Annotated in this window: 56 protein-coding genes and 1 pseudogene (2 of these 57 running past the window's edge); 25 read left to right on the top strand and 32 right to left on the bottom strand. The window is 70.7% G+C overall.

Annotated features, from left to right (window positions below; genetic code table 11):
• From ACFVT5_RS08430 to ACFVT5_RS08450, 5 genes are all read left to right on the top strand, one after another.
• Positions 1–315, top strand: partial view of a cytochrome P450 gene (locus tag ACFVT5_RS08430; RefSeq protein WP_389882854.1) — the 3' portion only. The gene continues 1,056 nt to the left of window position 1, outside the view; only the last 315 of its 1,371 coding nucleotides appear in the window; the start codon falls outside the window, past its left edge; it ends in the stop codon at positions 313–315.
• Between the two features lie 103 nt (positions 316–418).
• Entirely contained in the window at positions 419–2,089 is a 1,671-nt protein-coding gene (locus tag ACFVT5_RS08435) for an OB-fold domain-containing protein (protein ID WP_389882857.1), read from the top strand.
• Positions 2,086–3,039, top strand: a complete 954-nt coding sequence (locus ACFVT5_RS08440) for an alpha/beta hydrolase (protein WP_389882859.1) — start codon at positions 2,086–2,088, stop codon at positions 3,037–3,039. Before ACFVT5_RS08435 ends, ACFVT5_RS08440 begins: the two co-directional genes overlap by 4 nt.
• A complete protein-coding gene (locus ACFVT5_RS08445; protein ID WP_389882862.1) occupies positions 3,036–3,545 on the top strand; it encodes a DoxX family protein in 510 nt (169 codons plus the stop codon). The genes ACFVT5_RS08440 and ACFVT5_RS08445 overlap by 4 nt, the downstream gene beginning before the upstream one ends.
• 136 nt (positions 3,546–3,681) lie before the next feature.
• The gene (locus tag ACFVT5_RS08450) at positions 3,682–4,455 is read left to right on the top strand and encodes an IclR family transcriptional regulator (protein WP_389882865.1); all 774 of its coding nucleotides are present in this window, start codon (positions 3,682–3,684) and stop codon (positions 4,453–4,455) included.
• Positions 4,456–4,467: 12 nt separating this feature from the next.
• Here the strand turns inward: ACFVT5_RS08450 and mmsB are convergent, their stop codons facing one another.
• From mmsB to ACFVT5_RS08480, 6 genes are all read right to left on the bottom strand, one after another.
• Positions 4,468–5,712, bottom strand: a complete 1,245-nt coding sequence (gene mmsB, locus ACFVT5_RS08455) for a multiple monosaccharide ABC transporter permease (protein ID WP_389882868.1) — start codon at positions 5,710–5,712, stop codon at positions 4,468–4,470.
• Positions 5,709–7,295 (bottom strand): multiple monosaccharide ABC transporter ATP-binding protein, encoded by a 1,587-nt coding sequence (gene mmsA / locus ACFVT5_RS08460; protein ID WP_389882871.1) that lies wholly within the window; start codon positions 7,293–7,295, stop codon positions 5,709–5,711. Before mmsA ends, mmsB begins: the two co-directional genes overlap by 4 nt.
• Positions 7,296–7,376: 81 nt before the next feature.
• Positions 7,377–8,489: a multiple monosaccharide ABC transporter substrate-binding protein gene (chvE, locus tag ACFVT5_RS08465; RefSeq protein ID WP_389882873.1), complete on the bottom strand. Its 1,113-nt coding sequence runs from the start codon at positions 8,487–8,489 to the stop codon at positions 7,377–7,379.
• A 5-nt stretch (positions 8,490–8,494) separates the two neighbouring features.
• A complete protein-coding gene (locus ACFVT5_RS08470) occupies positions 8,495–9,508 on the bottom strand; it encodes a hypothetical protein (RefSeq protein WP_389882876.1) in 1,014 nt (337 codons plus the stop codon).
• 128 nt (positions 9,509–9,636) lie between these two features.
• Positions 9,637–10,641 carry a zinc-binding dehydrogenase gene (locus ACFVT5_RS08475; RefSeq protein ID WP_389882878.1) on the bottom strand — a complete coding sequence of 335 codons (1,005 nt, stop codon included), beginning with the start codon at positions 10,639–10,641 and terminating at the stop codon, positions 9,637–9,639.
• Complete coding sequence (locus tag ACFVT5_RS08480) at positions 10,638–11,795, bottom strand: mandelate racemase/muconate lactonizing enzyme family protein (protein WP_389882881.1); 1,158 nt, start codon at positions 11,793–11,795, stop codon at positions 10,638–10,640. The genes ACFVT5_RS08475 and ACFVT5_RS08480 overlap by 4 nt, the downstream gene beginning before the upstream one ends.
• Before the next feature lie 317 nt (positions 11,796–12,112).
• Here ACFVT5_RS08480 and ACFVT5_RS08485 point away from each other — a divergent pair, with 317 nt between their 5' ends.
• Together ACFVT5_RS08485 and ACFVT5_RS08490 are read left to right on the top strand one after the other, a co-directional pair.
• Positions 12,113–13,336, top strand: coding sequence for a serine hydrolase domain-containing protein (locus ACFVT5_RS08485; protein WP_389883602.1), 1,224 nt, complete (start codon positions 12,113–12,115; stop codon positions 13,334–13,336).
• Positions 13,337–13,629: 293 nt separating this feature from the next.
• A complete protein-coding gene (locus ACFVT5_RS08490) occupies positions 13,630–13,794 on the top strand; it encodes a helix-turn-helix domain-containing protein (protein ID WP_389882884.1) in 165 nt (54 codons plus the stop codon).
• A gap of 2 nt (positions 13,795–13,796) precedes the next feature.
• Here ACFVT5_RS08490 and ACFVT5_RS08495 read toward each other — a convergent pair whose 3' ends face one another.
• Complete coding sequence (locus ACFVT5_RS08495) at positions 13,797–14,612, bottom strand: SAM-dependent methyltransferase (RefSeq protein ID WP_389882887.1); 816 nt, start codon at positions 14,610–14,612, stop codon at positions 13,797–13,799.
• A gap of 157 nt (positions 14,613–14,769) precedes the next feature.
• Positions 14,770–15,699, bottom strand: a complete 930-nt coding sequence (locus tag ACFVT5_RS08500; protein ID WP_389882890.1) for an NADP-dependent oxidoreductase — start codon at positions 15,697–15,699, stop codon at positions 14,770–14,772.
• 49 nt (positions 15,700–15,748) lie between these two features.
• Between ACFVT5_RS08500 and ACFVT5_RS08505 the strand changes: the two genes are divergently transcribed.
• The gene (locus ACFVT5_RS08505; protein WP_389882893.1) at positions 15,749–16,375 is read left to right on the top strand and encodes a TetR/AcrR family transcriptional regulator; all 627 of its coding nucleotides are present in this window, start codon (positions 15,749–15,751) and stop codon (positions 16,373–16,375) included.
• A gap of 78 nt (positions 16,376–16,453) precedes the next feature.
• On the opposite strand, the gene ACFVT5_RS08510 is transcribed toward ACFVT5_RS08505, so the two are convergent.
• The gene (locus ACFVT5_RS08510; RefSeq protein ID WP_389882896.1) at positions 16,454–16,846 is read right to left on the bottom strand and encodes a hypothetical protein; all 393 of its coding nucleotides are present in this window, start codon (positions 16,844–16,846) and stop codon (positions 16,454–16,456) included.
• 92 nt (positions 16,847–16,938) lie between these two features.
• Between ACFVT5_RS08510 and ACFVT5_RS08515 the strand changes: the two are divergent.
• Positions 16,939–17,258, top strand: a pseudogene (locus ACFVT5_RS08515) (IS630 family transposase); the annotation flags it as partial.
• 5 nt (positions 17,259–17,263) lie between these two features.
• On the opposite strand, the gene ACFVT5_RS08520 reads toward ACFVT5_RS08515, so the two are convergent.
• The gene (locus tag ACFVT5_RS08520; RefSeq protein WP_389882899.1) at positions 17,264–17,986 is read right to left on the bottom strand and encodes a TetR/AcrR family transcriptional regulator; all 723 of its coding nucleotides are present in this window, start codon (positions 17,984–17,986) and stop codon (positions 17,264–17,266) included.
• A 96-nt stretch (positions 17,987–18,082) separates the two neighbouring features.
• Between ACFVT5_RS08520 and ACFVT5_RS08525 the strand changes: the two genes are divergently transcribed.
• Positions 18,083–18,397, top strand: coding sequence for a DUF1330 domain-containing protein (locus ACFVT5_RS08525; RefSeq protein ID WP_389882902.1), 315 nt, complete (start codon positions 18,083–18,085; stop codon positions 18,395–18,397).
• A gap of 71 nt (positions 18,398–18,468) precedes the next feature.
• Here the strand turns inward: ACFVT5_RS08525 and ACFVT5_RS08530 are convergent, their stop codons facing one another.
• From ACFVT5_RS08530 to ACFVT5_RS08540, 3 genes are read right to left on the bottom strand one after another with little or no spacing between them, the layout of a single operon-like run.
• Entirely contained in the window at positions 18,469–20,790 is a 2,322-nt protein-coding gene (locus tag ACFVT5_RS08530; protein ID WP_389882905.1) for an FtsX-like permease family protein, read from the bottom strand.
• 3 nt (positions 20,791–20,793) lie between these two features.
• Complete coding sequence (locus tag ACFVT5_RS08535) at positions 20,794–21,675, bottom strand: ABC transporter ATP-binding protein (RefSeq protein ID WP_389882908.1); 882 nt, start codon at positions 21,673–21,675, stop codon at positions 20,794–20,796.
• The gene (locus tag ACFVT5_RS08540) at positions 21,672–22,181 is read right to left on the bottom strand and encodes a PadR family transcriptional regulator (protein WP_389883605.1); all 510 of its coding nucleotides are present in this window, start codon (positions 22,179–22,181) and stop codon (positions 21,672–21,674) included. The genes ACFVT5_RS08535 and ACFVT5_RS08540 overlap by 4 nt, the downstream gene beginning before the upstream one ends.
• Before the next feature lie 211 nt (positions 22,182–22,392).
• Here ACFVT5_RS08540 and ACFVT5_RS08545 point away from each other — a divergent pair, with 211 nt between their 5' ends.
• The 3 genes from ACFVT5_RS08545 (at position 22,393) to ACFVT5_RS08555 (ending at position 26,484) form a co-directional block, all read left to right on the top strand.
• Positions 22,393–23,673: an ABC transporter substrate-binding protein gene (locus ACFVT5_RS08545; RefSeq protein ID WP_389883608.1), complete on the top strand. Its 1,281-nt coding sequence runs from the start codon at positions 22,393–22,395 to the stop codon at positions 23,671–23,673.
• 266 nt (positions 23,674–23,939) lie between these two features.
• The gene (locus ACFVT5_RS08550; RefSeq protein WP_389882911.1) at positions 23,940–25,634 is read left to right on the top strand and encodes an alpha-amylase family glycosyl hydrolase; all 1,695 of its coding nucleotides are present in this window, start codon (positions 23,940–23,942) and stop codon (positions 25,632–25,634) included.
• Between the two features lie 70 nt (positions 25,635–25,704).
• Positions 25,705–26,484, top strand: coding sequence for a hypothetical protein (locus ACFVT5_RS08555; RefSeq protein ID WP_389882914.1), 780 nt, complete (start codon positions 25,705–25,707; stop codon positions 26,482–26,484).
• A 31-nt stretch (positions 26,485–26,515) separates the two neighbouring features.
• On the opposite strand, the gene ACFVT5_RS08560 is transcribed toward ACFVT5_RS08555, so the two are convergent.
• Both ACFVT5_RS08560 and ACFVT5_RS08565 read right to left on the bottom strand, forming a co-directional pair.
• Positions 26,516–27,025, bottom strand: a complete 510-nt coding sequence (locus tag ACFVT5_RS08560; RefSeq protein ID WP_389882918.1) for an FBP domain-containing protein — start codon at positions 27,023–27,025, stop codon at positions 26,516–26,518.
• Between the two features lie 130 nt (positions 27,026–27,155).
• Positions 27,156–27,443, bottom strand: coding sequence for a DUF3040 domain-containing protein (locus ACFVT5_RS08565; RefSeq protein WP_389882921.1), 288 nt, complete (start codon positions 27,441–27,443; stop codon positions 27,156–27,158).
• Positions 27,444–27,771: 328 nt separating this feature from the next.
• On the opposite strand from ACFVT5_RS08565, the gene ACFVT5_RS08570 reads away from it, so the two are divergent.
• Positions 27,772–29,013 (top strand): acyltransferase family protein, encoded by a 1,242-nt coding sequence (locus ACFVT5_RS08570; protein WP_389882924.1) that lies wholly within the window; start codon positions 27,772–27,774, stop codon positions 29,011–29,013.
• 32 nt (positions 29,014–29,045) lie between these two features.
• Here ACFVT5_RS08570 and ACFVT5_RS08575 read toward each other — a convergent pair whose 3' ends face one another.
• From ACFVT5_RS08575 to ACFVT5_RS08595, 5 genes are all read right to left on the bottom strand, one after another.
• The gene (locus ACFVT5_RS08575; protein ID WP_389882926.1) at positions 29,046–29,840 is read right to left on the bottom strand and encodes an ABC transporter permease; all 795 of its coding nucleotides are present in this window, start codon (positions 29,838–29,840) and stop codon (positions 29,046–29,048) included.
• Positions 29,837–30,790, bottom strand: coding sequence for an ABC transporter ATP-binding protein (locus ACFVT5_RS08580; RefSeq protein ID WP_389882929.1), 954 nt, complete (start codon positions 30,788–30,790; stop codon positions 29,837–29,839). Before ACFVT5_RS08580 ends, ACFVT5_RS08575 begins: the two co-directional genes overlap by 4 nt.
• Before the next feature lie 94 nt (positions 30,791–30,884).
• Positions 30,885–31,550 carry a response regulator gene (locus ACFVT5_RS08585; RefSeq protein ID WP_389882932.1) on the bottom strand — a complete coding sequence of 222 codons (666 nt, stop codon included), beginning with the start codon at positions 31,548–31,550 and terminating at the stop codon, positions 30,885–30,887.
• Positions 31,547–32,713: a sensor histidine kinase gene (locus tag ACFVT5_RS08590; protein ID WP_389882935.1), complete on the bottom strand. Its 1,167-nt coding sequence runs from the start codon at positions 32,711–32,713 to the stop codon at positions 31,547–31,549. The genes ACFVT5_RS08585 and ACFVT5_RS08590 overlap by 4 nt, the downstream gene beginning before the upstream one ends.
• Before the next feature lie 135 nt (positions 32,714–32,848).
• Entirely contained in the window at positions 32,849–33,589 is a 741-nt protein-coding gene (locus ACFVT5_RS08595) for an SDR family NAD(P)-dependent oxidoreductase (protein WP_389882938.1), read from the bottom strand.
• 203 nt (positions 33,590–33,792) lie between these two features.
• Here ACFVT5_RS08595 and ACFVT5_RS08600 point away from each other — a divergent pair, with 203 nt between their 5' ends.
• The gene (locus tag ACFVT5_RS08600; RefSeq protein ID WP_389882941.1) at positions 33,793–34,692 is read left to right on the top strand and encodes a DUF3626 domain-containing protein; all 900 of its coding nucleotides are present in this window, start codon (positions 33,793–33,795) and stop codon (positions 34,690–34,692) included.
• Here ACFVT5_RS08600 and ACFVT5_RS08605 read toward each other — a convergent pair.
• The gene (locus tag ACFVT5_RS08605) at positions 34,673–35,482 is read right to left on the bottom strand and encodes a DUF6891 domain-containing protein (RefSeq protein ID WP_389882944.1); all 810 of its coding nucleotides are present in this window, start codon (positions 35,480–35,482) and stop codon (positions 34,673–34,675) included. The genes ACFVT5_RS08600 and ACFVT5_RS08605 overlap by 20 nt on opposite strands.
• 133 nt (positions 35,483–35,615) lie before the next feature.
• Positions 35,616–36,497 carry an SDR family oxidoreductase gene (locus tag ACFVT5_RS08610; protein WP_389882947.1) on the bottom strand — a complete coding sequence of 294 codons (882 nt, stop codon included), beginning with the start codon at positions 36,495–36,497 and terminating at the stop codon, positions 35,616–35,618.
• Positions 36,498–36,581: 84 nt separating this feature from the next.
• On the opposite strand from ACFVT5_RS08610, the gene ACFVT5_RS08615 reads away from it, so the two are divergent.
• Positions 36,582–37,160: a TetR/AcrR family transcriptional regulator gene (locus ACFVT5_RS08615; protein ID WP_389882950.1), complete on the top strand. Its 579-nt coding sequence runs from the start codon at positions 36,582–36,584 to the stop codon at positions 37,158–37,160.
• A gap of 196 nt (positions 37,161–37,356) precedes the next feature.
• Complete coding sequence (locus ACFVT5_RS08620; RefSeq protein ID WP_389882953.1) at positions 37,357–38,544, top strand: alpha/beta hydrolase family protein; 1,188 nt, start codon at positions 37,357–37,359, stop codon at positions 38,542–38,544.
• A 34-nt stretch (positions 38,545–38,578) separates the two neighbouring features.
• Here ACFVT5_RS08620 and ACFVT5_RS08625 read toward each other — a convergent pair whose 3' ends face one another.
• The 8 genes from ACFVT5_RS08625 to ACFVT5_RS08660 form a co-directional block, all read right to left on the bottom strand.
• Complete coding sequence (locus tag ACFVT5_RS08625; RefSeq protein ID WP_389882955.1) at positions 38,579–39,757, bottom strand: serine hydrolase domain-containing protein; 1,179 nt, start codon at positions 39,755–39,757, stop codon at positions 38,579–38,581.
• A 217-nt stretch (positions 39,758–39,974) separates the two neighbouring features.
• Positions 39,975–40,547, bottom strand: coding sequence for a dihydrofolate reductase family protein (locus tag ACFVT5_RS08630; protein WP_389882958.1), 573 nt, complete (start codon positions 40,545–40,547; stop codon positions 39,975–39,977).
• A gap of 232 nt (positions 40,548–40,779) precedes the next feature.
• Positions 40,780–41,427, bottom strand: a complete 648-nt coding sequence (locus ACFVT5_RS08635) for an ArsR/SmtB family transcription factor (protein WP_389883611.1) — start codon at positions 41,425–41,427, stop codon at positions 40,780–40,782.
• Between the two features lie 167 nt (positions 41,428–41,594).
• Complete coding sequence (locus ACFVT5_RS08640) at positions 41,595–42,017, bottom strand: DUF6069 family protein (RefSeq protein WP_389882961.1); 423 nt, start codon at positions 42,015–42,017, stop codon at positions 41,595–41,597.
• Positions 42,018–42,195: 178 nt separating this feature from the next.
• Complete coding sequence (locus tag ACFVT5_RS08645; RefSeq protein ID WP_389882964.1) at positions 42,196–42,411, bottom strand: hypothetical protein; 216 nt, start codon at positions 42,409–42,411, stop codon at positions 42,196–42,198.
• 71 nt (positions 42,412–42,482) lie between these two features.
• The gene (locus tag ACFVT5_RS08650) at positions 42,483–43,259 is read right to left on the bottom strand and encodes an ABC transporter ATP-binding protein (protein WP_389882967.1); all 777 of its coding nucleotides are present in this window, start codon (positions 43,257–43,259) and stop codon (positions 42,483–42,485) included.
• A complete protein-coding gene (locus tag ACFVT5_RS08655; protein ID WP_389882970.1) occupies positions 43,256–46,102 on the bottom strand; it encodes an ATP-binding cassette domain-containing protein in 2,847 nt (948 codons plus the stop codon). The genes ACFVT5_RS08650 and ACFVT5_RS08655 overlap by 4 nt, the downstream gene beginning before the upstream one ends.
• A gap of 9 nt (positions 46,103–46,111) precedes the next feature.
• Entirely contained in the window at positions 46,112–47,383 is a 1,272-nt protein-coding gene (locus ACFVT5_RS08660) for an ABC transporter substrate-binding protein (RefSeq protein WP_389882973.1), read from the bottom strand.
• A 221-nt stretch (positions 47,384–47,604) separates the two neighbouring features.
• Between ACFVT5_RS08660 and ACFVT5_RS08665 the strand changes: the two genes are divergently transcribed.
• Positions 47,605–47,991, top strand: a complete 387-nt coding sequence (locus ACFVT5_RS08665; protein ID WP_389882976.1) for a DUF4259 domain-containing protein — start codon at positions 47,605–47,607, stop codon at positions 47,989–47,991.
• 121 nt (positions 47,992–48,112) lie between these two features.
• Here the strand turns inward: ACFVT5_RS08665 and ACFVT5_RS08670 are convergent, their stop codons facing one another.
• Together ACFVT5_RS08670 and ACFVT5_RS08675 are read right to left on the bottom strand one after the other, a co-directional pair.
• Positions 48,113–48,793, bottom strand: coding sequence for a hypothetical protein (locus ACFVT5_RS08670; RefSeq protein ID WP_389882979.1), 681 nt, complete (start codon positions 48,791–48,793; stop codon positions 48,113–48,115).
• Positions 48,794–48,866: 73 nt separating this feature from the next.
• Positions 48,867–49,652 carry an IclR family transcriptional regulator gene (locus ACFVT5_RS08675; protein ID WP_389882982.1) on the bottom strand — a complete coding sequence of 262 codons (786 nt, stop codon included), beginning with the start codon at positions 49,650–49,652 and terminating at the stop codon, positions 48,867–48,869.
• Positions 49,653–49,851: 199 nt separating this feature from the next.
• Here ACFVT5_RS08675 and ACFVT5_RS08680 point away from each other — a divergent pair, with 199 nt between their 5' ends.
• From ACFVT5_RS08680 to ACFVT5_RS08710, 7 genes are all read left to right on the top strand, one after another.
• Positions 49,852–49,983, top strand: coding sequence for a hypothetical protein (locus ACFVT5_RS08680; protein WP_389882985.1), 132 nt, complete (start codon positions 49,852–49,854; stop codon positions 49,981–49,983).
• 164 nt (positions 49,984–50,147) lie between these two features.
• The gene (locus ACFVT5_RS08685) at positions 50,148–51,263 is read left to right on the top strand and encodes an ABC transporter substrate-binding protein (RefSeq protein ID WP_389882988.1); all 1,116 of its coding nucleotides are present in this window, start codon (positions 50,148–50,150) and stop codon (positions 51,261–51,263) included.
• A gap of 9 nt (positions 51,264–51,272) precedes the next feature.
• Positions 51,273–52,280 (top strand): NrtA/SsuA/CpmA family ABC transporter substrate-binding protein, encoded by a 1,008-nt coding sequence (locus tag ACFVT5_RS08690; RefSeq protein WP_389882991.1) that lies wholly within the window; start codon positions 51,273–51,275, stop codon positions 52,278–52,280.
• 140 nt (positions 52,281–52,420) lie between these two features.
• Positions 52,421–53,227 (top strand): ABC transporter permease, encoded by an 807-nt coding sequence (locus ACFVT5_RS08695; RefSeq protein WP_389883614.1) that lies wholly within the window; start codon positions 52,421–52,423, stop codon positions 53,225–53,227.
• Positions 53,224–54,051 carry an ABC transporter ATP-binding protein gene (locus tag ACFVT5_RS08700; RefSeq protein WP_389882994.1) on the top strand — a complete coding sequence of 276 codons (828 nt, stop codon included), beginning with the start codon at positions 53,224–53,226 and terminating at the stop codon, positions 54,049–54,051. Before ACFVT5_RS08695 ends, ACFVT5_RS08700 begins: the two co-directional genes overlap by 4 nt.
• Entirely contained in the window at positions 54,052–54,918 is an 867-nt protein-coding gene (locus ACFVT5_RS08705; protein ID WP_389882997.1) for an ABC transporter substrate-binding protein, read from the top strand.
• A gap of 11 nt (positions 54,919–54,929) precedes the next feature.
• Positions 54,930–55,774, top strand: partial view of an LLM class flavin-dependent oxidoreductase gene (locus ACFVT5_RS08710; protein ID WP_389883000.1) — the 5' portion only. 232 nt of this gene lie beyond the right edge of the window; only the first 845 of its 1,077 coding nucleotides appear in the window; the start codon lies at positions 54,930–54,932; its stop codon lies off the right edge, out of view.

The following is a 55,774-nucleotide window of genomic DNA, read 5'->3' on the forward strand; positions in this document are numbered from 1 at the left end:
AACCGGCACACCAGCTTCGGCCTCGGCATCCACCGCTGCATCGGCTCCAACGTCGCGCGCACGGTGTTCAAACGCATGGTCCTTCAGGTACTCGACCGGATGCCGGACTATCGGTGCGACCCCGAAGGCACCGTGCACTACGAGACGATCGGCGTCATCCAGGGCATGCGCCACCTCCCGGCGACCTTCACCCCGGGCAAACGCCTCGGACCCGGATTCGGCGAGACCCTCGACATGCTCCAGCGGATCTGCGACGACCAGCGGCTCGCCGAACCGGTCACGGTACGGACCGCGCGGGCCCGGATCGGCCACTGACCCCGGGCCACGGTCATCGCACGCACCCGATCCAGCGAACCCCCCCAGCCGCTGGACAGGACGTAGAACGTAGGAACTCGTCAGGACATAGGAAGGAGAAGAGGTGGCCGCAGCCTCAGGACGCCCACTGCCACTGATCACGGAGGAGAACGCCTTCTTCTGGACCTCCGGGGCGGACGGACGGCTGCGCGTACAGGAGTGCGCGTCCTGTACGGCCCTGATCCACCCGCCGCAGCCCGTCTGCCGGTACTGCCGCGGTCACCGCATGGGGACCCGGGCCGTCTCCGGGCACGCGACCCTCATCGGATTCACCGTCAACCACCGGTTCAGCCTGCCGGGGCTCCCCGCGCCGTATGTCGTCGCCCAGGTCGCCATCGAGGAGGACCCCCGCGTCCGGCTCACGACCAACGCCGTCGACTGCGAACCCGGACAGCTCACCCTGGGCATGCGGATGGAGGTCGTCTTCGAACAGGTCGAGGACGTGTGGCTGCCGCTGTTCCGCCCCGCGGCGGAGCAGGGGGCGCCGGCCGCACTGCCGGTGGACGACATCGAGCCGGAGCGGATGCGGCACCGGATCCGCCCGATGGTCACGCCGGAGAAGTTCGAGGACAAGGTCGCGCTCACCGGGATCGGCAGCTCGGAGATCGGGCGCCGCCTCATGGTTCCGCCGCTCGCCCTCACCGTCCAGGCATGTGAGCGCGCCGTCGCGGACGCCGGACTCACCCTGGACGACATCGACGGCCTGGCCACCTACCCCGGAGCCGGCGCCTTCGGCGGCTTCGCCGAGGGCGGGGTGACCGCACTGGAGACCGCCCTCGGTATCCGGCCGACCTGGCACAGCGGAGGCGGCGAGACCTTCGGACCCGGCGGCTCGCTGATCGCGGCGATGCTGGCGGTCGCGGGCGGGCTCGCGCGCCATGTGCTCTGCTTCCGCACCCTGTGGGAAGCCACACACAGCGAACTCGCGCGCCGAGGCGCCTTCGGTACGGGAGCCGCCGGCCGGGTGGACGGCGCCGGGAGCTGGCTCAGGCCCTTCGGCGCCACGTCCGCAGCCCACACCCTGGCGCAGAACGCGCAACGCCACTTCCACCGCTACGGCACCACACGCGAGACGCTGGGCTGGATCGCGCTGAACCAGCGTGCGAACGCCGCACTCCACCCGACCGCCGTCTACCGCGACCCCATGACGATGGACGACTACCTCGCGGCCAGGACCATCACCACCCCGTTCGGGCTGTACGACTGCGATGTGCCGTGCGACGGAGCCGTGGCCGTCATCGTGTCGGCCGTGGACGCCGCGCGGGATCTCGCGAGGCCGCCCGTGCTCGTCGAGGCCGTCGGCACCCAGATCACCGAGCGCCTCGCATGGGACCAGAGCACGCTGACCCATGAACCGCAGGTACTCGGACAGTCCGCCCACCTGTGGACCCGTACCTCGCTGCGCCCCTCCGACGTGGACGTGGCCCAGTTGTACGACGGCTTCACCTTCAACTGCCTCTCCTGGATAGAGGCGTTGGGATTCTGCGGCATCGGCGAGGCCAAGGACTTCCTCGACGGCGGCAAGAACATCGCCCGCGACGGTGTGCTGCCGCTGAACACCCACGGCGGCCAGCTGTCCCACGGCCGCACCCACGGCATGGGCCTGATCCACGAGGCGGTCGTCCAGCTGCGGGGCGACGGCGGGGCGCGTCAAGTGCCCGGCGCCCGGGTCGCCGTGGCCAGTTCCGGTGGGCTGACGCCCAGCGGCGTACTCCTTCTGAGGACGGACACGTGAACCACAGTGAGACCGGACCCGGGGCGACCGAGGGGACGTGGCCGTCGCACGACGGCGAAGAGCCCGTCGTGTCGCATGTCGTCGACGCCGACGGGATTCCCCTGTCGGCCCGGGTGAGCCGGGCGGCACGACCACGGGCCGTCGTCCTGGCCCTGCACGGCGGCGGGACCACCTCGACGTACTTCGACTGCCCGGGGCGGCCACCGCTCTCCCTGCTGCGGACCGGCGCCGCACTCGGGTTCACCGTCATCGCCCTCGACCGGCCGGGATACGGAGCGTCGGCAGGGCACGCCGAGAAGGTGACCGAACCCGCGCACCGCGTCGACCTCGCCTACACGGCCGTCGACCGTCTGCTCGGCTCCGGCCACCGAGGCGCGGGCGTGTTCCTGTTGGCCCACTCCGCCGGGAGCGAACTCGCCGTCCGTATGGCCGCCGACGAGCGGGGACGGGACCTGCTCGGCCTGGAGATCGCCGGCACCGGACGGCAGCACCACCCCCGCACCGCGGAGGTCCTGGAATCCGGTGAGACCGACGCCCCGCGCCCGGTCCGGGACCGCAACGGACTGCGTGACCTGCTGTGGGGACCGAGCCACCTGTACCCGCCCGATGTGTTCGGCGGTACCGCGATCTCCGGGCCGACGCCCGCCTACGAGTCCGAAGCCCAGCACTGGACACGCGAGTTCCCCGAACTGGCCGCACGGGTGCGGATCCCCGTACGGTTCAGCCTCGGCGACCAGGAGTCGGTGTGGCGGTCCGGTCCCGCTGCCCTGGCCGACATCGCGTCGCTGTTCACCGCGTCGCCCCGGGTCCTCGTCAATGAACAGCCGGACAGCGGGCACAACTTGAGCCTCGGGAACTCCGCGCTCGCCTACCACCTCTCGGTGCTGTCGTTCGCCGAGGCGTGCGGAGTGTCCCGTACCGCGCGCCCGGACCACGGGAGGACCGGATGACGGACGCCGACGCGGTCGCCCTTCTGCTGGTCCGCCTGGTCCTGGGCGGGACCATGATCGCCCATGGGATCAACCACTGGCGGGGCGGCGGCCGGATCGAGGGCACGGCCCGCTGGTTCACCGGTCTGGGGCTGCGGCACGGGAAGCTCCAGGCGTGGGCGAGCGTGGTGACCGAGGTCGGTGCGGGCGTGCTGCTCGCGGCCGGCCTGTTCACGCCGCTGGCCTGCGCGGCCGTCATCGCGGTGATGCTGGTCGCGGGTGTCCTCGCCCACCGCCCGAACGGGTTCTTCGTCTTCAAGGACGGCTACGAGTACGTCCTCGCGCTGTCGGTGGTCTCGCTGGCGTTGGCCACGCTGGGCCCCGGACGGCTGTCGGTGGACGCGGCGAGCGACATCGGGGTGACCGGCTGGGCCGGTGGCGGGATCGCGCTCGGCGTGGGCGTCGCGTCGACGGCGGGCCTGCTCGGGGTGTTCTGGCGACCGGAGTCGTCACGACAGTCCCCCTGAGCGACACCCCACCCGGTCAAGAAGCGCCCCACTGTCCGGTCAAGAACCTTCCCATTGCCCGGCAAGTCCCCTATGGATACCCTGTGTTCGCGATTTCGGTCAGCTGTTGAAATTTCGAACACAAGGAGGGTCGGTCGTGGGCCGCCTCGTACCTGCCGTGACCCGGGCTCTCGACATCCTTGAGCTGTTCCTCGACGGGGACGGGACCCTCTCCGCCCCCGACATCGTGCGCAAGCTGAACCTGCCCCGCACGACGGTGCACGAGCTGGTCGTCACGCTCACCGCCCGCGCGTACCTCGTCCCGGTGCCGGGTCAGCCGGGACGGTACCGACTCGGGGTGCGGTCGTACCAGCTCGGCAGCCGGTACGCCGAGCAGTTGGACCTCGCGGCCGAGGGACAACAGGTCGCCCGCTCCGTCGCCCAGACCTGCGACGAGACCGTCCATGTGGCGATCCTGGAGGGCACGGACGTCATCTACATAGCGAAGGTCGACTCCACGCACGCGGTCCGCATGGTGTCCGCCGCCGGGCGGCGGCTGCCCGCGCACTGCACCTCCGTCGGCAAGATGCTGCTCGCCTCACTCCCCGAACCGGAGTTGGCGGTGCGCGTCCCCGATGGCGTGGAGCTGGTCGCGATGACGCCCAACAGCATCACCGACCCGGCCGCCCTGCGCATCGCGCTCGGTGAGATCCGGGCCCGGGGTGTCGCCGTGGAGAGCCGTGAGTCCAATCCGGACGTCAGCTGTGTCGCGGCCCCGGTGCGCGACCGTACGGGACAGGTCGTCGCCGCGCTCTCCGTCTCCGTACCGATGATCCGCTGGAGCGACGAGCGCCGCGCGGAACTGGAACAGCTCGCCGTGCGGGGGGCCGGCGAGCTGTCCGAGCGGCTGGGTCTACGGAGCGGGAACTGACGGTCCGCCTCGCTACGAACCGACCCTGCGCTTGTTCCATACGTCGAATCCGACCGCCGCGAGCAGCACCAGGCCCTTGATGACCTGCTGCCAGTCGGTGCCGATGCCGACGAGGTTCATCCCGTTGTTCAGCACACCGAGGACCACACCCCCGATGATCGCGCCGAGCACGGTCCCGACACCGCCGCTCATCGACGCGCCGCCGATGAACGACGCGGCGATCGCCTCCAGTTCGAAGTTCACACCCGCCTTGGGCGAGGCCGCGTTGAACCGGGCCGCGAAGACCAGGCCCGCGAGCGCCGCGAGCATGCCCATGTTGAGGAAGACAAGGAAGGTGACCTTCCTGTCCTTCACACCCGACAGCTTGGCCGCGGGCAGATTGCCGCCGATCGCGTACACATGACGGCCGATGACGGCATTGCGCATCACATAGCCGAAGCCGACGACCAGGGCACCGAGGATGAGCAGCACCACCGGCGCGCCCTTGTAGCTGGCGAGCAGCAGGGTGACGACGAGGACCGCGGCGACCAGCGCGACCAGCTTGAGCGCGAACAGCCGCGCGGGCAGCACATCGAGGGCGAACTCACGCTGGCGTCCCCGGTCACGGATCTCCTGGTACACGACGAACGCGATCACGGCGAGGCCGAGGAGCAGCGTGAGGTTGTGGTAGTTGGTGGTGGGTCCCACCTCGGGCAGAAAGCCGTTGGCGACCTTCTGGAGACCGTCCGGGAACGGGCCGAGTGTCTGGCCCTTGAGGAAGATCTCCGTCAGACCGCGGAAAAGAAGCATTCCGGCGAGCGTGACGATGAACGACGGTATGCCGAGATACGCGATGAAGAAGCCCTGCATCGCCCCGGCCACCGCCCCCAGGGCCAGGCACAGCAGTACGGCCAGCGGCCATGCCAGCTTGTGTTCGACCATCAGCACAGCCGCCACCGCACCGACGAACGCCGTGAGCGAGCCGACCGACAGATCGATGTGCCCGGCGATGATGACCAGCATCATGCCGATCGCGAGGATCAGGATGTAGCTGTTCTGGAGCACCAGGTTGGACACATTGCGCGGCAGGAGCAGATCGCCGCCGGTCCAGGCCGCGAAGAGACACACGATCAGGCCGAGCGCGATCAGCATGCCGTACTGCCGCATGTTGCGGCGCATCCCGTCCAGCATCAGCTTCCACAGGCCGTCGCCACCGGCCGGTCCGCTCCTGCCCGGCGGCGCGGGCGCCGGGGTCGTGGCGGTCACATCCGTACTCATCCCTGCTCCCTCTTGTCCCCGGCCACCGGGCTGTCCCCGGTCGCCCGGTTGTCCCTGGTCATCCGGCGCATCAGTACTTCCTGTGTGGCCTCGGCGCGCGGGACCTCACCGGTCAGCCGTCCGGCGGCCATCGTGTAGATGCGGTCGCACATGCCGAGCAGTTCGGGGAGTTCGGAGGAGATGAAGACCACCGCCTTGCCCCGCGCGGCCAGTTCGTCGATGACGGTGTAGATCTCGTACTTGGCGCCCACGTCGATGCCACGGGTCGGCTCGTCCAGGAGCAGCACATCGGGACCCGCGAAGATCCACTTGCTGAGAACGACCTTCTGCTGGTTGCCGCCGGACAGTTTGCCGACCGGTTCGAATACCGTCGGTGCCTTGATGTTCATGGAGGTACGGAAGCCCTCGGCGACCCGACGCTCCTCGTGCTCGTCGACGATGCCCCGCCGGGCGACCTTTGCGAGGGCGCTCAGCGAGATGTTCCGGCCGATGGTGTCGATGAGATTGAGCCCGTAGTGCTTACGGTCCTCGGTGACATACGCGATCCCGTGCCCGACCGCCTCCGGCACCGTCCTGGTACGGATCTCCCGGCCGTCCTTGAGCACCGTGCCACCCGCGTACCGGCCATAGGTCCGGCCGAAGACGCTCATCGCGAGTTCGGTGCGGCCCGCGCCCATCAGACCGGCGATACCGACGATCTCACCGCGCCGCACGGTCAGTGACACATCGTCAACCACCTTGCGCTGCTGGTCGATCGGATGGTGCACGGTCCAGTGACGGATCTCAAGGGCCGGTGCGACGCCCGCCTCCGGCCGGTGCGGTGTGCGTTCCGGGAAGCGGTGGTCGAGGTCACGGCCGACCATGCCGTGGATGATGCGTTCCTCGGTGGTCTCCTCGGCCCGCACGTCCAGGGTCTCGATGGAACGGCCGTCGCGCAGGATCGTCACGGAGTCGGCGACCCGGGCGATCTCGTTGAGCTTGTGCGAGATGATGATCGAGGTGATGCCCTGGGTCTTCAACTCCAGGATGAGATCGAGGAGTTTGCCGCTGTCCTCGTCGTTGAGGGCCGCCGTCGGCTCGTCCAGGATCAGTAGCTTCACCGACTTCGACAGCGCCTTCGCGATCTCGACCAGCTGCTGCTTGCCCACGCCGATGTCGGCGACCCGGGTCTGCGGATGCTCGTCCAGACCGACCCGGCGCAGCAGTTCGGCGGCATGCCTGAGCGTGTCGTTCCAGTTGATGAGCCCGCGCGTCGCGTGCTCGTTGCCGAGGAAGATGTTCTCGGCGACGGAGAGATACGGCACCAGAGCCAGCTCCTGGTGGATGATCACGATGCCCTGCCGTTCGCTCGCCCGGATGTCCCGGAAGCGGCAGGTCTCCGACTCGAAGAGGACATCACCCTCGTAGGTGCCGTACGGGTGGACGCCGGAGAGGACCTTCATCAGGGTGGACTTTCCGGCGCCGTTCTCCCCGCAGATGGCGTGGACCTCGCCCGGACGGACGCTCAGGGAGACGTCCGAGAGCGCCTTGACGCCGGGGAAGGTCTTGACGATCGAGCGCATTTCCAGGACGGGACCCGCCATGGTCGTGCCTTCCAATCTCTGAGGTCTCGGGAAACTCGGGGATCTCATGGGTCTTCGGGGACGCTGAGAACCCGGCGGCGGCTACTGGAGGTCGCTCGCCTTGAGATAGCCCGAATCGACCAGCTCCTTCTGGTAGTTGCCCTTGTCGACGCTCACCGGCTGGAGCAGATACGCCGGCACGACCTTGTCGCCGTTGTCGTACGTCGTGGTGTCGTTGATCTCCGGCTTCTTACCGGTGAGCGCGGAGTCGACCATGTTGGTGGCGACCTCGGCGAGCTTGCGGATGTCCTTGTAGACCGTCTGCGTCTGCTCACCCGCGATGATCGACTTCACCGACGCGACCTCGGCGTCCTGCCCCGTCACGATCGGCAGCGGCTTGCTCTGCGAGCCGTAGTCGTCGGACTTGAGCGCCGAGAGGATGCCGATGGAGATGCCGTCGTACGGCGAAAGCACCGCGTCGACACGGGACTTGGAGTACGCCGACGTCAGCAGGTCGTCCATGCGCTTCTGCGCGGTGCCGCCGTCCCAACGCAGGGTGGTGACCTGATTCAGCTTGGTCTGCCCGGACTTGACGATCAGTTGCTTCTTGTCGATGAACGGCTGGAGGACCTTCATCGCGCCGCCGAAGAAGTACTTCGTGTTGTTGTCGTCGTTCGAGCCCGCGAACAGCTCGATGTTGAACGGACCCTTCTCGCTGCCGTCCTTCAGGCCGAGCTTCTCCAGGATGTAGGTGCCCTGGAGTTCACCGACCTTCTCGTTGTCGAACGACGCGTAGTAGTCGACGTTCTTGGTGCCGAGGATGAGCCGGTCGTAGGAGATCACCGGGATCTCGGCGTCGGCGGCCTGCTGAAGCACATTGTCCAGGGACTTGTTGTCGATGGCCGCGATCACCAGGGCACCGACCCCCTGCGTGATCATGTTCTCGATCTGCGACACCTGGGTGTCGGGGTCGTCCTCGCCGTACACCAGCTTCGTCTTGTACCCGGCCGCCTTGAGGTCCTTGACGACATTGGCGCCGTCGGCGATCCAGCGCTCCGACGACTTGGTGGGCATGGCGATCCCCACCGTGGTGTCCTTGGCGCTCTTCTTCTCCTCCTTGCTGCCGCCCGACCCGCTCTGTCCGCAGGCGGAGAGGGCGAGGGCGAGGGACGCGGCCCCGGCGGTCGCGGCGAGGACGGCTCTGCGGTTACGCATGGTGATCAGTCCCTGTTCTTCTCGTCGTGGAGAGGGGTGGGCCCAGCGGGGGACGGCTGGGCGGGGAAGCGGTGCAGCGGGCCGGGCAGCCGGGAGCCGAGCGGCGCCATGTCGCCGTCCGCGCCGTGCCGGGCGAGCAGGTCGAGAGCGAGCCGGCCGCGCCGCACCCGCTCCCGGGCGGTGTCCAGGGTCAGGTCCCGCAGATGGACGCCGTACGGATAGATCCCGGGGGCCCTGGACAGGCCGAACTTGAGATAGAGCGGTGCGCCGCGCCGGATCAGCTCGGCGACCTCGTACATCCGCACATATCCGCCGAGGTCGTCGGGGGCCTCGATGTACATGTCCATCGGTGCCGCGCTGACCCGCCGGATCTCGGTGAGGTGATCCAGCGTCAGATCGCTGGGTACGTTCACGGAGTCGGCGCCCAGGTGCTCGTACACGGCGTACGAGGCCGGGTTGACCGGGCCGATCAGTGCCGAGACCTTGAGGGTCGTGCCGGCCGGGAGAATCCCGGCGGCCCGCGCCCGGTGCAGCGTCCACAGCACCCCCTCGTCGGCGACGAGCAGACAGGTCACGCCCAACTCGACGGCCCGCACGGCGTCTTCGACACACCCGGCGACCGCGTCATGGCCCCGGGCCCGGAGCCCGGCGCCCCGCGATTCGGTGCGGACGGACGCACCGGTGTCCCAGGTGCCGCGCGGGCCGGTGAACAGGCACAGCTCGATTCCGCGCTCACCGGCGGCCTCGACCATCTCGGTGATCTCGGCGTCGGTGAGCATCCACACACCGCTGCCCTGGCTGATCCGGTGGATCGGCACATCGAGCCGGGACGACTCCTTGAGGACCACGGCCAGCGCCTCCGGTCCCTCGACGGAGGGCACCTCGGTGCGCCAGCGGCCACCTCCCGGGAAGGTGTGCGGCGAGACATCGTCGGGGGAGAGGGGCGGCGCGCCCAGGCCGAGCGCGGCGAGCGCCCGCTCACCGGGTCTGCGGGCCGCCGTAGGGGAGGCTTCGGTCACCAGCTGTCCTCGCGTTCATGGTCCGTCGTTCGGTATTTCGGACGTTGTTCGAGTCGATGGGTTTGAGGGAGCGCGGCTTGTCGGATGGACGGGAGTACGGTGCCGAAAACCCGGTAGTGGTATGGGAGTCAGGGCCGCAGAAGCACCTTGCCGACCTTGGGGGACCCCGATCCCACCAGCTCGATGGCCGCAGGGAACTCGTCCAGCGGCAGCTCGTGCGTGATCAGCGGCAGCGGGCTGAGCAGTCCGGCGCCGAACACCCGTACCGCGTGCGCCCAGGCAGCGGGCCCCGCCCCGAACACGGTGTGCGTCTCAAGCTGCCGTACGACGAGATCGGTGGGGTCGAGTCCTTCTGCGCCCGGTGCCGGGATTCCGGTGAGGACGAGACGTCCGCCGCGCCGGAGCAGGGAGGCCGCGGAACGCGCGGCGGACGCCGACCCGGCGGCCTCGATGACGACATCGAAGTCACCGGGCGGTTCCTGGTCCCAGGTGCGGAAGCCGGTGGCGCCGAAGTCCACGGCGAGCGCCGCGCGCTCCGGACGGGTGCCGACCACGAGCAGTTCGGCCGGCGAGCCCGCCTTGAGGAACTGCACCGCCAGCAGGCCGAGGGTGCCGGTGCCGACCACGGCGACCCGCTCGCCCGGCCGCGCCCCCGCCTTGAGCGCGGCGGCGGCGACACAGGCGGCGGGCTCAAACAGGGCCGCCGCGGTCAAGTCGGCGTCGTCGGGCAGCACATGGAGCAGCCGAGCGGGCAGTGTCAGGGTCGGTGCCATCGCGCCGGGCCGGGTGAACCCGGTCTCCTCGTACCCGGCCGTGCACAGGGTGGTCTCACCCGCGTGACAGCGGTCGCAGACCTGGCAGTTACGGAATCCCTCACCGACGACCTTGCGGCCGACGAGCGCCCCGGGCACTCCGGCACCGACCGCCTCGACCGTCCCGGACCACTCATGTCCAGGGACGACGGGGTAACGCACATACCCCTTGGGCCGGTTGCCCTGATAGACCTCGCGGTCGCTGCCGCAGACGCCGACCGCGTGCACCCGCACCAGGGCCTCGCCCGCGCCGGGAGTTCGCGGCTCATGGGAGGCGAGCCGGTGTCTTCCCGGCGCCTCGACGACGACCTCGGAACTCATCGGCCCTCCTTCGGCCTACGCTGCTCCCAGCCGTCCGCCCACAGGTCGAACCGGGCCTGCTGCTGCGGGAATTCGGCCGCCGCGTCGACATCCAGCTCGACTCCGAGGCCCGGGGCGTCGGACAGCTCGAAGTAGCCGTCGACCACCTGCGGCGCGCCCTTCACGATCTTCTTGATCTCCGCGTCCGCGAAGTCGTTGAAATGCTCCAGGACCTTGAAGTTCGGTGTGGTGAAGCCGACTTGGAGGGAGGCCGCCGTGAGGACAGGGCCGCCCACGTTGTGAGGCGCCACCAGCATGTAGTGGGTCTCGGCGGTGGCGGCGAGCTTCCTGGTCTCCCAGATCCCGCCGATATGACCGACGTCGGGCTGGATGATGTCCACGGCCTGGTTCTCGAACAGTTCGCGGAACTCGATACGGTCGTGGATACGTTCACCGGTCGCGAGCGGCATGTCGACCTTGGCGGCCACCTTCTCCAGGGCCTTCAGATTCTCCGGCGGGACCGGCTCCTCCAGCCAGGCGGGTCGGAACGGGGCGAGTTCGTGGGCGAGCCGGATGGCGGTGGCGGGGGAGAAGCGGCCGTGCATCTCCAGCATCAGCTCGGCGTCCGGACCGATGGCGTCCCGTACGGCCTCGATGAGCGAGACGGCGTACAGGGTCTCGTCGTGGGCGAGTTCGAAGTGCCCGGTGCCGAAGGGGTCGATCTTGAGCGCCCGGTAGCCGCGCGCGACGACCTCCCGCGCGGCCTTGTGGTACGCCTCCGGGGTGCGCTCGGTGGTGTACCAGCCGTTGGCGTACGCCTTGACCCGGTCGGTGACCTTGCCGCCGAGCAACTGCCACACCGGCACGCCCAGCGCCTTGCCCTTGATGTCCCAGCAGGCCATCTCGACCACCGCGACACCGGACATCACGATCTCACCGGCCCGCCCGTAGTCGCCGTACTTCATACGGCGTACGAGATCCTCGACGGCGAACGGGTCGGAGCCCACGACGTGGTTGGCCCCGGCCTCGCGCAGATATCCGATCAGGGCGTCGGTGCGGCCCAGCATGCGGGTCTCGCCGACTCCGGTCAGGCCCTCGTCGGTGTGCACCTGGACGTAGGTCAGGTTGCGCCAGGGCGTACCGACCACATGGGTGCTGATTCCGGTGATGCGCACGGCAGTTGACCCCGCACTCGTCTCGTCTTGTTCGAAATTTCGTCACACGTTCGAAATGCTGGCGTGACAGTAAGGAGGCGGGACCAGGGGTGTCAAGGGTCCAACGCGGTTGTGGGCAAGGGGTGTTGGCCAACAAGGCTTAGTTCGGCGCCCTGTCCGGCGCCTTGTTGTGTGCCCTGGCGGGACGCCGTTCGCCCGGAGAAGGGGGATATCCCCATGTCCGGGGTTCGGGTCAGTCGGATGGTCCAGGTGGTCCGGGCTCCGTAGCGTCCGACGGCATGGGAGCGACAGTACGTAAGAGGTTCGGCCGGTCGGCGATGGCGAGGATGGCACTGAGCGTGGTCTCCGTCAGCACGATCGGGGTGGTCACGGTGTTGGGCGCGGGGTCGGGCGCCGACGCGCGAGGAGCCGACGAACGAGGCGCCGACCACGCGTCACGCGGCCTTCTCCAGCGGGACGCGGACGCGGTGCGTGACACCGGGGCCACCGGTCTGACGGCGCGGGCGCGGGACACCGCCGGACGGGACACGGTGGTCGGGTCCGGTGTCGCCGATCTGGACGGCGGGGGAAGGGTCCCGAAGGACTCCTACTACCGGATCGGCAGTGACACCAAGATCTTTGTGGCCGCCGTCGCCCTCCAACTGGTCGGCGAGGGCAAGATGAGCCTGGGCGACACCGTGGAACGGCGGCTGCCCGGTGTGGTGTCCGGCAACGGCAACGACGGACGTCGCGTCACACTCCGCAACCTGCTCCAGCACACCAGCGGGCTCGCCGACTACACGGACGTCATCTTCGCCGACCCCGAGAATCTGACACCCGAGCACTTCCGCGCGGCACGGTTCACCGTACGCACACCCGAGGAACAGGTCGCGCCGGCCATGGAGCGGGCTCCCGGCTGGCTGCCGGACGCCGACGACCCGGGCGCCGAGACCCGCTGGTCCTACTCCAACACCAACTACGTACTCATCGGCATGATCATCGAGAAGGTCACCGGGCACCGCTGGGAACAGGAGGTCCACGAGCGGATCATCGAGCCCCTCGGCCTGCGCCACACCATGAGCCTGGGCACCTCGCCCTACGTGCCCCGACCCACCGCCACCGCCTACGTCCAGTTCCCCGGCCACGACGACCTCACCGACACCACGCTCTCCGTGGACAGCGGAGCGGACGGCGGCATCGTCAGCACCACCGGCGATATGAACACCTTCCTGCGCGCCCTGATGGGAGGCCGCCTGCTGCCGCCGGAGCAACTCGCCCAGATGCGTACGACAGTGGCGGCACCCGGCAAGGCCGGCAGTGGCAAGGCCCGTTACGGACTCGGCATCGCCTGGCGCCCGGTCCGGGGCTGCCCGGACGGCGTCTGGTACCACGGAGGCACCTCCTTCGGCACCGTATCCGAGAGTGCCGTCACCGCCGACGGCAAGGTGTCGGCCGCCGCTGCCGTGTTCACCACCCGCTACGGCGACGAGAAACGCTTCGACGAACAGTCCGACGCGACGATCGCCCTCATCGACCGGGCGGTGTGCGGAGGGCGTGGCTAGCCGGCCGGATCGACCCCCTCGGCAGCGGCCCTGGTCGTGGTGCCGTTCACATGGCCCGCTGTGCGCGCGGCCCGCCGTTCGGCGGGGGATCCCCGCCGAACGGCGCGTACCCTCGCCACTCCCGGCGCGGGCACGATGCGCCCACGGGCCACGCGGGCGTGGCCGTGATCAGGAGGAGCAGCCATGACGACCGAGCCGACGACCCCGGCAGGACACGCGGACGTCGAGCCGAACTCGGGCGACGGCGACGCTGCACGCGGTGGCGTCATCGCTGAGTCTGCGTAGCGGCGGCAGTGGAGTTGACGGTTCATCACTCGACGTTGCAGGAGCGCCTGTCCCAGGCGGAGCACCTGCTCGGCTGGGACGTGCACACCCCACAGGGCCGCCTACGCCTGCAACTCGCCCTCGCCGTACGCAGGTTGCGACGGACCGCACCTCAAGGCGGGCCCCCCGCCTAGCGTTACGGCTTGCGGCCGACCCCGCACCACATGGGCAGCGCCTGCGCCGGGCGTACGTCGTCGGGGGCGGGGCGCCAGTCGGGGAGCTGGACGACACCCGGGTCGAGCAGTTCCGTACCCGCGAAGAACCGCTCCACGTCGCTGTGAGAGCGGGGGGTCGCCGCCGCGTGCTCGGCGGCCCGCTCGTTGTACACGCGCATCGACTCGGCGACCTCGTCGGCCCCGATGTCCGAAGCGGGGTGCGAGAGGACGAGGAAGCTGCCGGGCGCGAGCGCGTCCAGGAGGCGGCGGGTGAGAGCGTACGGATCCTCGGCGTTCGGGACGTACTGGAGAATCGCCACCAGCATCAGGCCCACGGGCTGCGACAGGTCCAACGTGTCCTGCGCCGCCGTAAGGATCTGATCGACGTCACGCAGGTCCGCCTCCAGATAGTCCGTCGCCCCGTCCGGGGCGCTGACCAGGAGGGCCCTGGCGTGGGCCAGCACGATCGGGTCGTTGTCGACGTACACCACCCGGGCACCGGGGTCGACGCGTTGGGCGACCTCGTGGGTGTTGTCGGCGGCGGGTATGCCCGTACCGATGTCGAGGAACTGCCGGACGCCCGCCGTCCCGGCCAGCTCGCGGACCGCCCTGCCGAGGAACGCCCGGTTGGCCCGCACCGCCGGGATGATCTCCGGATTGGCGGCGGCGGCCAACTCGGCGGCCTCCTGGTCGGCCGGGTAGTTGTCCTTGCCGCCCAACCAGGCGTTGTAGACGCGCGCGGGATGCGCCGCGGACGTGTTGATCGGTACGAACCCGTCCGGCGCCCGGTCGTTCATGGCCCTCGGTTCCCCATTCGCTGATGTCCGTTGTGTCGTCGGGCGATTCTCCGATCCCCCGTGATCCGTCCGACGCGGCCACAGCGTAATCCACTCCACCCGCGCAACGCGCCCGTGAGCGGCGCCAATTGAGGGGTGAGGACCAACTGACGCGGTGCTAGAGGGTAAGGACGATCTTTCCCCGGGCGTGGCCGGTCTCGCTCAACTCGTGCGCCGCGGTCGCGTTCTCGATGGTGAAGGTGGCCGCGACCGGCACGGTGAAGCGGCCCTGCTGTGCGAGGGCGGCGGCCTCGGCGAGTCCGTGCACCGCCGCTGGGTCCGCTCCCGGACCCGCCGAGCGTGACAGGTGGACCCCGTACTTCGCTGCCTCCGGGTCGGCGATGCTCACCACCCGGTCGGGGCTTCCGGCGAGGCCCACCAGATCGGGCAGCGAGCCGGATCCGGCGCAGTCCAGGACGACGTCGACCCCGTCCGGTGCCAGCGCGGTGACCCGCTCGCCCAACCCGGGGCCGTAGGTGGTCGGTGTCGCCCCCAGCCCCGCGACGAACTCATGGTTGTGGGGGCCGGCCGTACCGATGACGGTCGCGCCGCGTGCCGCCGCGAGTTGGATGGCGACCGTGCCGACCCCGCCGGCCGCGCCCTCGATCAGCAGGGTCGTACCGGTGCCGACCTTCAGTCGGTCGAGTACCCGCGTGGCGGTCTCGACGTTCCCGGCCGCGCCGCCTGCCTGCTCCCAGCTCAGCGCGTCCGGCTTCAGCGCCCAGGTTGCCAGGACGGCGTACTCGGCGTTCGCACCGCCGTGCTTCGCGAGATCGACGATGCCGAAGACCGCGTCGCCCGGCCGCACACCGGAAACCCCTGTGCCGACCTCGTCCACCACGCCCGCGGCATCCACACCGAGCACGTGGGGGAGGTGCACCGGCATCATGTCGCGGAGTCGGCCCGAGCGCAGATACCAGTCGGCGGGAGTGATGCCCGTGGCCCGTACGGCCACCCGGATGTGGCCCGGTCCTGCATGCGGTTCGGGCACATCGGCGACCTCAAGAACGCTTACGGGACCGTACTCGGAGAATTGCAGTGCTTTCATGGCTCGGACGTTAGCGGAACACTCCGTCCGTTTAGCTAAAGTGAGAGCGGTGACGAATCAATTGCCTCGCTCCCCGCGCTCCGATGCCCGGGACAACCGGGAGCGCATCCTTGCCGTGGCCCGCACGACGTTCGCCGAGCAGGGGCTGGACGTGGCGATGCGGGAGATCGCCCGGCGTGCCGAGGTCGGCCCCGCGACCGTCTACCGGCACTTTCCGACCAAGGAGGCGCTGGTCACCGAGGTCTTCACCGAGCAGATGGCGGCCTGCACCGCTGTCGTCGACGAGGGGCTGGCCGATCCGGACCCCTGGCACGGCTTCTGCCAGGTGATCGAGAGAGCCTGTGAAATGCACGCCCGGGACCGGGGGTTCGCCGCGGCGTTCGTCTCGGCCTTCCCGCACGTGATCGACTTCGCCGTGGACCGGGATCGGGTACTGGGCAATATCGCCGAACTCGCCCGCCGGGCCAAGGCGGGAGGCAAGCTGCGCCATGACTTCGTCCTGGAAGACCTGGTCATGGTGCTCATGGCCAACCGTGGAATCCGGACCACATCGCCGACCGCGGCGGCAGCCGCCTCCCGACGTTTCGCCGCGCTGCTGATCCAGGGCCTGCGAGCCGAGCCGGCCGGGCCGCCGCTGCCCCCGGCGGTCCGGCTGCCGCTGACGGTGGTGATCTAGCGGCGGATCAGGCACCCGGCACCCCCAGGACGAGCGCCTACGCCGATTCGTCAGGGGCGAAGGTTTGCTGATGCGGCACTACTCGGCACGCCGGAAGCGGAAGGGCTTCCCGCCCTGTGGGCCCGTGGGTGTGGCCTCCAGGGTGTCCCCGTCGACCACGACCTCCAGGCTCACCGGAACGTTGACCGTGATGCATGCCGAACTGAACGCGATGCGGTACTCGGCGGCGTCGCCGTCGCCCTCGTCCTTGGCCGTCACCTTCGCGTCCCCGCACAGCCTTGTCGGCGAGGTACCGAGTACGGCCCCGCCGTCCTTGTCGACGCGGATCATCGACCCGTCCGCGAAGTCGGAGAACCCCGGCGGCTGCGGCCCGTCCGCGACCCACTCCCCGGTGATCGGCTCCGATTCCTCCGAACAGCCGACGAGCAGCAGTCCGACAGCGAGGGCGGTCACGGCGAGCGTTCGACGCATACGGGTCTCCCGGTGAACGGACGGCAGGCTGGGCCGCATTCAAGCAGATACGGCCCGAGGGCGCGTCGGCCCGCCGGCGGATCGTCCACCCGCGCGGCCTCTACCCGCCCGAGATCCGCATCGCGATCATCTGCGACGAGTTCCCCCCGCACCTGACCACGAAGATGTGCCAGCGAGTGGGCACCTGGGCCGCTGCGAACGACGTCGAGATCGCCTACACCCCGACCAACTTCTTCTGGCTCAACCGCATCGAGGCCCAGCCCACCGCTCTGCGCCACTTCACCCTCGACGTCACCGATCACGCCGATCACAAGGAGCAGGGCCGCATGATCCGCCGTTACATCATCTGGCAAACCACCACGCCGACGACTGGCGCCTACGCGCCGTCGTCGACAGGGCGAACGTTGCCTGATGCGGCTAGGTCAGGCCCAGTGACCTGACCAGGTCGAGCATTTCGGCGCGGTGCAGGGCGGCCGGGTTGCCCGCGACGGGATGGATGTGTCCGTCGATCTCCAGGGCCACCAGGCCGTGCATGCGGCCCCAGACGCGCAGTGCGAGCGCCGCCGCGGCGGGCGGCACGTCGGGGAGGTCTGCCTGGATCTTGGCGACGTAGTCCGGGTGCAGATCGGACCAGGAGGTGTCCTCGGGCTGGTGGTGCCGGGCCTGGGGCCAGGCGGCGGCCACCAGGCGGGTCAAGTCGCGGCAGATCCGGCGTGCCGTCCGGTCCACCGGCCCGTCCTCGGGGGGCTGGTAGCCCGGAACGGGATGGCCGTAGAAGAGCCGGAAACTCTCCGGGTGGGCCAGCGCCCATTCCCTCAGGGCCTGGCCCCAGGCCATCAGGCGGCCACCGGGATCGGTCGCGGGCACGGCGTTGCTGGCGGTCTCCACCGCCGCCGCGAGCGAGCCGGCGATCTCACTGATCAGTGCGGTGATCAGGTCGTCCCGGGTGGGGAAGTAGCTGTAGATCGCGCGGGGGGTCATTCCCATGTCGCGGGCGATACCGCGTAGCGAGATCGCCCCGGGCCCTCCGTCGGCCATCTGCCGCAGAGCGATGGCTTTGATCTCGCGGGTCGTCTCCGCCCGCAGCCGCTCCCGGCGGCTCATCACGGCCCCGGCGGGGCCACTCTCGTCCTTGCTCACATTGAGGAGGTTACAGCAGTGCGTTAATCTTCGGCGTGCCAAAAATATTTGGCGAGTCAAAAGTATACGCCGTGTCCAAACAGAGTAGGGGAACCCATGCCCGCTTACGTCATCGTCGGAGTCGACGTGCTCGATCAGGAGGCCGGTCTGGCCTACGCTGCCGTCGCCCAGCCGTCCATCCTCAGCCACGGCGGTCGTTACCTGGTGGCGGGCCCCACGCCCGAACCCGTCGAGGGCTCCTGGGACTTCGCGCGGTTCCTGGTCATCGAGTTCCCCGACATGGACCGCGTCCGGGAGTGGTACGACTCCCCGGAGTACCGGCGGGCCCGGGAAATAAGGGAGGGTGCGGCGCGGGTGCGGATGATGTTTGCCGAGGGGTCGCCGCCGGAGGGCTTCTCCCTTCCGGCGTAGTCGGCGCGGTGACCGGTCGAGGGGACAAGTTCCGTGCGGCGGTGGGTGTTTCGGACCGTTTCCCGGTGCCGTCAGCCGAGACCGGCGCCCGGGTCGGGCACCCGTCGCCGCTCGGCCCGGAGTGCCGGGACCACGGCCAGCGCGACGGCCGCGACCACCAGGCCCACGGCGGTCAGCAGGAGGGACGACACGGGCGGGAAGACGGCGATTCCGGCACCCACGCCACTCGCGTGCCCTTCCAAGTCGATGAGCGGCCGGGCCACGACAAGACCCGCGACGATGCCGACGGCCGCCGCGACGGTCGCGGTGACCGCGCAGTTGGTCACCACGACCCCTGCGAGCTGACGTGGTGTCAGACCGATGGCGCGCAACGCGGGCAACTCCCGGGTGTGCAGCCGCAGCGCGGAACTCACCGATGCCGCGAGTTCCGCGACCGTGATCAGCGCGAGGACACCGATCAGCCCGGCGAGCACCCCGCTGACCAGACCCGGCGACGCCACCGGCGGCGGTGAGCGCCGGATGTCCACGCCGGGCAGGTCCGCCGAGAGCGCGCGGGCGACCGTCGCGGGGTCGGCGCCGGGCCGCAGCATCAGCGCGTACGACTGCGGGGCGTGGGCCGTGCCGCCGTCGCGCAGGGTGTCCAGCGTCGTCGAGATGACCAGACCGCTGTGTTCGGGCTCGATGGAGCGGCCGACGATGTGCAGGATGTGCGGGGTGCCGCCGACCGTGAGGCGTACCCACTGCCCGACCCGTACCCGCGTCGTGTCCAGCAGTCCCTGTCCGGCCACCGCCTCGTCCGGCGCGGACGGCGCCCGGCCCTCCACGGCCACGAACGGGTAGGCGTGTCCCTCGGTGCCGAGTCCGCGCAGCGTCACCGAGCGGGTCTGGCCGGGGATCAGCGCGGTGACCTCGGCCGCCGGATACACCGCCCGTACCTCCGGGTGCTCCTTGATGCGGGCCAACGCGCCCGCGTCGAGGCCGTGTTCCTGGCGGACGGTGAGGGGCGCGGGCGGGTTCACATGGCCGGTGTCGCCGTTGCGCAGCCCGTCGAGGGTGGCGACGGCCGCCAGCGCCACCGTCATCATCAGCACGGGCAGGGCGAGCCGGGCGACGGACGCGGTGAACCGGTCCCTGCGATGGGTGGCCCCCCGCCAGCCGAGTACGAGCTGCGGCGGCGTCCCCCAGCGCAGCGCGAGCCGCGCGGACCGGGCCATGCGCCGGGCCGCCGGACGCGCGATACGGGCGACCGGACTCGGCGGCACCCGGGCCGCCCGCCACGCGGCGAACGCCGTCGCGGCGGCGATGACCAGCACCGCTCCCACACCGATCGCGACGGTCACCGCGGCGGCGCCGGGCAGCGTACGGCCGTAGGCCACCGCCTCACCGATCGGGCCCGGCACATGGGCGCCGAGGGTGCGCACCGCGAGCGATCCGACGGTCACGCCCGCCAGGGCCAGCGCGGAGTGCTGGACGAAGAACATGACGGCGACCTGGCGCGGGGTCATCCCGATGACCTTCAGGACGGAGATGTCACGGACCTGCCCGAGTACCCGGCCGCCGACCCCGCCGGTCACGGCCACCGCGGCGGCGAGCAGCGATCCCAGCCCGAACACACGCAGCAACTGCCCGAGCAGCCGGTTGTCCTCGGCGACGGCCGCGCGGGCCTCCTGCCAGGTGGACAGGCGCACCACATGTTCCGGGCCGACGGCCGCGACCGCCTGCTGGACCACGAAGTCGGTGTCCGCCGCGTCGTCCAGACGCAGCCCGACGGTCCGGCCCGACGCGGGCGCGCCGCCGGTGCCGGGTCCCGCGGTGAACTCGTTCAGGGTCGCCGGTGACGCCCAGGCCGTACCGGGCCGTTCCCCCTCCTCGTAGCCCGCCTCGGACGTCGACATGACACCGACGACGCGCAGGGTCGCGTACCGCGCGGGAGAGGTCTGTACGGGCAGGGTGTCGCCGGGCCGTACCCACAGGGCCTGGGCGGTGGACCGGTCGAGGACCACCTCGTCCGGCGCGCTGCCGAGCCAGCGGCCGGTCAGGAACTGGCGTTCCTGGGCGCTCGGTTCGTCGGGGCGCGCGCCGCGCAGATCGAGGGCGGCGGTCGTGGTGGCGCTCGTCGCGGTCACCGGGACGGTGCGGTAGGGGCCCGAAACGGACTGGACGCCCGGCAGTTCGGGCAGCCGCGACGTGTCCGAGCCGCCTGTCAGGCGCAGCCATATGTGGTTGCCCCGGGTCTCCGTGAACACCTGCTGCCAGGGGCTCGCCGCGAACTGGAACAGGGCGGCCGACAGCAGCAGCGCGGCGGTCACGCCGACCGTGGCGAGGGCGAGCGAGGCGGCCTGGCCGCGATGTGTGCGCAGGTCCGCGAGCGCCCAGCGCAGGATGGCCCGCACCGGTCACTCCGCCAGTTCGACGAGTCCGACGGCCGCGTCGTGCGCGTCGTCGCTCAGCCGTATGTCGTCGATGATCCGTCCGTCGCTGAGGCTGATCACACGTTCGGCCGCGCTCGCCACCCGGGCGTCGTGTGTGACCAGCACGATCGTCTGGCCCTCCTGGTGGAACCGGGACAGCAGCCGGACGACCTCGCGGGTGCCCCGGCTGTCGAGACTGCCCGTGGGTTCGTCGGCGAGCAGCAGATCGGGCCGGTTCACCAGGGCGCGCGCGAGGGCGACGCGCTGCTGCTCGCCGCCGGACAGATCACCGGGGAGGTTGTCCTTCTTGCCGTCCAGGCGGAGCAGGGTGAGCAGTTCCCGTACCGCCGCGCGGCTTTCACGGGCCCCGCGCCCGGCGAGCAGCGCGGGCATCTCGATGTTGTCGGCCACCGTGAGGCTCGACACCAGGTTGAAGAACTGGAACACGATGCCGAGATGGCGGCGGCGCAGGACCGCCCAGCGGGCCTCGCTCAGCCCGTCGACGCGGCGGCCCGCGAGGCTGATCGTGCCGCTGTCGGGGCGTTCAAGGCCCGCCAGCAGATGCAGCAGGGTGGACTTGCCCGCGCCCGATGTCCCGGTGATGGCCACGAACTCGCCCCGCGCCACGTCGAGATCGACGCCCCGTACGGCGTGCACGAGACCCCCGTCACCGGTGTGGCTCTTGGCGAGCCCGGCGACGCTGAGCAGGGGAGGGTCGGCGGGGACGGGTGCCGGGGGACCGGTGGGGGAGGGGTCCTCGGCGGACACCGGGGTGCCGGGGACGGGTACATCCGGGCCGGATATGTCTCGGCCGGGTGTGTCCGGGTCGGGTGGGCCGGCCTTCGAGGAGGAGTCGGCATCGCTCATTCGAGTTCCTCCTGACAGCGCTCCAGCCAGTCCAGGTCGGCCTGGAGGTGCAGCGTGGCGCCCTCGATGAGCAGCCGGGCGATGCGGTTGTCCTGCTCCTCGTCGGCGCCCTCCATCCGTGCCAGGGCCCGCATGAGCGTGAGGTAGTGCCTGCGCTGCTTGTTGATGAGGTTGATCTGATCCGCGTGGCCCGTCCGGTGCGCAAGGGCGAGCTTCATGAAGAAGTCGTCGCGGACCCGGGGCGTGTCCGACGGCGTCTCGTACCAGGCGTCCACCGCTTCCCGGCCGGCCGCCGTGATCTCGTAGATCTTCTTGTCGGGGCGGTCCGACTGGCTCACGTGCTTCCCCTCGATGAGCCCCGCCTGTTCGAGCCTGCCGAGCGTGACATAGACCTGACCGATGTTCGGCTGAGGGTACGCCGCGCCCAGGAGTTTCTCCAGGGCCTGCTTCAGCTCGTAACCGTGGGCGGGACCACCGGCGAGCAGCGCCAGCAGGTGAAGACGCACTGTCCGGGTCCCCTCCTTGGCCGGGTGGTCTGTCGATTCGCTCACGACTGTGCACGTTCAGGCAACGATCTGCGCTACCGGCTGTCGCGTCGTCCCGCAGATATACATGATGCCTGTTACGGCACTACAGAGGGCGTGCCGGTGACAGGGACGGCGGTTCCGGACCCGCAAGGGCCGGAGACACGGAGAAAATCGGGGAGGGTGGCACGTGATACGCCGGGTGTGGACGGTCGGCCGGACCCTGGTCGTGGGGGTCCTGCTGGTGGCCGCCTGCGCGGGGTCCGCCGTCCGCCATGATGTGTCGCCGGTGGCGTCGGACGGCCGGGGGCCGCTGACCATGGCGACCGGACGTGACCTCACCGGCTACCTCAGCGACGTCCTCGCGGACTGGAACCGTACGCACCCTGCCGAGCGGGTCGACCTCGTCGAACTCCCGGAAGCCGCCGACGAGGTGCACGCGCAGATGCAGGACAGCCTGCGCGCGGGCAGTCGGCGCTTCGACGTCCTCAACATCGATGTGGCGTGGACCGCCGAGTTCGCGGGCAACGGCTGGATCGCCCCCGTGGACCGCTCCCGCCTCCCCCTCGACCGGCTGCTCCCCTCGGTCCTGGACACCGCCACCTATCAGGGCCGCCTCTACGCCGTCCCGTATGTGACCAACGCGGGCCTGCTCTTCTACCGCAAGGACATCCTCGACCGGGAGCACCTGAGCCCACCGCGCACTTGGCGAGAACTCGCCGACCAGGCATCGGCCTTGTCCGACAAGTACGACATGCAGGGGTACGCGGGTCAGTTCCTGCCCTACGAAGGGCTGACGGTCAATGTGACCGAGGCGATCCAGTCGGCGGGCGGCTCCCTGGTCGACCGCGAGGGCCGCGCCACCGTCACGTCCGCCGCCGCCCGCGAAGCGCTCGACTTCCTCACCTCGGGCCTGCGCGAGGGCTGGATACCCGAGGAGGCCCTGACCTACAAGGAGGAGAACTCCCGGCTCGCCTTCGAGGAGGGGAAGTTGCTCTTCCTGCGCAACTGGCCCTATGTGCACGCCCTCGCCTCCGCACCCGCCTCCGCGGTCGCCGGAAAGTTCGCGGCGGTCCCGCTGCCCGGCCGCGACGGCCCCGGCACCGGCGTCCTCGGCGGCTCCAACCTTGCCGTCAACGCCCGCTCCGCCCACCCGGATTCCGCCGCCGACCTCATGACGTACCTGCTCAGCGAGGGTGTGCAGCGCCGCGTCCTCACCGAGGGCGGACTCCCGCCGGTGTGGGCGCCGCTGTACGAGGACCCCGAGCTGGTGCGGCGGTACCCCTATCTGCCCGCGCTCGCCGAGAGTGTCCGCACCGCGCGGGTGCGGCTCAAGAGCGTCGACTACGAGCAGGTCAGCCTCGCGGTCGCCGCCGTCACCTACGGCGCGCTCGCCCAGCGCGTCACGCCTGCCGCCGCGCTGAAGCGGCTTGACCGGGAGCTGCGGGACATCCTGGCGCGCAGCCAACCGTAGGGCGCGCGCCGCCCACCGTAGGGCGCGTCGTCGGCCGTAGCTGCCTGTTAGTTACATGTTAGGTATCGAAACTGAAGGCGACGTAGAGCACTCCTGGAGTCGCCGCGCCACGGGCCACGCTGTTTCGTGCGAAATGTCCCTACTCGTCGGCAGGTTGGCTTTGGATTTCACCGTCATGCCTTGACGTCGCTGCTCACGCGCTATTTAACATGTATGTATGTCGTCGGCGATGGGGCCGACGGATTACACAGCGCGGATGGTGACGCATGTTCACAGCTCCCCTGGAGGACTCCATCGACCGCTCGGGCGGCTTCCAGCCGGCCCGTGTCGGTTCGGACGGGAGCACGTCACCGTGGTGGCGGGACGCGGTGATTTACCAGATCTACGTGCGCAGCTTCCTCGACAGCACCGGGGACGGCATCGGCGACCTCGCCGGAGTCCGCGCGGGACTGCCCTATGTGAGCAAGCTCGGCGTCGACGGGATCTGGCTGAGCCCCTTCTATCCGTCACCGCAGCGCGACCACGGTTACGACGTCGCCGACTACCGAGCCGTCGACCCCGTCTACGGCGATCTCGACGAGTTCGGACTGCTCGTCGCCGACGCCCACGGGCTCGGCCTCAAGGTCGTCCTCGACATCGTCCCCAACCACTGCTCCAGCGAACACCCCTGGTTCCGCGAGGCACTGGCCGCCGGACCGGGCAGCGACGCACGCGCCCTCTTCCACTTCGCCGACGGCAAGGGCGAGCACGGCGAACTGCCGCCCAACAACTGGCGCGCCATGTTCGGCGGACCCGCCTGGTCCCGCGTCCAGGAAGCCGACGGCACCCCCGGCCAGTGGTACATGCACCTGTTCACGCCCGAGCAGCCCGACCTCAACTGGCGTGACGCGCGCGTCGCCCCCTACTTCGACGAGGTCCTGCGTTTCTGGCTCGACCGCGGTGTCGACGGCTTCCGGATCGACGTGGCCGCCGGGCTCTTCCACCACCCCGACCTGCCCGACTCGGACGACCCGGCCGCCGACGAACGCTCCCGCGACTCCGTCAACCCGCTCGCCTGGAACCAGCCCGAGGTGCACGACGTGTGGCGCCGCTGGCGCGCCGTGTGCGAGAGCTACACCGCCATCGACGGCCAGGACCGGCTGCTCGTCGGCGAGGTGTCCGTACCGACCCCCGCCGAACAGGCCGCCTACGTACGGCCCGACGAACTCCACCAGGCGTTCTTCTTCCACCTGCTCAGCGCCCCGTGGAACCCCGACGCCTTCCGCAAGGTCATAGGCGAGGCCCTGCGCGACATCGCCGGCACCGGCTCCACCGTGACCTGGGTCCTCAACAACCACGACCAGGTCCGTACGGTCACCCGCTACGGCTCCGACAACTGCGCCGCCGGAGCCGCCCGCGCCCGCGCCGCCGCCCTTCTGATGCTGGCCCTGCCCGGCGCGGCCTACATCTACCAGGGCGAGGAACTCGGCCTGCCCGAGGTCGACCTGCCCGACGAGGCACTCACCGACCCGATCTTCCTGCGCACCGGCAGCCGCCAGTACGTACGCGACGGTTGTCGGGTGCCGCTGCCCTGGTCGGGGCACGCGTCACCGTTCGGCTTCACCGGCGCCGACAGCACCGCCCGGCCCTGGCTGCCGCAGCCCGGCTGGTTCGCCGAACACACCACGGACCGCGCCCTGAACGACACCGACTCCTTCTGGCACCTCTACCGCAACGGCCTCGCCCTGCGCGGAAGCTTCCACCTGCGCGGCGACGGATCGCTGCGCTGGCTCGAAACACCGCCGGACGTCCTCGCGTTCGTCCGCGGCGACGGACTGGTCTGCGCCGTCAACTTCGGCGGCCAGGACGTCCCGGCACCCGTCCCCGGCACCCCACTGCTCGCCAGCGCCCCCTGCCCGGCGGGAGTCCTGCCCGGCAACTCGGCGGCCTGGTGGGCGGCCGACCCGCCCGGCGCCGTCTGACGCCGGGCCACCCCACCGAGCAGCCGCGACACGCGGCGCGTCAGCCGACCCCACGACCCGAGGAGACGCCATGCAGAGCAACGTCAGGAGCGCCATCGTCCCCAGACGCGCCACACGTTCGCGCGACACGGCTCCCCGAGTGGTCGTCATCTCGCCGGACGTCGCCGCCAGCGTCGAATGGGCCACACGCCTGCACAAAGCGTGTGCGCCCCGCTTCGTCGTCCGCGCCTGGGGCGACCAACTCGCCTACGAGTATCTGCGCCGCGCGTCCGGCGTTCTGGCCCTCCTGGACAGCCCAGGCCCCGAACCCACCGACGCCCTGGTGCAGCGCATCCGTTCCCTGCGGCTCCTGGCCCCGGTCACCGTGTCCGTGGCCACCCGCGTGGACTCTGCCGCCCTGCTCGCCGCCGGCGCCGTCAACGTGCTGCGCAGGAACACCTCCGAGAACGTCATCGCCGCCCGTATCGAGGCCGACCTGCGCTGGCTCCGGCGCGGCCCGGCACCCGGCGACGACGGGTCGGGGCCCCACCTCGGACCGGACGAACGGCCGGGCCCACTACGGCCCTACCGCAGCCAGTCCCTGCTCCTGGAAATCCTGCTCGGCGCACAGGGCTCGCTCTGCTGTCACGACGTCCGCTGGCTGCTCGGCGAGGCGTCACGCCCGATGAGCCTGCGCGCACTGCGGGCCCGTATCGAACGGCTCGCGCCACACCTCGCGCGGCACGGGCTTGAATGCCGCCGCAGTGTGCGGTGGGGCGCGGACACGTTCACGCTGCACGCGCTGAACGGGAACACTACGGTCCCGACCGGCGCCGAGGTGAACGAGACCGCGGAACTGCTGCCCGCCTGAGCGCGCCCCGGCGACCGCTCGTGGGGTCCTCCTACGCGGCGACCCCGGTGACCTTGGCCGTGAAGGCTTCCAGGTTGCCCAGCGCGCGGGCCACCTTCTCGTCCAGGGTGAGCGTCTCCTCGTACCGGATCGTCCGCAGCTTGGGCGTGCGCTTGCCGCGGAGGTAGAGCGAGCAGGCCAGGTCGGCGCAGAGGTACGTCCCCACGGTGTTGCCCTCGCGGCCCTTGGCGCCGGCGAGTGGCGCCACCAGCAGGGCCACTCCGGAGGAGGCATGACCGGTGAGGCAGATGGCACAGAGACTCGACTTGATGGCGCCGGCGGCGCCGGACGAGGGCACGCGCAGCGCGATGCCCAGCGGGCCGGACTCCCGTGGCAGCACGAGGTACGCCCGCAGCGGCGCGCCCGGGTCGATCCAGCCGAAGTAGTCCAGGTCCGGCCAGGGCACATCGGCGAAGTCGAGGGGGAGCCGGAGTCGGCTCGCCTCGCCCTTCGAGCAGTTCACGAGGGACGAGCGGATCTGTTTCTCGTTGAGCGGTTCCACCCGCCGGACCCTACCGAGAACTGTTGGTAGGGGCATCCAGTTTTCCGCGGGCGTCAGCGACCGGGATCGTGACTCAGGGCATCTCGCCACGGGTGCGAGTTCACGGGGGGAGTGTTCATGGAGGGAGAGTTCACGGGATACGCGGACCAGGGCGCCGTCGACGCCGGGATCCCGGTCCGCGCAGGGTCGCCGCGACGCCGCTGAGGATCAGCCCCGCCGCGAGCAGCAACGGCTCCGCCAGGACGAAGCTCAGCGCCAGACACGTAATGGCCGCGGTCAGCGCCAACTGGGCCGGACGGCGCCGGTATTCACGCGGTGAGCAGGGGCGACCGGCCCCCATGGCACGGGCGAACCGGGGGTCGTCCCGGCGGAAGTGGTCCTCCAGACCCGCGAGGCGCTCGTCGTCGGGAGCCGACATGGTCCGTCCTCCCCGGAGGTCTCGGCGTCGGCGTCCGCGCCGGGCGGGGGAGCGGGGTGACGGGACCGGGAGGGCATGGGCGACTCCTTGGCGACGGCTCCTGGACAACGGTCCTTACGGCGACATCCCGTCCACCCTCGCGTACCGGCCGTGGTCCGCGCCATCGGGTACAGCACCCAATTCACGTTGCCGGAGTCACAGCTTCCGCGGGTTTACGCGGGCCGGTCAGGGTGACTACGGTTCGTGAGATGTTCCGCAGTCAGGCAACCCCCACATTTTCTGTCAGACGGATTCCGAGGCACTTCGGTTGCCTGTCGGGAGTGGGCGAGTGAGCGAGACCGCCCGGCCACACGACCGGTGGCACATACCGCTCCCCGAGGCGGCGACCACGCGGCAGCCCCCCACCACCGCACCGTCCCGGTCCACCGAACCCACCGCAAGAGCCCTCGCCTCGTCGGGCGCACCTTCCCGAGGAGCCACCTCACCCTCCGGAGGAGCCACCGCACCCTCCCGGTCCGCCCCGCCGAAGCCGGACCAGCAGCGCGACGCCTTCTTCGACAACGCCAAATACCTGGCGATCCTGCTGGTGGCGATGGGGCACGCATGGGAGCCCCTGCGCGACGACAGCCGAGCCGCCTCCGCGCTCTACATCACCGTCTACACCTTCCACATGCCGGCGTTCATCATCATCTCCGGCTACTTCTCCCGTAGTTTCGACGCCAGTCCGCGCAGGATCCAGCGGCTCGTCACCGGGATCGCCGTCCCCTATGTGCTCTTCGAAGTCGCCTACACCTTCTTCAAGCGCTGGGCCGACGACGACCCCACCTATCCGATCAGCCTGATGGACCCCTGGTATCTGACCTGGTTCCTCGCGGCCCTCTTCATCTGGCGGCTGACCACGCCCCTGTGGAAGACCGTGCGCTGGCCGCTTCCGCTGGCCCTCGCCATCGCGGTCCTCGCCGCCGTGTCACCCGACATCGGCGACGACCTCGACCTTCAGCGGGTCCTTCAGTTCATGCCGTTCTTCGTACTCGGGCTCTGCCTGAAGCCGGAACACTTCCGGTTGGTACGGCGCCGCCGGGCGCGGATCCTGGCGCTGCCGGTTTTCGCCGCCGCGCTGCTGTTCGCGTACTGGGCGGCGCCACGGATGAACGCGGCCTGGTTCTACCGCCGCGACAGCGCCCAGGAACTCGCCGCCCCCGGCTGGAGCGGCGCCGTCATGACCCTCGCCCTCTTCGGCTGCTCGGTGATCCTGGTCGCCTGCTTCTTCGCCTGGGTACCCGGTCGCCGCACCTGGTTCACGGTCCTGGGCACGGGCACCCTCTACGGCTATCTGCTGCACGGCTTCCTCGCCAAGGGCTCCCGCTTCTGGGGCTGGTACGACCCCGCCTGGGTGCACGAACCGCTGGGCGAGATCGCGGTGACGGTGATCGGCGGTGTGGTCATCACGGCTCTGTGCACGCCCCCTGTGCAGCGGGCGTTCCGCTTCGCGATGGAACCCAGGATGAAGTGGGCGTTCAAACAGGACCCGGCCCAACTCGCCCGCGAACGCGACCCGTCCCGGACCTGAACGGGCCCGTCCCCGGACCTGGGGGACGTGGGTCAGGCATCACGGCGCCCGAGGCGCCACGCCGCCGCCAGGAGCAAGAGCGCCGTGTATCCGGCGACCAGCCACAGCGACGGCCACGCGCCGAGGGTGCCGACGGCTTCGGGGCTCGCGTCCGAGGTCTGCGTGAGTTTCTCCAGGGCGGCCGTCGGCGTCGCTCCCACCACCCAGCGCCGGGCATCGCCGAAGAGCGGCCCGAGCAGCGACGGCAGGAGCAGCAAGGCGATGACGGCCGCCACCGACCCCGCCGAGTGTCGCAGCAGGACACCGACCGCCATCCCCAGGACGCCGACGACGGAGAACAGCCCCGCGATGCCGAACAGCGCGGGGAACGGCTCCCCTTGGGCGTACACACCGTCCGCCAGGATCGCGTTGCCGAGCACATACGCCAGGGCGCACGACGCCAGGGAAACCGCGTAGAGCAGCGCGGAAAGCAGGGCGGCCTTGGCGGCGATGACGCGGCTCCGGCGCGGGACGGCCACGAGGGTGGAGGCGATGGTCCCGCCGGTGTACTCGCCGCAGATCACCAGCGCGCCCACCACGCCCGCGATCATCAGGGAGATCACGCCGAGGGTCAGACTGCCGCCGAGCACCGTGTCATCGGGTTGCAGACTCCCGCTGACTCCCACGAACACCGCGCCCGCCACCGTGACCAGACCGGACGCCCCATACGTCCAGCGGGTGGAGCGGAGGCTCATGAACTTGGTCCACTCGAAGAACAGGGCACCCTTGAACCCGGGAGCCGTCGTACGTGTCGTGCCTGCCGTACTCGTCACGCGTACCGCCCTCATCGGACCGTCTCCCTGTCGAGCCCGGCGGTCTCCCGCGCGGGCGCGGTACCTCGGTACTCCACGGACGACCGTGTCATCGCCGTGTAGACCTCCTCCAACGAGGAGTACACCGGGGTGAGTTCGTGCACGGCGATGCGGTGGTCCCGGGCGAGGTCACCGATCTCCGCACAGCCGATACCGGTCACGCGCCGGCCGCCGCGCGCGTCCAGTTCGACCCGGGCTCCCTTCGCCTCCAGCACGGCACGCATCCGCTGAGCGTCCACCTCGGGGGTGCGCACCAGCGTCGCGCCCTGCGAGTTGGTCTCGATGAAGTCCCGCATGTCCGTGTCCGCCAGCAGCCTGCCGCGCCCGATGACGATGAGACGGTCCGCGGTCAGCTCCATCTCGCTCATCAGATGGCTCGACAGGAAGACCGTCCGCCCTTCCGCGGCAAGGGACTTCAGCAGATCCCGGATCCACCGGATGCCCTCCGTGTCCAGGCCGTTGACCGGCTCGTCCAGGATCAGCACACCGGGATCGCCCAGCAGGGCGGCGGCCACACCCAGCCGCTGCCCCATGCCCAGCGACAGCTCCTTCGCCCTGCTGTCCGCGACCTGGCCGAGGCCGACGGTCTCCAGGACCTCGTCCACGCGTGCCCGGCCGATCGCGTTCGACCGGGCCAGTCCCAGCAGATGCCGGCGCACGGTACGCCCCGGGTGCAGCGCCTTGCCGTCCAGGAGCGAACCGACCTCACGCAGGGGCGCGGCCAACTGCCGACAGGGGCGGCCGTTGACAGTGACGGTGCCCGCACTGGGCGTGTCCAGGCCGAGCGTCATACGCAGAGTGGTCGACTTGCCCGCTCCGTTCGGCCCGAGGAACCCGGTCACAAGTCCCGGGCGTACGGTGAACGACAAGGAGTCGACGGCGGTCGTGCCGCCGTACCGCTTGGTGAGTTCTCTTGCTTCGATCATGGAGCCGACGGTACGGAGAGCCGTCGCACCGGACATCCGCCTCCGGGAGTCGGCCGGTACTCCCCGGGGAGCAGAGCGGAGCAGAACGGAGGCCCTAGTACTCGCCGGCCCGGACCAGCCCGGTCTCGTACGCGAGCATTACCAACTGCGCCCGGTCCCGCGCGCCGAGCTTGGTCATGACCCGGCTGACATGTGTCTTCGCCGTCAGCGGGCTCATCGTCAGCCGGTCACCGATCTCGTCGTTCGACAGCCCCCGGCCGACCTGCGCGAGGACCTCGCGTTCCCGCCCGGTCAGCGGCTCAAGCCGCTTACGGGCCACACCTTCCGGTGCCCGGAGCCGGGTGAACTCCTCGATGACCCGTCGTGTCACGGCGGGTGCGAGCAGGCTCTGTCCGGCGGCGACGGTGCGGATCGCGGTCCGCAGGTCGTCCGGCTCGATGTCCTTGAGCAGAAAGCCCGCGGCGCCGACCCGTAAAGCCTCGAACACGTACTCATCGGCCTCGAAGGTCGTGAGAACCAGGACCCGTACGTCGTCGAGGGTGCCGTCGGCCACAATGCGGCGGGTCGCTTCCAGACCGTCGGCCCGGGGCATCCGGATGTCCATGAGGACGACGTCCGGGCGGGTCGTCCGGGTCAGTTCGACCGCCCGCAGGCCGTCGGCGGCCTCCGCGACCACCACCAGGTCGTCCGTGAGGTCGAGCAGTGCGCGGAAACCGGCCCGGACCACGTTCTGATCGTCGGCCAGCAGTACCCGGATCATGCCGCCGCCCCGCCGACGGGCAACGACGCGAACACACGCCAGCCGCCGACCGCCCGTGGACCGGCCTCCACCGTGCCGCCGAGAGCCGTGGCACGTTCCCGCATACCGACGAGGCCGTAGCCGTGGGCGCCGCCCTGCGGCGTGGTCGACGGGTGCCCGTCGTCGGTGACCTCCACGGCGAGTCGGTCACCCGCCAGGGTCACCGACACGGCCGCGTGCCGGGCCGACGCATGCTTGATCACGTTGGTGAGTGCCTCCTGAACGATGCGGTACGCCGCCAGCTCCACCAGATGTGGCACCTCACGGTCCCCCGTGTCCGCGTGCACGGTCAACCGCAGACCGGTCGCCCTGACCCGGTCCGCCAGTTCGGGCAGCTCACCGAGCCGGGGCGCGGGTGCGGTGACGCCCGCCTCGTCGGCAGGGCCGCGCAGAACCCCCATGGTGGCCCGCAGTTCTTGTATGGCCTCCTTGCCGGACAGCCGCACCTGACGCATCGCCCGCCGGGCCAGTTCCGGCCGTGCGTCGAGCGCGTCGAGGGCGACGCCGGCCTGCACGGTCATCGCCGACACGGTGTGGGCCACCACGTCGTGCACCTCACGCGCGATGCGCAGCCGCTCCTGCTCGACCTTGCGCAGCGCCTCGCGTTCCCGGTCGGCCTCGGCCCGCGCCGCCCGCGCCGCGTACTCCCGCAGCAACTCGTGCCGGGCACGCACCACTTCACCGAGAAGCAGCGGTACGAGAGGCCACAGCATCTCCAGTACGGGGGCGCCTTCCGGCTGCACCACGTCGAGGCCGGCGATCACGGAGACGATCCCTGAGACCAGGGCGGCGATCACTCCTGTGCGTACCGTCCGGCGCCGGTCGCCCTGGACGGCCATCGCGTACAGCGCGACCATCACCGGCAGGTTCAGCAGCTCGCCGATGTGCCCGTACAGCGCCCACCCCGCGCACGCCGCGCCGGTGACGAGCGTGACCGCCACGGGTCGGCCGCTACGGAACAGCAGCGCGCCGATCGACACGGCGAACAGCAGCCACGTCACCTGGTCGGCCTGCCGGTACCCCGGGACGTTCACCACCACGTCCGCCCCCGTGAACACCGCGACGACCGCCGCGATGAGGAGATCGGCGAGCCGGGGCGGCAACGGCCAGGGAACACGAGGCACGCGTAAGGGACGGATCACACAGGCACGGTAGGCGAGAGGCCCGCATGGCGTGTACGCCCCTGGGAGTACGGCATTACGGGCCGGCCGTCGTGCGACGAGGGGGCCGGTGGCGGTGCCGGTCAGCCGCAGCGTCGGTCACCGGCCGCCCGACACCCGCAGGATCGTCCCGGTGGTGTACGACGCGTCGGGGGAGAGGAGCCAGGCGACGGCGCCGGCGATCTCGGACGGTCGGCCCGGTCGGCGGAGGGGGATCTGCGCGGCTGTGCGTGCGGGGCGGTCGGGGTCGCCCATCGTGGCGTGCATGTCGGTCTCGATGATGCCGGGGGCGACGGCGTTGACGCGGATGCCGTCCGGGCCGAGTTCCTTCGACAGGCCGACGGTCAGGGCGTCGGTGGCGGCCTTGGACGCGGCGTAGTGGACGTAGTCACCGGCACCGCCGAGGGTCGCCGCGGCCGACGAGATGTTGACGATGGCGCCGTGGCCGAGTGCCACCATGTCGCGGGCGGCCCGCCGACAGCACAGCAGATAGCCGAGGATGTTCACGTCCAGGACCCGGCGCAGGTCGTCCGTGCGCGCGTCCGCGAGTCGGCCGAGCGGTCCGGTCACCCCGGCGTTGTTGACCAGGCCCGTCACCGGCCCGAGTTCGCTCGCCGCGATGTCGAACAGCCGCTCCACATCGGCCTCGTCGGAGGTGTCGACCCGTACCACGGCACACCGGGCGCCCGCCGCGCGCACCTCGGCGGCGACCTTCTCGGCGGCGGCGCCGTCGCTCACGTAACCGACCGCCACGTCATGCCCGTCGGCCGCGAGGCGGACGCTGGTCGCCGCACCGATTCCCCGGCTGCCTCCTGTGACGACGGTGACGGGACGTGACATCTGGTGCCTCCTGTGCCTGGCGGGGCCGTACGTGACGTGCTTTGACGGTGCTTCAACGGTGCTTCAACCGTGGTGTGGCGGTTCTTCGACGGTGTTTTGACGGTGCTTCGACAGCAAGTCGTACCTCATCCCCCGCTCGTCACCGCGATCGGCCCGCCGGAATTCGGGTGCGACCGCCGTCCGGGCTCCGGCACACTCCGTGGATGACAGCCGACCCGCCGCCCCGGACACCGCAGGAGCGCGCCCTGGGTCATGTCGCGGACCTGGCATCGGGCGGCCCGCTCGACCCTCGGTTCCGCGTCACGCTGAACTTCCACCCCGACCGCCTGGTGGACGACCGCGCCATCCTGCACCGGCTCGCGGACGACGGCGGCTACCGGTCCCAGTTCGTCACCGGCACCAGCAACGGCGGCCTGACCGCCCACCCCGGCGGCGACCGGTGGCGCTGGGAGAGCAGGATGTTCGGCGGCGCCTACGACCACGCACCCGCCCATGAGCGCCCCGTCTACGGCGCCCTGAACTTCCGGCAGATGCCCATCGGCGCGGCACCCCGCTTCGGCTCCGCCCACTTCCGCCTGACCCCGGAGGCGTTGCGCCGCGCCACGTTCTGCTACCCGGACAGCTTCCTCGAACCGACCGCGTTCGGCATCGCATCCCGCATGGCGCTCATCGAACTCGCCGAGGCCGACCGCCGTAACGGCACCGACGCCCTGGACGACTACGTCGAGGCACAGGTCCACGGCCCGGTCCGGCTCGACCGTGACGTGGCGGCCCTGGTGCTCGACCCGAGCCACCGCGGCACCGCCGTCGAAGCAGCCGCACACCGACTGCCGTGCCCCGTCGCCTGGCACCCCGGATTCCGCCTCACCGTCGAGGAGTTGCGTCGGCATCCCGACTACCGGGGCCAGGAGTACGTCGACCTCGGCACCGAGATCGCCGTCGACGGACTGCTCGACCCCCGGATCATCGGCGACGCGGCCCGCACCGCCCGCCACGACCCCCAGGCACTGAAGAAGGTCTGGCACTGCCTGGCCCGTTTCGGCTCCCCTCGGGACGGCAGCGCCGGACTCGGCGAGTGCGCTGTCAGGACGTCAGGTCGATAGCCGGCCGGAGTGTCGCCGTACCGTCCCAGTCGACGCCGAAACCGGCGGCGCGGAAGGCCCGGACGACGAGTTCACCGGCGTGTTCCATCCGGGGCGTGCTCCCGTCCGGCGCGCCCCAGAAGGCCAGGGACAGCTGCCCCGTCTCCCGGGCGTGCTTGGCGTCCTGGCGGGTGTAGTAGCAGAAGCCCACAAGACCGTCGCCCCGCGTCGACGCGGCCTCGTGGCAGTCGTCGAACCCGTCGGACTGCGTCGAGCCCGCTCCGGCCAGCGCGACGAACCCCGCCGAAGTGAGCTGGTCGAACACATCGTTGATCCGCTGCTTGGCGGCGCGCCATTCCCTGAGCGACAACTTCCGCTCCGGCGGCGATGACTCGGGCGTTGACCCGGCGGCGAGCGCCCCCGGCCCTCGGCCCGCGGCAGCCGTCAGGAGCGCGGTGACCTCCGGGGTCCAGGCGTTGACGGTGATGTGGTTGCCGTGGCCGTCGGTGATGTCGGGGTTCGCGCCGCGAGCGAGCAGCAGCTCGACGGGTTGAGTCGTCGGCGAGAACTCCGCCGCGAGATAGAGGGCCGTGCGCCCGTCGCCGCCGGGCTGCTCGACGAGCGCTCCCGCGTCGAGCAACTCGGCGAGGACGGCGGTCGCCGCGGCCGGGTCGGTCTGCGCCCCCGCCGCGGCCAGATGCAGCGGGGCCCAGCCCTGCGCGTCGGTGGCGGCGGCATCGGCCCCGGCGGCCAGCGCGGCCCGCAGGCCCACAAGGTCGCCGGTGCGCGCGGCTTCGAACACGTTCGTCATCAACAACCACCCCAGGCTCGGTGGTGCAGAGCCTAAGCGCTCCGCTCGAAGACCGGTGCGGAGCTGCCGGGCCCTCGGTGCGCCGGAACTCGATGTGGGTCAGCTCATGGCGGATGCCTCCCTTGGTCGCCGGTCAGGGCTGGATGTTCTCCAGGTCTTCCAGAAGGCGCGGGTGCTTCGGCTCCCAGTCGAGCGTCTGTCGGGTGTGGGTGCTGGACGAGGGCTGGTCGGTCGCGAAGATCGGGCCGAGAGGGCCGTAGGTCTCCGATGGCACCGACTCGACCGGCAGGCTCAGCCGTCGGCCGATGACCGCGGCGATGTCCCGCACCGTGTCTCCCTCGTCGGCCACCGCGTGCCAGGACGTACCGGCCGGCGCCTGCTCCAGGGCGAGCCGGAAGAGGACGGCCGCGTCGAGCGCGTGCACGGCCGGCCAACGCTGTGCGCCGTCGCCCGGGTAGCCGGACACTCCGGTCTGCCGTGCGATGCCGGTCAGCATTCCGGCGAACCCGCCGGTGCCCTGATTATGAACCGTGCGCGGCATGCGTACGGCCGTGCTCCGGACTCCGCGTGAGGCCAGATCCAGGACCGCGGTGACCGCGCGACCGCGACCACCGACCGGCCCGTCGGTCGGCAGCGGGTCGGCCTCGGTGGAGGCGCGGCCCGGCACCCGGGGCGTACCCGAGACGGTGACCAAGGGGCGGTCGCTGCCGATGAGTTCGTCGCCGAGGGTCGCGAGGGCGGCACTCTCCTCGGCGACCGACTTCGCGAGGGCGTCGGGGCTGCTGAAGTCGTTGCCGAACGCCAGGTGGATTACCCCGTCGGTCTGAGCGGCGCCGACGCGAAGGATGTCCAGATCGGCGAGACCTCCCCGGAGCGGCTCCGCGCCGGCCGCATCGGCGGCCACCGCGGAAGTGTCGGAGCGGGTGAGCGCGAGGACGGTGTGGCCGTTGCCGAGCAGTTCGGCGACGACGGCGGAACCGATCAGACCGGTGCCACCGGTGACAAAGACCCGCATGAAACTCTCCCCAAGTGATGGGACTCTTGTCCCGTCACTCTACCAGGGTGATGGGACAAGAGTCCCATCACGTACGATGGGCCCATGGGTCGGTGGGAACCAGGCGCACGCGAACGCCTCGTCGTGGCTGCCGTCGACCTGTTCACCGAGCAGGGGTACGACGCCACGACGGTCGCGCAGATCGCCGAGCGTGCCGGAGTCACCAAAAGCACCTTCTTCCGGCACTTCCCCGACAAGCGCGAGCTGTTGGTGGCCGGACAGGAGACGCTGAGCCGGCTGCTGGCCGAGGGGATCGCCGAGGCGCCCGGTGACGCCAGCCCGCTTGAGGCGGTCGCCGTCGGTCTTGGGCGTGCCTCAAGCGCGATGGGCCCCATGAATCGCGAGCTGGCCCCTCGCCTCAAGGCGGCCGTCGCCGCCAGCGCCGCACTTCAAGAACGTGACGCCCTCAAGACCGTCAGCCTCGCCGCCGCGATGACATCCGCCCTCGTCGCCCGCGGCGTACCCGATGCCACCGCGGCCCTCGCCGGCGAGCTGGGCGTCCTCGCGTTCAAACGGGGGTACGCCGAATGGTCCGAGGGTGACCGCGACGCCAAGGACGACCTCGCCGAGTGCACCCTGGCGGCCCTGAACGAACTGCGTGCGGCGAGCGCCTCACTGGGCTGACCGGACAACCGGGCCATACGCGAGCCGGGTCGGCACACCTTCCCCGAGCCGGGGGCGGCAAAGCTTCGCCCGGTCCACGAACGGCTAGGCGCTTAGGGCGAGTTGCACGGCCGACCGTCCCACCCGCCCACAGGTGTACGTGAGATACGACTGAAGTCTGACGCCCCCGGGCGGGGGCTCCCCTAGCGTTTCCCCCATGGCAGAAATCACCCGGGCGGCCACGGCCGCCGCACTCAGTGTCGCCCTCGTGCTGCCCCTCGCCGGAGCGGCCACGGCCACCCCGGCGCGGCCGGCGGCCACGGTACGTCCGGCAGCCACCGCCGTCCCGGCCGACACCCTGCAACTACCGCGCCCCACCGGCCCGTACGTCGTCGGCCGGACGACGATGCATCTCACCGACCGCTCCCGTACCGACCCCTGGGTGCCCACCGCCGACGGCCGTGAGTTGATGGTCACCCTCAACTATCCGGCAGCCCGGTCGGGCGACGGCCGTACGGCCCGGTACGCCACGGTCGAGGAGGCCAGGCTGTTGGCGGAAGGGCAGGGCATCGGCGAACTCGTGCCCGCGGAAGAACTGAGCGCCACCCGGACCCACGGCCGAGTCGGTGCCCGCCCCGCGAAGGGGAAGTACCCCCTGGTCGTCCTCTCCCCGGGCTTCAGCGTGTCCCGGTTCACCCTGACCAATCTCGCGGAGGACCTCGCGAGCCGGGGGTACGTCGTCGCCTCACTCGACCACGCGTATGAATCCTTCGGCATCTCCGTGCCCGGCGGACGGACGCTGACCTGTACCGCCTGTGCGGCGCTGGAGGCGGACGAGACGCAAGGGGCCGTCGTGACCGCGACACGTGCCGAGGACGTGTCGTACGTTCTGGACCGGCTGACCGGGGACAACCCGGTCTGGCGGCACGCGGGCGTCATCGACAAGAAGCGTGTCGGCATGGCCGGCCACTCCATCGGCGGGGCGAGCGCCGCCACGGCGATGGCCGGCGACCGGCGGGTGGACGCGGGCATCAACATGGACGGCGCCTTCTGGGAGGACCTGCCCGCCGAGGGCCTCGGCGGACGGCCGTTCATGATGCTCGGCGCCGATGACATCCACCGGCCGGGTGGTATCGACACCACCTGGGACCGGATGTGGCCCACCCTGGACGGCTGGAAGCGCTGGGTCACGGTCGCCGGGTCGGAACACTTCACCTTCTCCGACGGACCGCTCATCTCCCGGCACTTCGGGCTGCCGCAGCCGCCGCTGCCGGCGGAACGGGCGGTCGCCATCACCCGTACCTACGTCGCCGCCTTCTTCGACCAGCACCTGCGGGGCAAGCCGCAACCGGTGCTCTCGGGACCGACCGCAGCCAACCCCGAAGTGAAGTTCCACAACCCCTGACACACGGGCGCCTTCCGGCCGGCGACGCCGCCGTTCACGGGGTGTTGGGGCGCCCGGCGCACAGCGCGTGGTCGATCAGGGCGCTTGCCGCGTTCTCCTGGTCCAGGATGTGCTGCGCGGTGTCGCCGCGTGCCTCGGACATGGAGACGGCGGCGCTTCGCCTGCCGTCGTCGGTGACGCCGTTGAGGGTGACGTAGCCGCCGTCACCGCCCTCGTGGCTCCAGTAGGTTCCTCCGCAGGTCAGGGGGCGTTCGACCAGGCCGAGCCCGTATCGGCCGCCGGGCCACAGCGTCTGGACCTCCGCGCTCACCGGGACGGTCTGCTTCATCTCGGCGAGTTGCCGGGGCGGCAGCAGGCGGCCCGAGAGCAGCCCGCGGAGGAGGCGGTTCTCATCCCGCGTGGTCGTGGCGAACGAGGTCTCGTGGTCCACCGGGACCTGATCGGTGACGTCCACCCGGGAGCCTGGGCCGAAGAGCTGGTACGCCTGGGCGTGCGGACGGGGCAGGGTGGGGGAGGTGCCCGTCCATCGGGTCTGGTCGAGGCCGAGGGGGCGCAGGACGCGGTCTTCGATCTCCTGGTGGACGGGGTGACCGGTGGCCTTCTGGATGATCATGCCGAGCAGGATGTAGCCGGTGTTGGAGTACGCCCAGCCCTTGCCGGGCCGGAAGTCCGGAGCGTGAGCCATGGCGCGGGCGACCAACTGCTCGGGGCCGTAGACATCGTGGCGCTGCTGGTAGTACTCCTCCGGCGTGGTGTACCCGGGCAGGTCGTCGTGGATGCCGCTGGTGTGCTGGAGCAGTTGGCGTACGGTGATCCGGCTGCCGTCGTTGCCGTTGCCCCGCACCACGCCCGGCAACCAACGGTCGACCCTGTCGCCCAGGGACAGCCTGCCCTCGGCCTTCAGTTGGAGGACCACGGTGGCGACCAGCGTCTTGGACGTGCTGGCCATGCGGAAGGAGCCGTCGGACAGGACAGGGCGCCCGGTGTTGAGGTCGGCGGTGCCGCTGGTGGCGACCGACTGCCGACCGTCAGGCGCGATCACGCGGGCCTGCACACCGCTGATGCCGAGGGCGTGGATCGCCTCGGTGTCCTGGCGCAACTGCTCCGCGGGCGAGGGACCGGCGGGCTGGGCGACGGAGGTGGTCACCCCGGCGCCGAGCAGCGAAGCGACCCCGAATGCCACGGCGAAGTGCTTGCGCAGAGTCGAAATCATGGCTGAACGCTAGTTTCGCCCCCAACAGGGCGCGATCCGGCGTTCCCCAGCATCGGAACGGGGGATATCCCCCGAGCGCGCGTCGAACCTCAAGATGCTCGGCCGCTACAGGTTCCGCGCCACGGTTCCGGCCGACGGCGACCTGCGCCCGCCGCGCGATCCAGGCGCCGCAGCCGAGGAAGGCCCGGACGACGACGCCTGGATGACCGGGGCGCGCTCAGCGGACGACGTCGAAGACCTGCTTCTGCAGGCCGTTGCTGTAGACCTCGTGCTCGATGAGCTGCAGCTTCTGGGTGTCCTTGTCGGTGCTGCTGAACAGGCGCTTGCCGGCGCCGAGCAGCAGCGGGAACACGAGCAGGTGGTAGCGGTCGATGAGGCCGGCGTCCGAGAGGCCCTGGTTCAGCGAGGCGCTGCCGTGGACGATGATCGGGCCGCCCTCGGTCTCCTTCAGGGCGGCGACCTCGTCCAGGGAGCGCAGGACGGTCGTCTCGCCCCAGTTGGGGACGAGCTTGTCCTCGGTGAGGGTGGTGGAGACGACGTACTTCGGCATGATCTTGTAGCCCGCGAACTCGTCCATGTCCGGCCACACCGGGCTGAACGACTCGTAGCTGACCCGGCCCATCAGGATCGCGGTGGACTCCTGCTGCTCCCGCTCCTTGATCTCAAATGTCTCGGGGACGAACTCGACCTCCTTGAAGGTCCATCCGGAGTTCCGGTAGCCGGGCTCGCCACCCGGTGCCTCCACAACGCCGTCGAGCGAGATGAAGGCCGTGCTGATCAGAGTGCGCATGATGAAGGTTCCTTGATGTTCGGGATGTGTGTGCGGTGACTGCTCGGTGCGCGCTTCGGCCGTGTGCACGGCGGATCGTCGCACCGAGGGTGGGGCGCCGGAGACCGCTGTGGAGAGCGGCTGATCCGGAGTTCTGGGGCGGACGCCGATGCCCGCCTGTGCTTCTTTCGCGCGCCGGGCTGCGCGTCAGGAGCGTCCGGCGAAGGTGCGGAGCCCGTCGTCGGTGCCGCCCTCACGCGGCTCGACCTCGTTGCGGCCCCTGAACCACGACTTCGCCCCGGCCGTCCTCAGCGCCGGGCGGTGTGTCGGGGATCTGGTGGAGCCCGATGATCACCCGGTGACTCCGGCCCCCGGGGACGGACTCGTCGGGGTAGCGGCTGACCAGGGTCGCCACGGCGTGGGCCAGTTGGTCGGCGAAGGCGGTCCGGTCGGCGGCGGAGGCGAACCGCACCTCGGCGACGAGCGCGAAACTGGCGACGGGCTTACGGGTCCGGGAGGCGCCGGCCAGCAAGGTTCCGACTTCCTGCACCAGCCGTGCTCCCAGGGCCAGCAGCCAGCGGGCGGAGAGTTGGTCCGGGGATCGGGAGGGGTCCGGGCTGATGGTTGCCAGTGCGCTCGGGGAGATCACGTAGGAGGCGGCGGTGGCGCGGTACACACGTTCGGTGACGTTGCCTTTGCGCCGTTCCTCGGCCAGCTCGACCAGTCCGTGCCGTTCCAGTTCCTTCAGGTGGTAGTTGGCCTTCTGCCGGGGCAGTCCCAGGCGGACGGCCAGCATGGCGGCCGAGCCGGGCTCGACCAGGGCGGCGAGGATCCGGGACCGTATCGGGTCCAGGGACGCCTCGGCCGCGGCGGGTTCTTCGATCACGGCAACGTCCAGCACCACTCCGCCGAAGAGAGAGTTCGTTGAGACGGGAAACTTCGTCGGCGGGTCGACTCCCGCCGACACGGTGAACCGGGCTGCGATCGAGGCGACTGCGGCAACACCTTCCGAGACGTGCACGGCACCTCCCTGGACGTGAGCGGCACTCTCCGAGAGATGGGCGGCGGCTAGCGCAGGCGGGAGCGGAGCCCCGGAATGACGATGGCAGCGACCGCGATGTGGGTGGCGAACAGCGTCACCCGCGTGACGGCGTCGACATCGGGAGTCAGGAGGTCGGGCAGAAGAGACAGGGCCACCAGTGCGACGGTCGTCCGGACGAACGCCCGAGCGGGCCGACCTGACCACCGCCGGAAGGCGGCTGCCAGCGCGACGCCCACGACCGAGAACACGAACGCGAGCTGCGTGAAGCCCAGCAGCGGAATGGGCTCGCCGGCAATCTCCAGCGACACGCCGGCGGCGTCCGCCGCGGCGGCGACCACCGTCGCGGCGACAGCACCTCCCGCGGCGAATGCGAGGCCCGGCAACCACAGTGCGCGATGGCCGGTCGTGGTCGAAGCGACGCCAGGGGCGATCGAGGTGGATCCGGACACGTCAGTCTCCTTGTCGAGGGCGGCCGGTTCTCGTCGGCCGCGGCGGGGTTCTTCGACCACGCCCGGCGTCGAGAACAGCTCCAGCTTCCTACCGAAAAGAAAAGTTGTCAAGAAAAGAAAACTCATCGGTCGGCTGGACTTCGTCCCACGGGCTGACAAGCCCGCACCAGGCCGTCCGCTAGGGAGCGTCGATGCCGGCGAGCAGGGCCGCCGTCTCCGCCCGCAACTCCCGTTGCAGGTGCTCGCTTCCGCCGGGCTCGGGGCACTCCAGCGCCTTGGCGTCGGGCACGGAGAAATCGCCTCCGGTGGTGTGCGCGAGCGCCGGATCGGTCGCCAGGCGCACGATGATCCCGGCGCTCTTGCGGGGGTCGCCCACCCGCAGGGTGTTCAGCACGCGTCGCAGCAGTCCGGACCCGGGGAGGTCCCGTCCGAGACCGGTGGCGTTGAAGCCGGGGTCGCAGCAGTTCAGGGTGCCGCCGCCCCCAGATACGCGTCCCGTACCCTCGGGTCGGCCCGTACCTCGGTCGCCGTGCCCTGGGCGAGGACGCGGCCGAGGTCGAGGACGACCACGCGGGAGCAGAGGCCCATGACGAAGGCGACGTTGTGTTCCACGAGCAGCACGGCGCAGCCCTCCTCGGCCGCCAGATGCCGGACGACGGACGCCAGATGACCGCTTTCCTCGTCGGTCATCCCGGAGGCCGGCTCGTCAAGGAGCAGCACCCGGGGACCGTCCGCCACCGCCCGTGCCAGCTCCACCATCCGGGCCCGGCCCACCGGCAGGGTCCCGGCGTAGTCGTCCGCGATGCCGTCGAGTCCGCAGGCCCGCAGGACCTCCGTGGCCCGTGCCCGCCGCGCCCTCTCGTGGGTGCGACGCGTCGGTGCCGCGAGGAGGTCGGCGGCCCAGCCGCCCCCGCCGCCGCGCCACTCCTGGGCGACGACGAGGTTGTCGGCCACCGTGAGCTGGCCGAACAGTTGCTGCCGCTGAAAGGTGCGCCGCATCCCGTGGCGGGCCCGCCACACCGGTGAGCGGCGCGTGACATCGGCGCCGTCGAGCAGGATCCGCCCCTGGTCGGGGCGCCGGATCCCGGACAGCACGTCGAAGAGAGTGGTCTTGCCGGCACCGTTCGGCCCGATGAGCCCGCACACCTCACCGGGGCGCAGACTCAGCGTCACCCCGTCGAGCGCCTGGACCCCGCCGAACCGCACCCCGATCCCCGAGGCGTCGAGTACGTGTCCACTCACGGCTGTCCCACCTCTTCCTCCTGTCCGGCCCGCCCGTGCGCCGCGATCCCCAAGTACGCCTCCGTGAGCCGGTCTTCCCGTACCTCGGCACGTGGACCGCACCACGAGACGCGGCCCCGCGCGAGATAGGCCACCGTGTCGGCGACCTCCAGGATCTCCGTGGCCTTCTCCTCCACGAGGAGCAACCCCGCGCCCGCGTCCCGGAGTTCGGCGAGCAGCCGGAACACCTCGTCGACCACCCGGGGCGCGAGCCCGAGCGACGGCTCGTCCGCGACGAGCACCCGTGGCGGGCGGTGCAGCAGCGGAGCGAGCGCGAGCATCTGCTGCTCTCCGCCGGACAGCGAACCCGCGACGACCCCGCGCCGCGCGGCGAGGCTCGCGAACCGTTCGTACACGGCGTCGCGGGCTTCCCTGGTGGGGAGTTGGAGGGCGAGGTTCTCCTCGATGGTGAGCGAGGGGAAGATCCCCCGGCCCTCGGGGGCGAGCACGACACCCGCCCGGGATCTGCGGACCGCGTCCTCACCGGTCACGTCCCGCCCGGCCACCCGCACCCGGCCCCCGACGGGCGCCAGCAGTCCGGCGGCGACGCGGCATGTGGTGGACTTCCCGGCGCCGTTGGGCCCGAGAAGCGCCACGATCTCGCCGGGACGCACGGTGACGTCAACGCCGTGCAGGATGGCGGCACCGTCGTATCCGGCCCGGATTCCCAGGAGTTGGAGCGCGGGTGTCCGCCCGGCGTCCGAGCCGGCGGCCAGGGGTACGGGGTCGGGGTCGGGGCCGGGCCTCGGAAGAGCGACAACTCCCCTTCCGAAGTCCGTACGCGTACGTGGACCGGCCCCCGTATCCGTAGGCAGACCGCCCCCCACATCCGTACGGAGGCCGACCCCCGTATCCGTACCGCCACCGCCACCCGCCACAGCGACCGCCTCCGCACGAGCCATCCGTCGCCGGTGCACCCGTACCGACACCGCCGCGCAATACCCGTCCGGGTCGTTCGCCAGGGCCAGGCCCGCGAGGCCGAACAGGATGACCGGGAGCTGGGCCGACTCCGTGACGTAGTCCGCGATCAGATGCGGGACGATCGCGAAGACCAGGCCCGCCACCACCGCGAACTGCGGTCGGCGCACCCCCGCGGCGACCGCGACCGCCAGCCAGATCAGTCCGGTCATCGCGGTGAAGTCGGTAGCGGTGATACGGGTGTTGTAGGACGCGTACATCACGCCCCCGAAGCCCGCGAGCCCCGCCGACAGGGTGAAGAGGAGCAGTTTCGTGCGCAGGACGGAGACACCCGACGCCATGGCCGCGGCCGGCGCGGACCGTACCGCCAGCATCGCCCGCCCCGACGGCGAGTTGCGCAGCGCGCCGAGCGCCGCCACCGCCGCGGCGACGAGGACCACCATCGCGACGCCCATCGCCCGGTCGTCGCCGAGGTCGATGGGACCGACGACGGGACGGGGGATCTCCCAGCCCGTGTCGCCGTTGCGCAACCAGCCCATCTGGAACAGGACATGGTCGGCGAGGAAGGCGAGGGCGAGGGTCGCCAGTGCCAGCGACCGTCCGCCGAGCCGGAGCGCGGGCAGCGCCACCAGTGCGCCGAGCAGCGCGGCCACACAGGTGCCCACGAGCGCCGCCGCGACGAACGGCCAGCCGTGGCTCATCAGCAGCCCGGCGACCAGCGCCGCGCCCGTCACGAACGTGGCCTGCGCCAGCGACACCATCGCGCCCAGGCCCGTCACCACCGTGAACGAGATGAAGACCAGCGAGATCGCGAGGCCCTGGGCGAGGATGCCGCTCCAGAACGGTGTGGTGACGGTGTAGAAGGAGAGCGCGAGGAGCGCCGCCGCCACCGCCCACGGGGCCCAGGTCCGGGGCCAGGAACGGCCGGCGAGATAGTCGACGGGCGGTGCGTCGACCGCCGCCGTGCCCGCCGTCCGCTGCCGCCGTGTCATCAGCAGCAGCCCGGCGAAGAGGATGACGAACGGGACGGCGGTACGGAATCCCGTGATCTTCTCGGCGAAGTCGGCGTACCCAGCGACCAGATTCTGCACCACGCCGAGTCCCAGGCCGCCGGCGAAGGCCAGCGGGATCGACAGGAACCGCCCGAGGACCGCGGCCGTCGCGGACACGAACAGGAACAGCGTGAAGTCGTGCGAGGACAGGCCCAGAAGGGGGGTCGCGAGCACACCCGCCAGTCCCGCGAGTCCCGACGACAGCATCCACGCCACCGACGACAGCCGGTCCGCGCTCATCCCGCGCAGCTCCACCAGCGACCGGTTGTCGACCGCCGCGCGGAGCCTGAGCCCCAGCGGGGTGTGCCGCATCAGCACCCACAGGCCGACCGCGACCACTGCCGTGGCCACCCAGGTGATCAGCTGGTCGGAGTCGACGCCCACGCCGTCCATCAGCTGCCAGGAGGTGGCGGGGCTCGGCCCCACGCCCGGCAGCCCGAACTGGTTCTCGGCCGGTTTGACGGGTGCGCCCGCGTCCTCAAGCAGTTCCACCACCCACAGTCCGAGCGCGGGCAGCGCGACGAGCAGGCCGATCGTCGCCACGATCTGCGCGGTCTCGCCCACCCGCGCCAGTTTGCGGAACATCAGCCGGTCGAGCCCCCAGCCGAGCGCGGGCGCGGCGACACACACCAGGAGCAGCGCGGTCGGTACGGCGGGCCAGCCGAAGCCGGAGTGCAGTTCGTAGAAGGCGAGTGCGCACAGGTAGGCGGTCGCGCCGTGCGCGAAGTTGAAGAGCCCGGAGGCCGAGTAGGACAGGACGACACCCGTCGCGAGCAGTGCGTAGAGCGCGCCCGACACCAGCCCGCTCAGTACGAATCCCAGGAGGTCCGACACGTGTCACCTCTACGCGAAGGGAATCGGCGGATAGCACGTGAAGGGTGCGGAGACCCGGTACGCGCCGTCCTGGAGCTGGACGAGCGCGCCACAACCGAACGCTTCCTTGTGTCCCTTGGGCAGAGAGCGGTCGCCGACCATCGTGCCGGTGTCGGCGTACCCGTCGGCGGCCTTCTGGAAGGTGTCGAGGGTCAGCTTCTCGCCCGCCTTGTCGGCGATGGCGAGGAACAGGTCGGCGGACATGTAGCCGGTCATCATGTGCATGTTGAGCGGGACGTCCTTGCCCGCGGCCTTTCCTATGTCCGCCTTGAACTGCCGCATCGCCGCGTTGTCCTGCTCGAACGGCTGGAAGGACAGGAAGACATGCACACCGTCGAGCGCCTTCTTCGTGGCGCTCCTGGTGAGCAGCCCGGGATCGTAGTCCGTCGGATCGGTGAGCACGCCCTGGTACCCGGTGCGCTTGATGGCGGTGAGCAGTCCGATGTTGTACGGCGTCTGCATCACGGAGACCACCACGTCCGGTGCCTGACCACCATCGGACCGCAGGATCTCCTTCGTGTACGCGGACCAGTCGCTGGGCACCGAGGTCGCGGGCACGGTCGCCTTGGCGAAGGTCACCTTGTACCCGGCGGCCTTGAAGCTCTGCCGGTAGGTGCGGATGGCGAACGTACCCGCGTCGTTGTCGTTGGCGAGGATCGCCACGGACTTGCCCTCGGCGCCGCCGGTGACCTTCTTCAGGCCCTCGGGCCAGCTCTGGGTGAGGGTGCCGCCCGGCATGGGCACCAGACAGCCGTTGAAGCCGTACAGATAGCTGTTCCCGCAGAAGGGCGGGACGGTGCCCCAGCCGAAGGTGGGCACCCGCTGCTTCTGAAGGAAGTCGGAGCCGGAGAACGTCACCGAACTCATCGGCGCTATCGCGAACACCTTCTCCTGCTGGACGAGTTTGCGGGCGGCGGCGAGGTTCTTCGCCGGGTCCTGGCCGTCGTCCTCGGCACCGAGGTAGTCGATCTTCCGTCCGTTGACACCGCCTTCCGCGTTGGCGCGGTCGAAGCGGGCCTTCGCGCCGAGGTCGGTGTCCTTCTTGCTGTAGCCGCTGGCGGTCGTCATCGAGACGATCCCGCCGACCTTGATGGAGTCGTTCGTCACTCCACGTGTCGAACTGCCTTTGCCGTCACCGGAATCGCCGGAGTCACCGGAGGAGCTGGAGGCGGCGGAGTTGCATGCTGTGGCCAGCAGCAGAGTGGCCGCGGCTGCGGCGAGGGTGCGGATCGGTCGCAACACAGGGTGTCCCTCCGTCGGAGTGAGAGTGATTCTGTGTGCGAGCTGATGAACCGTCAATAACTGACTCATCAGTAGTTGATGAACCGTCAGATTTGATGGATGGTCCCCTCGCTTTCGCCCGGAGTCCGTTGTCAGACCCTGAAGGTAGGTTCTGAGCGACGTGGAACAACGCGTGGGGCGCGTGGGAAACAGCGCACGGGGCGAGTGGAGAGCGGGGCACAGTGGGTACCTGGGGCAGCGGGAACTTCGACAGCGACACGGCGGCGGATCATCTGTCGGATCTCACCGGCCGGCTCATCTCGGAGATCACGGAGGCGATGGCCGGGGACCCGGTCGAGCTGGAGCCCGACGAGTACTGGGGCGTCGCCGTGCCCTGCGACCTTGAGCTGCTGCACCTCATCGCGACCCGGTGGTTCGTCGGCGCCGAGGTGCCGGACGCGAAGGTGATCGAGCGGTGGAAGAAGACGTTCATGGCGGTCTGGGAAGGCTCGATCGACGGCCTGGGACCGGTCGCGGGGTACAAGGAGGAGCGGCGTGAGGTGTTGACCCGCACCTTCGACCAGTTGGCCGATGTGGCCCGGCGCAACGCGGAAACCATCGAGGGGTGACCCACTCGGGACATGACCCACTCGGAGCATGGCCCACTCGGACACCTGTCCAGGAAGGCTGGACAGGTGTCCGAGACGGCATACGGCCGGGGCGCGGGTGTGGGATCTGCCCACGCGGGCTTCAGCTCTGTGCGTCGCCGACCGGCGTGCCCTCCGTGCCACTGTCCGGAGCCGCTTCCGACCCGGCCTCCGCCGCGGTGCCGGCTGCCACGCCGGCCGTCTCCGTTGCCGTGTAGAAGACGGACCGCTGCTGCTTGGTCCGCAGGGCCTGCCCCTTGGCGACGAGCCCTTCGAGCGTGTTCCGGATGACCGTGAGACCGATCTTGCGGTCCGGGTGCTCCTGGGTGAGCGCGGTCGCGACCTCGGCGGCGGAGCGCGGCTCGCGCTGACCGCCGAGGTAGGTGGCGACGGCCTCGCGAAGAGTGCCCTCACGCCCGGCGGGTGCGGCGGCGGACGCGTCCTTGCCGGCGCCCTTGCCCTTGCTCGCGGCCGGCTTCGGCGCGCCCTTCGAACTGCCCTTCTCCGCCGCCGCCTTGGCCTTCCGCTTTCCGGCCGTACGGGTGCCGGCCTTGCCGGGGGTACGCGGCTGGGGCAGTGCGGCGGCCGAAGAACCGACGGTCGCGGCACGGGCGTCGAGAGCCTGCCGCATCCCTTCGAGCAGGACCTTGTCCGCCTCCAGGCTGCGCAGTTGCTCCTGGAACGCGGTGATCTCCGTCGCGATACGGTCCTGTTCCTTGATGTTCTGCTCCAGGTCGGCCTCGACCTGGGCCGCGTACTGCGACTTGAGTGTGTTGTCCGGCATTGGCTTCCGATTCCTCCAGGCTTCATGGGTGTTGAGGTCGGATGTTACCTCCGCACCGCCCACACCCACGGCTTCATGGCAACGGCGCTTGCCTGCGTTCGGACGGTGAAAGCAGCAGAATCTCCAGCGCGTGGGCACACATACGGGCCTGAGCGAGGAACCAGTCCATGCGCTCATGGGTGATGACTTGCGGTGTGGCGCGCACCGCGAGGGCGAAGCGCGCCGACTCCGTGTGGTCGAGCAGCGGCACGGCCAGGGTCCGCACCCCGTGCGCCGATTCACCGTCGTTGAGCGCGTAGGTGGCGGCCCGTACCCGGTCCAACTCCTCGGCGAGAAGGGCGGGATCGACGATGGTGCGGTCCGTGAACGCGCGCAGCGGGGGGAGCGCGGCCGAGCCACCCTCGCCCGGCCGGGGCCAGGCGAGCAGCACTTTCCCGAGCGCCGTGGAGTGCAGGGGTCTGCGCAGGCCGACCTTCGGAGTGACGGAACCGCCCGCCACGATCACCGCGTGCGGACCACTGCGCAGCGCGAGATCGGCGGTGGCACCCGTTCGGCGGGCGAGGTCGGCCAGTTCGGGCGCGGCCAGATGCAGCCCCCGCTGGTGGTACGACAGTCGGCCCAACTCCGTGACGGCGGGCCCCAGTCGGTAGCGGGCCGTGCGGGCGTCCTGCTCCAGGAAGCCGGCGCCGAGCAGTGTCCGGGCGAGCCGGTGGGCCGTGGACGTCGACAGTTCCAGGCGGCGGGCCAGTTCCGACGCGCTGAGGTCGGGCGCGTTGTCATGGAAACAGTGCAGGACGTCCAGGGCACGCCGTACGGCCTGCGCACCGGCGGGCGGACCAGCGTTCACCGCTCGACTCATCGGGGCTCCTCCGCTCGGTTGTTTCCCACATTACGGCACCCCTGGGGCGGCCAAAACGCCTGGTGAAACACTCCGTTCATGTCTGGTCCCACATCATGGGAAGCTGCTTGCCGGGGGGTCCGGAGCCGTGCCAGGCTGCGCCCACCGAGAGCCGAACAGAGCCGAGCCGGGCAGAGCCGGGCAGAAGGGGGCAGCCGCCGTGCCGTACACCGCCGTGACCGTCGCCGCCGTTCTGCCCGCGCCGGTGCCCAGCGCCCGCACCGTGTGCCGCGCGCTCACCGTGCGCCGCCACATCGACCTCGGCCGCGTCTTCAGCGCCGCCTGTCGCTGACCGCACACCACATCGCCGGTCCGCTCCGGCCGTAACTGCCCGCCCCGGCCGTAACCGCCCGCCCCGCACATGTCCTGTGCCGGGACGCACCGTGCCCGGACGCACACGTGTACGCCCACTCACCCCAGCGCCCCGCCTCCTCCTCGCCCCTCCGGGAAGTCCTCATGACGCATGCCCCCGTACCCGACACCCTCTGGTTCACCCGCTGTCCCGTACCCACCGCGACCGGTGTCGCCGCCGACCGGCACTGGCTGACCGACGAGTTCGCCGCCGACGGCATCACCGTACGGTCCCTCCAGGACAGCGCCGACGACGTGGACACGGCGGCCCGCCGGACCCACTACACGCACGAGCTGCCCGGACTGTTCCGCGAGGGCGGCAACGTACCGGCGCTGTGGGCCCGTTCACGCGGGGGGCAGACCCGGCTGATCGGGCTCACCTGGATCGAGGAACGCCAGAGCGTCCTCGTCGCGCCCGGCTCCGGAATCCGGGGCGCGGCGGCACTGCGCGGGCTGCGCCTGGCCATCCCCCGGCACACCATCGCCATCGACTTCTGGCGGGCCATGGCTCTGCGCGGCTTCGAGGGCGCCCTCGCGTCGGCCGGACACACCCTGGACGACGCCACGCTCGTCGACGTACCCGCCGACGGACACACCGGCCAGTGGGCGGCCGAACTGGCCGCGCTCCGGCGGGGCGACGTCAACGCCGTCTACGTCAAGGGCGCCCTCGCGGTCGAGGCGGCGCGGCGCGCCGGGGCCGAGGTCGCCGTCGAACTCGACGCCCTGCCGGACCGGACACACCGCGTCAACAACGGCACACCCCGTCCCCTCACCGTCCATCAGCGACTCCTTGACGAGCACCCCGATCTGGTGGACCGCTTCCTCGCGGTGCTGCTCCGCGCCGCCGACTGGGCGGCGGGCCGGCCCGACGAGGTCGCCCGGATCCTCGGCGCTGAGACCGGTGCCGGCGCCGAGGGCGTCACCGGCGCCTACCGGCCCGGCACCCACCGCACCCTCCACCCGGACCTGTCCGAGGAACGCCTCACGCTGCTCGCCCAGCAGGAAACGGGCCTGCGCGCGCTCGGCTTCCTGCCCGAACCCGTCGACATACGGGCCTGGGCCGACCCCGAACCCCTGCGCCGCGCCCGCCTCCGCCGCGCGGCAGAGAACAACGGCACCGCCGCGCACCCCGCCGCAGCACTCACCACGACCGCCACCACGACCGACACCACGACCGACACCACGAACCTCACCACGACCTTGCCCCGAACGGACACCTAAGGAACCGCCATGCACCTCCGTATCCCCAGACTCGTCCCCGCGCTCGCCGCGGCCACCGCGCTCGCCGCCCTCACCGGCTGCGGCACATCGGAGGCCGGCACGGGCACCCCGTCCGGCGGCAGCCAGGTCACCGTCCGGATCCCGGACCCCGGCAACTCCGGTGTCCTCGCCGTCGGCAAGAAGGACGGCTCACTGGCGAAGGCGCTCGCCAAGGTGCACGCCAAGGTCGAGTGGACCGGCAGCGCGGGACCGTTCGCGCCCGCGGCGCAGGCCATGAACGCCGACCAACTGGACATCGCCACCGGCTCGATCACCTCCGGCATCACCTCCCTCTCGCAGACTCCCGGGTTCAAGTTCTTCACGGCCACCACGCCGGACCCCGTCGGTGAGGGAATCCTCGCCAAGAACGGCTCCGGCATCGACTCCGTGAAGGACCTCGTCGGCAAGAAGGTCGCCGTCAACAAGGGCGGCACCGGCGAGTACCTCCTGCTCAAGGCCCTCGCCAAGGAAGGCATCCCGGCGTCCAAGGTCGAGCGCGTGTATCTGCGCCCCGACCAGACCGCCGCCGTCTTCAACACCGGCAAGGTCGACGCCTGGGCCGTCTGGGCGACGTACTCGGTGGCCGAACTCGGCACCGGTAAGGCGCACTTCGTCGCCGACGGCAAGGCCATCGGCTCCGACAACTACAGCCTCACCGCCGTACGCGCCGAGTTCGCGGAGCGCCATCCGGAGGTCGTCAAGGCCCTCTACCAGTACCTGCACGACGGCAGCGTCCGCGAGAAGAAGGACCCGGAGGCGTACCTCAACGTCACCACGGACGCCGGACCGCAGGCACTGAACGGCGACGCCAAGCGCGTACAGATCGACTTCACCCGCCAGGGCGGCACCGTCGAACCGATCGCTGACGCCGACATCCAGCGGTTCAAGGACGTCGCGCGGTTCTACGCCGAGCAGAAGGTGACACAGGACGAGGTCGACGTCGCCGCGCACCTCCTCGACATCAGGACCCTGTCGTGACGGTGGCACGGGCGGAGGAACGGCCCCCGGCACCCGGGCGGTCACCGGCCGACGAGCCACCACCCGCCGCTGAGCCACCAGTCGCCGTCGAGACACCACCCGCCGCCGAGCGGGTACCGGCCACCGAACGGGCACCGGCGCTGGTGACCCCCCGCGCACCCGTTCGGCGCCCCCGCTCCCGCACCTACCACCTCACCGTCCGGGCCCTCGGCCCGCTGGCGCTGCTCGCACTGTGGTGGGTGGCGTCGGCGACCGGGGCGCTCACCCCCGACGTCCTCGCCTCACCGGCCGGTGTGCTGCGCGCGACGGGGGAGTTGTGGGGCAACGGCCAGTTGTCCGACGCGCTGGCCACCTCGCTCACGCGGTCCGGCATCGGTCTGCTCATCGGACTCACCGTCGGGCTGACCCTCGGTATCGTCACCGGCTTCACCCGGCTCGGCGACGAACTCCTCGACTCCTCGCTCCAGACCCTGCGCACCATCCCGTTCCTGTCCCTCGTACCGCTGTTCATGGTGTGGTTCGGCATCAACGAGGTCGCGAAGATCCTGCTGATCGCCGTCGCCACCACCTTCCCCATGTACGTGTCCACATCGAGCGGCGTCCGCAACACCGACCGCAAACTGGTCGAGGCGATGCGCACCTTCGGGATGAGCAGACTCGCCGTCGTGCGCGAGGTCGTCCTGCCGGGCGCCCTGCCCTCGCTGCTCGCCGGACTGCGCCTGTCCATGACGCTCAGCGTGATCGCGCTGATCGCCGCCGAGGAGATCAACGCCACCGCCGGCATCGGCTACTTGATGTCGCAGGCCCAGAGCTACGCGCGCACCGACATCCTCGCGGTCTGCATCCTCGTGTACGGGCTGCTCGGTCTGGTGGCCGACGGCCTGGTGCGGCTCCTTGAACGGTTCGTGATGCCGTGGCGCACGGCCGGACAGGGGGCGGACCGATGAGCACCGCCGTCCAGGTCAGAGGTCTGCGCCGGGTCTTCGGTACCCGGGCCGTCCTCGACGGGCTCGATCTCACCGTCGCCCGGGGCGAGTTCGTGGCGCTCCTCGGCGCGAGCGGCAGCGGCAAGACGACGTTGCTGCGCATACTCGGCGCCCTGGACGGCGCCGACGAGGGAGAGGTCCTGGTGCCCGAGGCCCGCACCGTCGTCTTCCAGGAGCCGCGTCTCGTACCGTCCAAACGGGTCCTCGCCAATGTGACCGTGGCGCTGCCCCGGGGCGAGGCCGAACGTGGGCGCCGGGCGCTCGCCGAGGTGGGTCTTGAGCGGCACGCGCGGGCCTGGCCCGCCACTCTGTCCGGCGGCGAGGCACAGCGTGTGGCACTGGCCCGCGCGCTCGTCCGCGAACCCGAACTCCTGCTTCTTGACGAGCCGTTCGCCGCGCTCGACGCCCTCACCCGGCTCAAGATGCAGGACCTGGTGGGCGAGTTGCGCCGGGTGCACCGGCCCGCCGTGCTGCTCGTCACGCACGACGTCGAGGAGGCGATACGTCTCGCCGACCGGGTCTGCGTCCTGCGCGACGGACGCCTCGTGACCGACGAGACCGTCACCGTGCCCCGGCCCCGCGACCCCGGGGACCCGGCGTTCGCCGCCCTGCGCAGACGGCTCCTCGGCGACCTCGGGGTCCATACACCCGCCCCGGCCGACACCCCCACCCCTGAGCCCATTCCCGAGCCCAGTCCCGGCCCCGCTCCCGAGCCCATTCCTGGGCCCGCTCCCCAGCCCACCCCCGTATCCGCCCGTAACGCCCAAGAATCCGGAGTGATCTGAATGACCGTCACCATCGGCGTCCACCACAGCAACCCGTCCCTCTACTACCTCTCCCGCCTCGACTACGCGGCCGAGGAGCTGTCAGCCGTGGGCGAGACCGTCGCCTTCCACGCGTACACCAACGGCGTGCGCACCGGGGCACTCCTCACCGAGGGCGTCATCGACTTCGGCGGCACCGGGTCCACACCGCCCGTCACCGCACAGGCCGCCGGGCACGACATCGTGTACACCGCTGTGTCGGCGCCACGCCCCGATCACGGCGCGCTCCTGGTGACCGAGGACAGCCCGGCACGCACCGTCGCCGATCTGAAGGGCGGCACCGTCCATCTGGCGATCGGCTCGTGGCAGACCCATCTCGTCGCCAAGGCCCTGGACGACGCCGGACTGTCGTACGCCACCGACATCACTCCCGAGCGGAGCGGCGAGCACAGCGAGAAGCTGCTGCGGGCCGGGGAGATCGCGGCCTGGGTCGCCCAGGGCCCGCAACTCGCCGCGGCACGGCGGGCCGGAGGTGTGCGCGTGCTGGTCGCCACCGGTGAGGTCATCACGGACCGGTCCGTGTTCTTCACGCGCAGGGAACTGGCGCAGCACCGGCCCGAGGTCGTCGACGCGCTGACCCGGGCGCTGCGCCGGGCGGACGCGTGGGCGGCGGCCCACCCACGGGAGGCGGCGCGGATCGCGGCCGACGAGCAGGGCGGCACGGCGGACGACTGGGAGACCGCCCTGCGCCAACTCCCTTGGCACATCGAGGACGTGAGCGACGCGTTCCTCGCCGAACAGCAGGAGGCCGCCGACATCTTCGCGCGGATCGGCTTCATCGAGCGGCCGGTGACGGTCGCGGACGCCGTCGCCGCCCGGACGGCGTGAGGGAGCGCCCCATGGCATCGGAAGTCCTCTGGTACATCATTCCGCGCGAAGGCGCCTACCCCTGGGAGCCGGAGGGCCGCAGACCCGTCAACCTCGGCTATCTCCAGCAACTCGCCGGCACCGTCGAACGCCTCGGCTTCACGGGCGCGCTGCTCGCCACCGACCTGTACGACGTGTGGCCGCTCGGCAGCGCGCTCGCCGCGTCCACCAGTACCCGCTTCAAGCCGCTGCTCGCGGTGCACCCGGGCCTGATGTCGCCGACCCTGCTCGCGAAGACGGCACTCACCTTCGACACGCTGTTCGGCGGGCGGCTGCGCTTCAACGTCGTCAACGGCTCGACCCGGACCCTCGGCGAGTACGGCCTGCACGTCGAGCACGACGAGCGATACGCCCTCAGCGCCGAGTACTGGTCGATCGTGAAGCGGCTGACCGCGGGCGAGGTCTTCGACCACAAGGGCACGTTCTACGACCTCAAGGACGCGGGCGCCTCCTTCCGCGATCTGAAACCGGTGCAGAGCCCGCACGTCCCCCTGTGGTTCGGCGGCTCATCGGCCCCCGGTATCGAGATGGCGGCGGAGCACGTCGACGTCTATCTCACCTGGGGCGAGCCGCCGCACCTGCTCAAGGACAAGCTCGACCGGGTCCGTGAGCGGGCCGCCGCGTACGGGCGGACGCTGCGTCTGGGGCTGCGGCTGCATCTGATCGTCCGCGACACCGAGGACGAGGCGTGGGCGGCGGCCGACCGGCTGCTCGACGTCACCAGCCAGGCCACCTACGCACGGCAGCTCGGTGACCGGGCGGGCGAGGACGGCGTCGGCTGGCAGCGGCAGTTCCGTCAGCATGGCGGCCGGGTACC

This window comes from Streptomyces sp. NPDC058001 (genome assembly GCF_042886315.1).
In the GTDB taxonomy this organism is placed as follows: Bacteria; Actinomycetota; Actinomycetes; order Streptomycetales; family Streptomycetaceae; genus Streptomyces.

What these genes read in the sequence shown, in the direction of transcription:
- ACFVT5_RS08445 (WP_389882862.1), top strand. Translation starts at nt 3,036, where the DNA reads ATGACGGACGCCGACGCGGTCGCCCTTCTGCTGGTCCGCCTGGTCCTG.
- mmsB (WP_389882868.1), bottom strand. Translation starts at nt 5,712, where the DNA reads ATGAGTACGGATGTGACCGCCACGACCCCGGCGCCCGCGCCGCCGGGC.
- mmsA (WP_389882871.1), bottom strand. Translation starts at nt 7,295, where the DNA reads ATGGCGGGTCCCGTCCTGGAAATGCGCTCGATCGTCAAGACCTTCCCC.
- chvE (WP_389882873.1), bottom strand. Translation starts at nt 8,489, where the DNA reads ATGCGTAACCGCAGAGCCGTCCTCGCCGCGACCGCCGGGGCCGCGTCC.
- ACFVT5_RS08475 (WP_389882878.1), bottom strand. Translation starts at nt 10,641, where the DNA reads ATGAGTTCCGAGGTCGTCGTCGAGGCGCCGGGAAGACACCGGCTCGCC.
- ACFVT5_RS08485 (WP_389883602.1), top strand. Translation starts at nt 12,113, where the DNA reads ATGGCGAGGATGGCACTGAGCGTGGTCTCCGTCAGCACGATCGGGGTG.
- ACFVT5_RS08495 (WP_389882887.1), bottom strand. Translation starts at nt 14,612, where the DNA reads ATGAACGACCGGGCGCCGGACGGGTTCGTACCGATCAACACGTCCGCG.
- ACFVT5_RS08500 (WP_389882890.1), bottom strand. Translation starts at nt 15,699, where the DNA reads ATGAAAGCACTGCAATTCTCCGAGTACGGTCCCGTAAGCGTTCTTGAG.
- ACFVT5_RS08510 (WP_389882896.1), bottom strand. Translation starts at nt 16,846, where the DNA reads ATGCGTCGAACGCTCGCCGTGACCGCCCTCGCTGTCGGACTGCTGCTC.
- ACFVT5_RS08525 (WP_389882902.1), top strand. Translation starts at nt 18,083, where the DNA reads ATGCCCGCTTACGTCATCGTCGGAGTCGACGTGCTCGATCAGGAGGCC.
- ACFVT5_RS08535 (WP_389882908.1), bottom strand. Translation starts at nt 21,675, where the DNA reads ATGAGCGATGCCGACTCCTCCTCGAAGGCCGGCCCACCCGACCCGGAC.
- ACFVT5_RS08550 (WP_389882911.1), top strand. Translation starts at nt 23,940, where the DNA reads ATGTTCACAGCTCCCCTGGAGGACTCCATCGACCGCTCGGGCGGCTTC.
- ACFVT5_RS08555 (WP_389882914.1), top strand. Translation starts at nt 25,705, where the DNA reads ATGCAGAGCAACGTCAGGAGCGCCATCGTCCCCAGACGCGCCACACGT.
- ACFVT5_RS08565 (WP_389882921.1), bottom strand. Translation starts at nt 27,443, where the DNA reads ATGTCGGCTCCCGACGACGAGCGCCTCGCGGGTCTGGAGGACCACTTC.
- ACFVT5_RS08575 (WP_389882926.1), bottom strand. Translation starts at nt 29,840, where the DNA reads ATGAGGGCGGTACGCGTGACGAGTACGGCAGGCACGACACGTACGACG.
- ACFVT5_RS08580 (WP_389882929.1), bottom strand. Translation starts at nt 30,790, where the DNA reads ATGATCGAAGCAAGAGAACTCACCAAGCGGTACGGCGGCACGACCGCC.
- ACFVT5_RS08585 (WP_389882932.1), bottom strand. Translation starts at nt 31,550, where the DNA reads ATGATCCGGGTACTGCTGGCCGACGATCAGAACGTGGTCCGGGCCGGT.
- ACFVT5_RS08595 (WP_389882938.1), bottom strand. Translation starts at nt 33,589, where the DNA reads ATGTCACGTCCCGTCACCGTCGTCACAGGAGGCAGCCGGGGAATCGGT.
- ACFVT5_RS08600 (WP_389882941.1), top strand. Translation starts at nt 33,793, where the DNA reads ATGACAGCCGACCCGCCGCCCCGGACACCGCAGGAGCGCGCCCTGGGT.
- ACFVT5_RS08605 (WP_389882944.1), bottom strand. Translation starts at nt 35,482, where the DNA reads ATGACGAACGTGTTCGAAGCCGCGCGCACCGGCGACCTTGTGGGCCTG.
- ACFVT5_RS08610 (WP_389882947.1), bottom strand. Translation starts at nt 36,497, where the DNA reads ATGCGGGTCTTTGTCACCGGTGGCACCGGTCTGATCGGTTCCGCCGTC.
- ACFVT5_RS08615 (WP_389882950.1), top strand. Translation starts at nt 36,582, where the DNA reads ATGGGTCGGTGGGAACCAGGCGCACGCGAACGCCTCGTCGTGGCTGCC.
- ACFVT5_RS08620 (WP_389882953.1), top strand. Translation starts at nt 37,357, where the DNA reads ATGGCAGAAATCACCCGGGCGGCCACGGCCGCCGCACTCAGTGTCGCC.
- ACFVT5_RS08625 (WP_389882955.1), bottom strand. Translation starts at nt 39,757, where the DNA reads ATGATTTCGACTCTGCGCAAGCACTTCGCCGTGGCATTCGGGGTCGCT.
- ACFVT5_RS08630 (WP_389882958.1), bottom strand. Translation starts at nt 40,547, where the DNA reads ATGCGCACTCTGATCAGCACGGCCTTCATCTCGCTCGACGGCGTTGTG.
- ACFVT5_RS08670 (WP_389882979.1), bottom strand. Translation starts at nt 48,793, where the DNA reads ATGCCGGACAACACACTCAAGTCGCAGTACGCGGCCCAGGTCGAGGCC.
- ACFVT5_RS08675 (WP_389882982.1), bottom strand. Translation starts at nt 49,652, where the DNA reads ATGAGTCGAGCGGTGAACGCTGGTCCGCCCGCCGGTGCGCAGGCCGTA.
- ACFVT5_RS08685 (WP_389882988.1), top strand. Translation starts at nt 50,148, where the DNA reads ATGACGCATGCCCCCGTACCCGACACCCTCTGGTTCACCCGCTGTCCC.
- ACFVT5_RS08690 (WP_389882991.1), top strand. Translation starts at nt 51,273, where the DNA reads ATGCACCTCCGTATCCCCAGACTCGTCCCCGCGCTCGCCGCGGCCACC.
- ACFVT5_RS08700 (WP_389882994.1), top strand. Translation starts at nt 53,224, where the DNA reads ATGAGCACCGCCGTCCAGGTCAGAGGTCTGCGCCGGGTCTTCGGTACC.
- ACFVT5_RS08705 (WP_389882997.1), top strand. Translation starts at nt 54,052, where the DNA reads ATGACCGTCACCATCGGCGTCCACCACAGCAACCCGTCCCTCTACTAC.